Raw genomic sequence first — 57,671 nt, 5'->3', positions numbered from 1 at the left:
TTCCTGCTGACTGCTATAAAATTGCAAATACAACACTAGCCTTTGAAAAAAAGGATTATCTGCAGGATATTGCAGTTGCTTTTGATACTGAGCGCATAAAAGTGCTGCAAGGAAAATATAAGGAATTATATGTGCTTCCGTGCCGCATTGAAGCAGAGGGAGGGGGGTTACATGCGCTGAAACCTGAAATGGCAACGACATTGTTGATTCCTAACGTTAAAGACCCATTTTTGGAATTCACTTCACCGGGTCTGCAGCTTGATCAGATCAAACTGAGCCCCACAGGAGCTGAACAGGTCGTAGGAAAAGCGACATTGGTCACCAATTATCCCAATCAATGGAATCTTGACTATGAAATTGAAGTGGATCCCGTGATTTTGGATAATTACAACGGAACGGTATCAGACGATAAGAAGTTGAAATTACTACCAAAAGCGGCCTATCAGCTTTTACCCGCAACTTATAAAATTGCTGAAAAGGAGAATAAAACGAGTTTTTCATACACTATTCTGAAAAAAGGACTTATTGATGGAACAACCAATTTATTTGGGGAGTATGCGTTGCCTTTACGGATTAAGTCTGTTTCAAAAAATGGTATTAACCCCGATGCTTCGACAATATTGGTTCCAGTGTCCTTTCAACCGCCAGATATCCCCCGTAGTGGCTGGAAAGTAATTGCGGCTTCTTCCGAATGGATTGGCGGTGGTGAAAAGGAAAATATATTGGACGGGAATCCCGATACCTACTGGCATAATGTCTGGATGGGAGGAGAACCCCCATTACCGCATTATGTCATAATAGATTTTGGAAAGGAATATAATGTGATGATGATTGAATTAACAAGAAGGTTATGGAATAATGACTTAAAAGTCGTTGAGTTCTCGACTAGTAATGACAATAAAACATATGTTCCAATAGGGAAGATTGATTTCGGAACAAACAGTCCCAAATCGACTTTGGCCGTGAATGTTCCGACGACAAAGGCCCGTTATTTAAAATGTACGGTAACAGCAAGTAATCGTCCGCCTTCATCTGCTATAGCAGAAGTATATGTCAAAGGATTATAAAATACATCCGAAATTAGCTATAATACAACATCAAGTATAGTCTAATATACAATTTGGTAGATCTGAAAGTCACTCCATTTTCCGGAGTGACTTTTTTGCTTTTTTAATATTTGTTCCTAAAATAAAAAAAGCGACTCTTTTGAAGTCGCTTTTTGTAGCCCGTAGGGGAATCGAACCCCTGTTTCAAGAATGAAAATCTTGCGTCCTAACCCCTAGACGAACGGGCCATATCGTTTTCGATGATGCAAATATAGAAGCTTTTTCAAAAAGCACAAAAAAAAAGTGCTGTCTGTGTGCTAATTCATTGAAATTGAGAAAAATTATTTTTTTAAAGGACCTATTCTACAGCGTAGGCGAGCATATATTCATTGAACTTCTCGTAATGTACGTCATATAGATGTGTATGTTGATCGCTGTGGAGTTCGAGTTTTAATATACCCTGCACCTGATAGTCGAATGGTTGTATGGTCATGTTATTCAAGAAGGAGACCCCTGCATTTCCCTGAAGTTTATAAATCGCTTCTTTAGCGCACCAGCAAGCATAAAGCTGCTCATATCGGTTCTCATCCTGTGCGATGAATGCAAGCTCCGCAGGTTTTAGAAACTTATGTTGGATACGCTCTACTTTTGTTTTGATGATTTCCATGTCGATACCCACCTCTCCTTTTGTACTGATCATAGCTGCGGCATAATCAAATGAGTGTGAAAGTGATATTTTTTGGGGGAAATTGGCGAGATAAGGCTTGCCATTTGCATCAGATGGACATTCTATATAACGGGATGTGTTTAATAAGGTGCGCAACAGCACACGGGTGGCAAGCCAATGTAACCGTCTTTTCCCTTTGTTGAAAGACCCTAATTTCGCTTTTTCACGTTCATCCAATTGAAGTTTCGACAGTAAATCGTCGTCCGATTCCTCAATTCGCCAAATTGCAAATTTGGTTTGGCTATCAATTTCACGTAGATACACTAGACTCATACCCAAATTTAAAAAACAAATCGCAGATTTTTGTTTTGAAAAATGAAGTAAAATTAGTGGGAGAACTGTATTTTTGAATTTGTATAGCATTGCCTGATGCTTTTGCTATTTTGATACACATGATTTTATCTGATAAAAGAATTCTCGAAGAGATTGAAAATGGCAGCATTGTCATTCAACCATTTGATCGTAAATGTTTAGGAACAAATTCCTACGATGTGCATTTGGGGAAATATTTGGCAACGTATGCAGACCGTGTACTTGATGCCAAGAAGCACAATGAAATTCAGCATTTTGAAATCCCGGAAGAAGGTTTCGTCTTGGAACCCAACACCCTTTATTTAGGTGTTACGCAAGAGTATACCGAAACGCATAAACATGTTCCTTTTTTAGAGGGCAAATCGAGTACTGGTCGCTTAGGGATAGATATTCATGCAACTGCAGGAAAGGGCGATGTCGGTTTCTGTAATACCTGGACCTTGGAAATTTCGGTTGCTCAGCCTGTTCGGGTTTACGCGGGAATGCCAATTGGACAATTGATCTATTTTGCTGTAGAAGGCGATATCGAGACATTTTATAACACCAAAGGTAACGCAAAATACAATGGCAAGACCATCCGTCCGGTGGAGTCGATGATGTGGAAGAATAACTTCTAATGAAAACGATTGGATGGATTGTATTAGCGACGCTATTGATTGCGCTCATCAGTAGCGTGCTTTATTATTTTGTTCATCCAATGTTTGGTGGAAGTTTCAAGGGAGCTCGGCTTGAACGTATGAAACAGTCCCCCAATTTTAAAAATGGTATTTTTCATAACCTCGAAGTAACGCCATCGTTGAAAGGCGATGTGAATATGGTCTCTTTGTTGTGGGATTTCCTTTTCAACAAGAATCCCCACTTAAAACCTATCAGTGTATTGCCAGCTATGGAATGCGATTTAGCACATCTTCCCGCAGATGACGTACTGATTTGGTTTGGTCACTCCTCCTATCTATTGAAGTTAGATGGAAAATTAATAGTGGTAGATCCAGTATTCAGCTCAAATGCTTCTCCCATACCAGGTAGCAATAAAGCATTTAAGATGTCGGTCGACTACGCGGCGATGGTTTTTCCGAAAATTGACTATTTGTTTATCTCGCATGATCATTACGATCATCTGGACTATGAGACTGTTGTGAAATTGCGGGATAAAGTCGGTCAGGTGATCTGTGGTCTCGGAGTAGGGGCGCATTTTGAATCTTGGGGATACAAGGCCGATCAGATCATCGAGGGTGATTGGTATGACCAGATAAAACTGGCGCCCGATTTTCAGGTAACCTTCACACCCGCAAGGCACTTTTCGGGACGTAGATTTACACGGAATAATACCTTGTGGACATCTTTTGTGTTAAAAACTTCTAAGTACAGCATTTTCTTGGGGGGAGATAGTGGGTATGGTAAGCACTTCAAAAAAATAGGTGACCAATTTGGTCCATTTGATTTAGCGATCTTGGAAAATGGCCAGTATAACGATGCCTGGCATTATATCCATTCTTTACCTGATGAATGGGCTGCTGAAACGAAGGATCTGAAGGCCCAAGCTATTTTACCCGTTCACTCTTCTAAATTCGCGTTGGCGATGCACGATTGGAAAGAACCCATGGAGAAATTTTACGAGACGGCGAACAAAGAACAGATCACACTGCTTACGCCAAAAATAGGGGAAATGATCCATTTGAATAAATTAGATACCGTATACGCCCCTTGGTGGCGGGAAGTTAACTAAGGATCTATTTATTTTTTTCCTCGATCCATAAAGACATATATTTTGTGCTCTGCATCGTGTGGTGCAATAATATCTGACTAATAAAGTTTTGTTGACGATGCCTGTCAATCTGTACTTTTAATAAAGATAGATTAGTCATAAAATCGGACTGATACTTTCGTTTTTCATAACGTTCGTTGATAATACGGATACCATGTTCTTGGGCCGTTTTCCAAAGATCTTCATTTTCGTAGAGCTCAACAGTCTTTCGGCAGAACGTTTCGGGATCGTCTTCGATAAAGCCATTCCAGTCCAAATTGCCCTTCATGGCTTCTGCACCAACTTTCGTGGTGACAGATGGTGTACCTGTCTGCATGGCGTCGATAAACTTCCCTTTCACACCGGCACCAAATTGAATTGGAGCCACCAGTAGACGGTAACTTTCCATGGTCAGACGAGCAGATTCCGCTCGGCCCTTGATCAGGAAATTCTCTTTTGGATTGTTTAATTGTAGTACTTTTTGGGTTGCATAGGCACCATAAATGTGTAATTCTACTTTTGGGAGCATCTTCCGTAATTGCGGCCAGATTTGTGTTTTTAGGTATTGTACCGTATGCCAGTTCGGCTCATGGATAAAATTTCCGATAAATAATAAGTTCTTGCGCTCTTCGAAGGTGTTCCATTGCTCCACATCTGCAGCAGTGATCTCATCTTCGAGAAAAGGGAGATAATAAAGGATATCGGGTGAAATGCGAAATTCTTCGATCAGAATCTTCATTTCGGATTCGGAAATGATCAACGAGAGGTCACTGCGCAATATCGCGGCAATTTCCCGTTTGGCCGTATCGGTAAATAACTCTTGAAAGGAAAAATCACCGTTATTTTTGACGGATGTCTGTCTCGCCTGACGCAAAAAATGCAAATCTTCCGTGTCAAGTACGCGGAGTGCATTTGGACAATGCTGTGCAACACGCCAACCATATTGCTCTTCTACCATAAAGCGGTCAAATACAACAATGTCGGGCTTAAGTTGCGCAATAAATTCATCAAAGCTGTTACTATTCAGTACGATGGCCTGTTCCTGGATCCCGAGAGACTGTAAAGGTGCACTATACGGCGATTTGGCAGCAGCAGAAGCAAATGTAATCTGATAAGAGCGATTAATAAACGTCTCAATTAATTGCATCATACGGAAGCCCGCTGCTGAAGATGTTGGCTCTGGCCACACCAGTCCGATGAACAAAACCTTTTTCTCTTTCATGCCGGAAAATTACTGATTAATGTGAAAAGAATTGACGAAAAATTAACAATTAGTCATTTTCAAACGATTAGCTTTATTTCGTGTTTATACTATATCTCAAGGTTATTCATCATTAAACGATTATATGGCCAAAACTATTGCGCAACGAATTCGACATTTTTCACCAAAGACCTATTGGAAGGAACTAATAGCTGTTTTGGTTATTTTGTTGGCCTTTGTATTTTTTAGAAATGAACGAAAAGAGCTTGCTGCCATCATTCCACATTTGCGTGCGGCCAATCTAACCTGGGTTTTGGTCGGCGTTGGAATTACTCTCGTCTATATTGTACTTCAGGGATTGATGTATGTGCAGAGTTTTAAAGCGATAGGCCTTTCTATTAATCTGAGAATCGCTATTGATCTTTTCCTCAAGCGAAATTTACTCAGTGTGTTTCTGCCTGCGGGTGGGATTAGTTCTTTGGCCTATACCACAACGCAGTTGCGAAAAAGAAATTTGAATACGACGCAAATTCATCAAGCAGGGGCGCTGTATGGCTATGTCGGACTACTGACGGTCTTTCTGATCGGTGTACCTGTTATATTGTATACGATTTGGCACAATAAAAATTTTGGTGATGCCTGGATCTCATTGGTGGTTTTGGGGCTGCTTCTGGGCGTCGTATTTTGGCTCGTTTGGTCTTTTAGAACACACAAAGGCGTCTATCGCTGGGTTGAACTAAAATTTCCTGCTGTAGCCTCTAATATCGATGAAATATTCTCAGGAGAGGTCAAGCTAAAATATTTGTTGGGTACCATGCTGGCATCGATGGTCGTTGAATGCTGCGGTATTGCCCATGCTTTTGTAAGTATGTATGCCCTTGGTTTGGACCACTCTTTCGAGGCTGCGGCTATTGCCTATACTGTTTCGGTGGTATTGATGATTGTTTCTCCTTTTCTACGGGGGCTTGGGGCTGTGGAGTTGACTATGCTGTATATTTTTAAAGCGTACGGCTACTCGCAGGCAGAAGGATTGGGCATTACAATTCTCTACCGGGCATTCGAATTTTGGTTACCTTTAGTCCTGGGGCTTCTGGCTTTTGCATGGCGTGGGAAACAATTGCTGGCACGTATTGGCCCAGCGCTGCTTATCTTCTTCTTGGGCATGGTAAATCTCGTATCTGTATTGACGCCTCCTTTGGCCGACCGGATGAAACTTGATCGTTTCTATTTGCCTTTAGAAGCAATTCACGCGTCCAAATTTATGGTGTTAGTGTTAGGCTTAGGGCTGTTGGTGACCTCTGCGTACTTGATCAAAGGTTTCCGAATTGCATTTTGGATCGCCGTGGCGTTTAGCGCCTTGTCGCTTTTTGGGCACGTGTTTAAGGCATTGGACTATGAAGAAGCTTCGGTTGCTTTATTGACCTTGATTTTACTGGCCATGAGCTATAAGCAATATCGGATCAAGAGTAATATTCGCTGGGTGCGAATCGGGTTTATCACATTTTTTGTTGCTCTCCTAGCCATATGCCTGTTTGACGTATTGAGCTTCTACTTCATTGATAAACAGCATTTCGGTGTCGACTTCACCTGGCGACAATCTATCTATCATACAGCACGAAGCTTCCTCTTGTTTGCTGATGATGAATTGATGCCCCAAACGGCATTTGGACAAGAATTCCTGCGGATTACGCAAGTACTTGGACTTTTTTGTTGGCTCCTACTAATCTACGCGTTAGCTCGTCCCCGTCTCCTCGCAGATGAAGACTCCAGCCAATCTGAATTGGAACGTGCAGAACAATTATTGATTGAGTTTGGTCAGTCTCCCATGGATTTCTTTAAATTGGGAAAAGATAAGAGTTTGTTTTTCTCAGAAGTCTCGGAGGGATTTACCGCTTATCGCTTGGCGAATGAATTTGCTATTGTATTGGATGAGCCTGTCTGTGAACAGGGGGATAAGGAAGAGTTGGTCCAGGAATTCGATCAATACTGTTATGCGAATGGTTTAAAGGCCATTTATTACCGTGTTGATGAAAATAGTTTGGTTCATTTTTCATCCCTACGTAAACAGAAGATCACCATTGGACAAGAGGCTGTATTAGAATTGGAAACATTCAAGCTCGAAGGAAAAGAACGTAAGTCATTACGCAATGGACTTAATGCAATTCAAAAAAAGGGTTTTACAACAGAAGTGTTGAAAGCGCCGCAGGAAAAGGCAATTATAGATCAGTTAAGGATAATTTCCAACGAATGGTTAAAAGAATTTGATAAAAAGGAAATGGTTTTTTCGCAAGGGATGTTTGATGAAAATGAGCTTATTTTGCAAGATATCATTGTACTGAAAAATGAGCAGAATACTATCGTAGCCTTTCTGAATATCATCCCCGACTATGCGAAAGATGAGTGCACCTACGATATGATTCGGAAGTCTCTTGATGCACCGGGTGGTAGCATGGATGCATTGATTGTTGAACTTATTGCGTATGCTAAGGCCAAAAAGTACGTCTATCTAAATTTGGGCATGGTACCGATGACGGGGTTGGGGGCGACAGATAGTCCCGCAGAAAAGATTATGAAATTTGCCTCAACACGATTGGGTAACTTTAAACATTACCATAGCCTGCGCGACTTTAAAGAGAAGTATGCGACATTTTGGGAAAATAAATACCTTATATTTGATAATGATTTTGATCTCATACAACTTCCTGTAGCACTGGTCAAAGTAATGAAACCGAACGAATAGATTCATGTAGATGCTGTACAGATGAAAAAAATAGCTACCTTATTAATAATTGCTGGCATGGCGTTTCATGCGTTTGCACAACAGCGTTTGATTGACATGAAATATTGGAACAATAAAGCTGCATTACCTTTGGTTCTCTATCTGAGTGGCGATGGTGGATTTAATTCATTCTCTAACAAGCTTTGTGAGCTGATTGCTGGAGTAGGATATACTGTGGCAGCGATCGATTCGAAAACCTATTTCTGGAAGAAGAAAAGCCCGAGTGAGATTGCTGCCGATGTTTCGAATACACTGAAAAACGTACTCTTAGCACGGCAAAATATGCATCTTTTTGTAGTGGGGTATTCATTTGGCGCAGACGCGGTTCCTTTTATTATTAATCGCCTGGATCCCGTCATTAAGAAGAACCTAAAGAGTGTTGTCCTGCTGGAACCATCTGTGTCAACAGATTTGGAGATTCATATAGCGGATATTTTGGGTCGGAGTAATACAAAGCGAAGTCTTGACGTGATTGCGGAAATCAATCGAATGGGTGCAGTCAAAACGGGCGTTATTCTTGGCGATGATGAAGCTGATTTCCCGATACAAAAGATAACACTTAAGAATTTCACAAAGAAATACCTGTCCGGCGGGCATCATTTTAGTGGCAATGCAGACCAGGTCGCGAAGAATACTGTTGCACTCTTTTAGCCGAGGAGCCTAGTATAACTTTGTTGATGGTCAGATCAAGTAGGCGACCAAATAGACAGCTCTTTATTTTTTTGTGATCCAGGGTATGGTGCGGTATCATTTTCTTATCCTAGATCAAATAATTCAGGGAAAGAAGGTGTTACTTTTGAATGACTTATAAAATAGATAAAAATGGAATTAGGAATAGGAATGTTTGGCGACTCGAGGATAGATCCTGTTACAGGTCAAATCCAGGCAGCACAAGATAGAATGAAAGAAATTATTGAAGAGATCAAGCTTATGGATCAAGTAGGATTGGATTTCTTTGGAATAGGGGAGCATCACCGTGCAGATTATGCGGTTGCAGCACCCGAAATTATCTTGGCTGCGGCTTCTACCGTTACCAAAAATATTAAATTGGGCAGTGCAGTTTCGGTATTAAGTTCTGCCGATCCGGTTAAATTATTTCAGGATTTCGCAGCCGTCGATCTTTTATCCGATGGACGTGCTGAGCTCATGGCAGGAAGAGGATCCTTCATTGAATCCTTCCCTTTATTTGGTTATGATCTAAAAGATTATTCCGAGTTGTTTGAGGAAAAACTAGAGCTTTTGCTTCGCCTGAATAAGCAAAATCCAATTACTTGGCGCGGTAATTTTAGAGCACCATTAATCAATCAGGAAGTTTTCCCAAGACCTAAAAATGGATCACTACCGATTTGGGTTGCAGTAGGTGGCACAACATCTTCTGTGATCCGTGCCGGAAAGTTGGGCTTACCGGTTATGTTTGCCATCATCGGCGGGATGTATGAAAGCTTCGATCATTTATTTGACATGTATCGTCAGGCTTATGAGGATAATGGACACGATATGGCTAACTTTCAGGTTGGGGTACATATGCATGCGTTCTTTGGCGACAACAGCGCTCAGGTAGCAGATTATTACTATCCGATTTATTCTGCACAGATGGATCGTATAGGAGCAAGTCGTGGTTGGCCTCCATACCAACGCACACAATATGACTTCGGAAGGTCTTCCAGAGGACACCTTATTGTTGGGGATGCTGCTTATGCCGTAGATAAAATATTGCAAATACAGGAGAAATTTGGATTGACACGCTTCTCTGCACATATGGATGTGGGCGCCCCTGGGCATAAAGAAATGCTGCGTTCTATAGAGATTTTTGGTGAGAAAATAGCACCTGAAATTCGAAAGGCTCTTCATAAAGATGCCTAAAGAGCGATTATCATTTTTTTAACGCTGAGATATTCGCTACCTTTGTGTCGTAAATCATTTTAGAGAGTAAGATGCTTGGATTAAAGTTGTTGACAGATCCGCGATGGGCAAACATTGCAGAAGGAAATTTAGAAGAGATTTTGACAGATCATGCCTGGTGTGAACAAAAGGCTGCTTCAAATGCCATATCCTTAATTACCAACAACTCAGAACACGAAGATTTGGTGCATGAGCTGACAGCAATCGCAATCGAAGAAATGGAACATTTTAAGATGGTTATTGATATCATCAAAGAACGTGGCTATACCTTGGGTCGTGAACGGAAAGATGATTATGTCGGTCAATTGATGAAATTCTCTAAAAAAGATGGCAGTAGAAATATGGCTTTTATTGACCGTTTATTATTCGCGGCGATGATTGAAGCCCGTAGCTGCGAACGTTTTAGAGTGCTTTCACAAAATATTCAAGATAAAGATCTTGCGAAGTTTTACTATGATTTAATGGTGTCTGAGGCAAATCATTACACCACATTTCTAAATTTTGCACGCAAATATTCCGTAGACGTCGACGTAGAAAAGCGTTGGAAGGAGTGGTTGGAATTTGAAGGGAAGCTAATTCAGTCGTACGGAAGTAAAGAAGCCATTCATGGCTAATTGAACCTCGCTCCTACCTATTTTAAAACACATACATAACAGTTGTCCCGTTCTATTTCTTAGAACGGGATTTTTTGTCACTTATTTATTCTTATCTTTGTACCGTGATTGAAAAAAGTAAAATAATAGATATCAGGAGTTTGTCTTTGGATCAGATCAAAGATCAACTTACCGCGTTGGGGGAGCAGGGCTTTCGTGCGAAGCAGATTTATGAATGGATTTGGGTGAAATCTTGCGTAGATTTTGATCAGATGAGTAATTTGAGTAAGCCCCTTCGTGAGAAGCTGAAAGCGAATTTTACGATCAATGCAGTTACAGTCAAAGAATCTCAGATCAGCTCAGATAAAACAATTAAAAGTAGTTTTTGGCTCTATGACAACAACATCATTGAAGGGGTGTTAATACCTGCTCCGGAACGAATGACCGCTTGTGTCAGCTCACAGGTGGGCTGTAGCTTAACCTGTAAGTTCTGTGCAACTGGTTATATGGACCGTAAACGGAACCTTAATGCCGATGAGATCTATGATCAAGTCGTTCTTATCAGCAAGCAAGCCGAAGAGTACTATGGGCAGCCACTGACAAATATCGTTTATATGGGGATGGGCGAGCCCTTGTTGAATTATGCCAATATGATGAAGTCTGTTGAGCGCATTACAGCGCCAGATGGATTGAATATGGCCGCCAAGCGGATCACGGTGTCCACAGCGGGTATCGCAAAAATGATTAAGAAATTGGGTGATGATCAGGTACGTTTTAACCTAGCACTTTCTTTGCACGCGGCAAATGATAAAAAGCGGAATGAAATTATGCCTATCAATGAGCAGAACTCACTGAAAGCATTGGCAGAAGCACTCAAATATTTTTATGCGAAAACAAAGAGCCCAATTACATTTGAATATATTGTCTTTAACAATTTCAATGATGAGTTGGAGGATGCAAAAGAACTGGCCAAGTTCTGTAAACATGTTCCTTGTAAGGTCAACCTGATTGAATACAACCCTATCGCACTGGCCGATTTCCTGAATGCTGAAGCAGATAAAATCGAGGTATTTGCAAATTATTTAAAAAGCCAAGGTATCATCACGAATGTGAGACGTAGCCGTGGTAAAGATATCGATGCAGCCTGCGGACAATTAGCAATTAAAGATAAGGAAAAAGAGGAATCCGAAGCATAATCTGAAGGATAGTTCCTATCTTTAATAGGGAATTAACCAGATGAAATCCGAATTAAATAAGGTTTTTAGCGATTTTATAGCCATATTTTTTCCAAGGGAATGTGGCTGTTGCGGCTGTGTGCTAAAATATCAGGAAAAGTTTGTCTGTACAGCATGCGATTTCCATTTGCCTTATACTAACTTTCACGAATATTCGGATAATGATACCGCAAGACAGCTCTGGGGGAAAGCTCCTGTGGAAGAGGCCTGTTCATTCTTATTATTGCAAAAGGATAGTCGCGTAGAGCGCCTCATTTATCAGATTAAATACAATAACCAACCTTTTCTTGCAGAATATTTTGGTTATCTATACGGCTTAAAATTAATCAAAATAAAGGCCTATCAGGATATCAATTGTATTGTTCCTGTGCCATTGCACCGTAGCAAATTCCGAAAAAGAGGCTACAACCAATCCACTTACTTCGGAAGAGGGTTGTCCAGAGCAATGGGAATCCCCTTGCGGGAAGATATTTTAGTCAGGAAGAAAGCGACAATGAGCCAAACGGGTAAGGGGCGGATCGACCGGTACGACAATGTAAGTGATATTTTCGATTACAAAGGCACTATGTTGCCGGCTAACGTACATATCCTTGTGGTTGACGATGTATTGACCACGGGAGCAACGGTTGTTTCAGCAGCATTGACACTCTTAGATGCAGTTGATTGCAGAGTATCTGTTGCTACGCTGGCAAGAGCCTAGTTCGAAAGGCTATCCCATAACTTATACCCTTCTCCGTCCGGATAAAGCGAATTTCAATAATTACGGTAACCACTATTACGAGCAGGCCATGCCTTCAATAGTAATGACCAGGTCAAAACGAATTCAACACGTTATTTGCGACGTCGGTTGACATAGTTTAGGAGATAGGCAAATCCTGCCATGCCGATTCCGATGCTGTCTGCAAATAAATCCCACCAGTCACCGCTGCGATACGTAAAAATATAAAGCTGAAGTAACTCTGTCAGTCCTGCAAATAAAAAACCAAGGATGGAAACGACAAAGATTGGAAGCCAACGGGTCGGTTTCCCATGGAATTGCTGGATTACACCGTTGTATAGCAATGTACAGAAAACAAAGAACATCCCACAATGGACTAATTTATCCATACCTGGATAGGCGGGAACTGCATCAAAATTATTGCCCGGGAGGGTGCATAAAACAATAACTATTATGGCCCAAATAAAACACCACTTATAGTCTAATAAGATTTTAATCATGGCGATAAATATCCAAAAATTTCCTGATAGAAATAAAAATATTATTTATTTAAAAATTATTTCACTGTAAATCAGTTGTTTAGTTATATTGTTTTGTTTTATATGGTACTATGTATTGCATGGTACCATAAAATACATATATCTTTGTATTGTTATGATAGCTGAAAATACACAAATCCAAATGAGGAAGGGGATACTTGAATATTGTATCCTATCCATAATTTCTCGAGGAGAAATTTATGCCTCCGATATTATCAGCGAACTGAAGAAAGCTCAATTATTGGTTGTGGAAGGAACCTTATATCCGCTTCTAACACGTCTAAAAAACAATGGACTGTTAAGCTATATATGGAAGGAGTCAACTTCAGGTCCGCCTAGAAAATATTATGAAATTACCCAAGAAGGGTTAGAAGTCCTTTCGCGACTAGATGTTACCTGGAATGAGCTCGTGTTTGCTGTAAACACCTCATTGGTGGGTAGAAACAATGATTCAACTAAACCAGTTAAAGATAATAACGATGAATAAGACAATAATTATCAACATAAATAGTATCGTCTTCCATATTGAAGAGGATGCTTATGAGGTGCTTCGCTCCTACATGATTGATATAAAGAAGCACTTTGGACAATCGGAAGATAGTAAGGAGATTTTGGAGGACATCGAAAATCGTATTTCTGAAATGTTTACCGAGAAGATTCAGGCTGGCAGCAAAGAAGTTCTGAATATGGACGATGTTAATGCCGTTATCGAGCAAATGGGGAGCGTCAGCGATTTCGAGTCTGAGGATCAGGATGGTTATGCGTCTTTTCAGCGCCAGCCAAATGCAGATGGTTTTAAAGTAGGGAAGAAGCTGATGCGCGATCCCGATGACAAAGTTTTCAGTGGAGTATGTAGTGGATTGGGGCACTTTTTTGGTATTGAGGCGAAATGGGTACGCTTACTCTTTGCTTTATTTGTTGTGATCGGTGGATCGGGCGTATTGGTCTATGTTATCCTATGGATCGTAATGCCGCTCGCTGTAACCCGTGCAGATAAGATGGAAATGCGTGGTGAAGCACCGAATATTCAGAACTTCAAACGTTCTTTTGATGAAGAAATGAGCGGGGTAAGGGACTCGTTCTCGAGGGGAATGGACCGCACCGGAGATGGTGTTGCTAAATTATTGCAGGTTTTTGTGAAAGTTATCGGCGTATTCTTTGTTATTATCGTCGGGTTAACGCTCATCGGATTGATCATTGGACTTATCTTCTTTGCACTGGCTATTGTGAACGTAATTCCTGACGTCATGGACGATTCTGGTCCTTTCTACCTCATGAATCCGAGCGATGTACCTTTCGCTTTGATCGCGGGTTTCTTGGCCATTTTTATCCCTTTTGCCGGGTTGTTCTATTTGCTTCTCCGTGTTCTCTTCGAGAAAAAACCAATGAACAACTATTTGACAACCACCTTGTTTTTAGTCTGGTTGGCATCGATAGGCGGTATCATCTACTACGCTACATCGGTAGCAAAGGAATTCAAAGAGTCTAGTACGATTGTTGAAGAGAAGCCACTGCAAAAACAAGCTGTTTATTACTTAAATGAAAATGATATTCGGGTAATCCGCTTAAAAAATGGCGTAAAAAGCGGTTTGGGGATCAGGAATGAAAACCTTTCGACCTATCTGCGACGTAATATTCGTATCCGTGTCGAACGTATCGACTCCCTACAGGAACCTTATGTACGGTATGAGTATTCGGCTAAAGGAAATTCTTATAAAGTCGCAACGGATAGAGCTGGTAAAATTAACTATGCATTGAGACAAGATAGTACATCATTAACATTTGACAATGCGTTCCAATTGAATGAAGGTGAGCTCTATCGGGATCAAGAAGTCAATATTACGTTGTTTCTCCCAGTAGGTACCAAGTTGATCATTAATGATAATTTGGAAGATAAATTAAGGGATATTTCATTTTACGAATGTCGTGACCGTTATAGTGAAGATCTAAGGGATATAAAAGAAGTCGAATTTGTAGTTACATCACTTGGGTTGAAATGTGCCTTGCCGCCCAAAAAGTCAGATGACAGTGACGAAACAGCCACTGAGGGGAATGAGGTAGTTGCACATGATACGTCTGTTGTCATCCGTCGGGATACCATTATTAATCTCAAAAAAGATGGTGTTACCATAGAGACAAAAAAGAAATAACATAAACCAAGTCTTCCGCCTTCAGGCGGAAGACAAATTATTACCGCTATAACCAATCGAAAATCAGTACTGACCTTCGTGTTATAAGCCTATTTAATACCATTAAAAGTAAATGCTATTACACCTATTTATAAACGAATGAAAAGATATTTTTACCTCTTACTCTTAAATTTTTTAATTACTTCATTTGCCTATGCGCAAGTGAAAGTTACAGGCAAAGTACATGTGGAAAATAATGTGCCTTTGGCCTCGGCAACTGCTTATCTGATGAAGGCAAAGACGACTGTCATTCTGAAAGCCGTTGTTACTGATGAAAATGGAGAATACCAATTTTCGGATATACAAGCTGGAAGTTATTATGTCGAGGCGAAAATGGTCGGGTATACCACCAATAAGAGCAATGTTTTTGATATCAGCAAATCAGACCACAAGGTCCCGGCGATCCTGCTGAACACGGATACACGAAAATTGCAGGAGGTCGCCGTAGAGGGTAAGCGGCCGATGGTTGAAAGCAAGCCCGGTAAACTGGTTTTAAATGTGGAAAATTCGCCTTTAGCCGCAGGGAATAATGCCTTAGATATTGTACAGCGGGCTCCTGGAGTGAGTTTAGATAACAATAATAACCTACAGTTGATGGGGCAATCTGGTGTATCCGTGACCATCGATGGTCGGCAGACCTATATGTCCGGTGAACAGTTGGTGAATTTTTTGAAGAGTACGGATGGCAATCAGATTAAGTCCGTCGAAGTGATTACTACGCGTGCAGCAAAAGATGACGCTGAGGGAGCAGTGGGTACAATTAATATTGTCCTCAAAAAAAATCGGATGGAAGGTTTTAACGGAACCTTTAACATGACGGCAGGGAGGGGAGAAAAATTCAGAGGGAATAGCTCCTTATCCTTAAACTATAAGAAGAACAATACGACAGTATTTGGATCGTATGCGTATTCGGATGAAAAAAGCCACCGGAAGCTTCTGCTTGATCGTGTTATTCAGAATAAAGGTGAAAAGACCTATTTTAAACAAAGGTCGATATTGGACGAAAAGGAACAGAACCATTCCTATCGCTTCGGTGTTGAGCAAAGGACATCGGCCAGAAACACCTTAACCGTGCAGTTTAATGGATCGAATAATATCGAATACAACGATAACGATAGTAAAACCAATGTAGGAAAGTCTTTTACAACATTGGATTCGCTTTTGATTTCAACATCGCAGTTCAAAGAATTATTTGATCGTTACTCCGCTAATTTAAACAATGAGTTTAGAATTGATTCGAATGGCAGAAAACTTACCCTTGACCTGGATTGGAGTAAATTCAAAAGCAGCAAACGCGTAGGTTATAATAACCAATATTTTGATGGTCAGATGAATGCGATTACGCCCGAAGAGATCCAACGCAGTAGAATGCCTATCGGAATCGATATCTATGTCGCCAAACTGGATTATGAACAACCGCTATCTAAGGTCTCCAAGCTTGAGATGGGGGCTAAATATTCTAACGTTACGTCGGATAACGATTTAACCTTTGAAGACTTTTTGAACAATTCCTGGATTAATAATGAAAAGCGTACGAATCATTTTGTGTATAAGGAGCAGATCGCCGCTGGATATATAGACTATAATAATACCATAGGGAAATGGGGCCTGAAGGTCGGCGCGAGGGGAGAATATACATTTTCTGACGGGAACTCGTTGACCTTAAATAAGCAAGTGAAACGGAATTACTTTAAACTTTTTCCGAATGCAAATCTGACGTATACACTCCATGAGAATCATATCCTTTCCTTAGGTTACGCAAGGAAGATCACGCGTCCTAATTACCGACAGTTGAATCCTTTTGATTATTTTATTGATAAACTAACCTTTGAACGTGGTAATCCTTACCTGAATCCGCAATTTTCCAATGAATTCACCCTAAACTATACCTTGATGCAACGTTATAATGTGACATTGGGTATTAACGATGTGCGGGATGCGATTGTAGAGAGCATGGGGCAAGATTCGGTGCTAAAACAAACGTGGGTTATACGTGAAAATTTAGGTAAAAATTTGACGGCTTATCTGAATCTGAACATCCCGGTTACGGTATCCAAGATTTGGAGCATGAATAACAATATTACAGGCATCCACTTTAACTTTGATGGCATGGTGAGTGGTTATCCGCTGAAAAGGACCTCCTTTCTTTTGCAGGCTACATCGATGCACAATTTAAAACTGGCGAAAAGTCTGTCCGCTAATGTCAATTTGAGGTATTTCTCGCCGTTCAACTATAATGTATACGATATGAAGGCCCGTTGGGATATGGAGGTAGGAGCGACCAAGACATTTAAAGATCAACGTAGTTCGTTGAAGCTGGCGGTGAGCGACTTGTTTAATACAGGGAATCAGAATCTGAAAACCAATTTCGGCGATTTTGACTCCAGTATCAGGCAATACCAAGATCGTCGCGTGGTTCGATTGACCTATTCGTATAAATTCGGAAATTTAAAAAACAACTATCGTAAGAAAGATACAAGTAATGAGGAGAAAGAAAGAGCGCAATAGGCCCTTGAATTTTCTAAAAAAAGCGACACCGCGAGATGATCTAAATCATCCTGCGGTGTCGCTTTTTTTTATAGACAATGCTATTAGAAAATGTATTTGGTACTTAAAAAGTTCGATTCATTTTCACTAACAATGTCATTCAACAATTTCTTGTTTTCTTCGGTGAACTTTGCCGCGACCAGGGAGCGTATCGAGAATGAACGCAAAGCATCCACAACGGATAATGTTCCCTCAGCGCTATCTTTTCTTCCGGTGAAAGGGAAGGTATCTGGACCACGTTGACATTGGCAGTTGATATTGACACGACTTACCTGATTGACCAATGGATCGATTAAAGACGACACAACAGCCGCATTGTTACTAAAGATACTGACCTGCTGTCCATGCGAAGAGCCGATCAGGTACTCGATAGGTTCCTCAAGGTCATCAAATGGCACAACAGGGATAACTGGACCAAATTGTTCCTCTCTGTAAAGTTTCATTTGAGAATTGACCGGATAAACGATCGCTGGGTAGAAGAAAGATTCTGCTACTTGTCCACCATTTTCGTTAATCACCTTTGCACCATACGCTTTTGCATCTTCGATACATTCCGTCAGATAAGCTGGTTTGTTAACCTCTGGAAGAGGTGTCAAAGACACGCCTTTTTCCCAAGGCATACCATACTTTAATTTAGCAACTTCCGCAGAAAGACGTTTTAGGAACTCTTGTGCCAAGCTGCGGTGTACATAGATAATTTTAAGTGCGGTACAGCGTTGGCCATTGAATGAAAGAGAACCCAGTACGGTTTCAGAAACAGCAAGATTTAAATCGGCATCCTTCGTGATGATTGCCGCATTTTTTGCGTCAAGACCAAGAATTGCGCGTAGACGGTTAACTTTAGGATGTAATTTCTTAAGTTCGTCAGCAACACGGCTTGAACCGATCAACGTCAACACATTGATCTTTCCAGACTGCATAAGACTTGGAACGATCTTGTTTCCACGACCATAAATTGTATTGACAACGCCTTTCGGGAAGCTTGTTTTGAAAGCCTCTAATAAAGGGTAATGTAATAATGTACCATGTTTAGGTGGTTTGAACAACATCGTGTTCCCCATGATCAAAGCAGGGATCAACGTTGTGAAGGTTTCATTCAATGGATAGTTGAATGGTCCCATACATAAAACAACTCCTAGTGGAGATCTTCTAATTTGGGCTATAATACCTTGTTCGATCTGAAAACGGGAAGAATCGCGGTCAATATCTTTCAATGCGTCGATCGTTGCGTAGATATACTCTACCGTACGGTCAAACTCCTTAACAGAGTCAGCATAGGATTTGCCAATTTCCCACATAATAAGCTTGACAACAATGTCCTTCTTGGCAATCATCTTTTGTGTGAAATTTTCAACACAAGTAATACGATCGGCAACGCTCATTGTCGGCCATTCTCCACGGCCATTGTCGTATGCTTTTACAGCAGCTTCCAAGGCTTCCATGGACTCTTTTTCAGTACAAACAGGGAAACTACCGATGCGCTTACGTTTCAAGCCGCCCTTAGTCTTTACACAGATAGGTGAAAATACTTCGTTTACTTGACCCGTCCAAGAAATCATTTCTCCATTGGAAAGGAACTCTCTTTGATCGACCTGTTCGTCTAGCGTAAATTCTGCGGGAATGTCTTTCTCCTCGTAGAAGATACCTTCTAAGTTTAAGCTCATTGTTTTTAAAAGTGGTTTAGATTGATATTTATAAAGATATTGCTAATATACTGTAAATATTACAATATTTGTTAATTTTTTATTAAAATAAGTTTAGGTACTAGTGTTTTCATTACAATCCATGCAATTAAATATGCGATTGAACAGAACGAAAAAATAATAAAATATCCCGCTTCTTCTCCCTTGAAACCCATAAAGACAAGTTGAGTCTCTTTGGCATAGTCGAATAGCCAGCCCGAAGTTTTATTGATAATAAAGGCTCCTACACCGCCCGCAAGCCCGCCGATTCCTGTAACAGTGGCAATGGCGCGTTTTGGAAAAGAATCGCCAATAGTGGAAAAAATATTGGCCGACCACGATTGATGTGCCGCACCTGCAAAACCAATTAAAATAACGGGTATCCAATAGGAAATATGCCCCAAGGGTTGTGCAAAGAGTACGACTAATGGGACGAAAGCAAACAGCAACATAGCTTTCATTCGACCTTCATAGGCATTCATTCCCTTTTTCTCCACAAAATACGTCGGCAACCAGCCGCCATAAATTGACAGCATGGTGATCGCATATAAAACAAATATGGCCAATTGCCCTTCTGTATCAGAAGACTTTATGTCGTAAACGGCTGATAGATAGGCTGGCATCCAGAATAAGAAGAACCACCAGACGCCGTCGGTCATGAATTTTCCGAAGACAAAGGCCCAGGTTTGCTTGTACTTGAGGCATTCTGCTATGGTGGTTTTGGGCTGTTTTGTTAAGGCAGAATGCTCCGTTTGGTGTTCATGGTCATCGTGGTGAATGTAAGCCAATTCAGCCGCATTTACTTTTGGATTCTCGTGCGGTTTTTTATAAAGAAAGATCCAGAAACCCATCCAGACAAACCCAAGGGCTCCTATTATGATGAAAGACATCTCCCAGCCCCAGTGTGCTGCGATGACCGGAATGGTCAATGGAGCAGCCAATGCTCCTATGGTTGCCCCTGAATTGAAAATACTGGTGGACAATGCACGATCTTTCTTTGGAAAATACTCTGCGGTAGCTTTAATGGCCGCTGGGAAATTTCCAGCTTCCCCGACCGCCAATACAAACCGGGCGAAAATAAATAAGTTTACACTAACGCTGATGATTAAACCGGCATTGTTCACATGAGAAATAGCTTCTTTTGCACCCTCAAATCCAACAAACCACTCGCCAGCGACAATTCCTGAGGTTGCAATACCACAAAAAGCATGTAATATGGCGCCAATGGACCAAACAGCAATCGCCCATAGAAAACCTTTTTTTGTATCCATCCAATCGACAAAACGTCCCGCGAAAAGCATGCTGATGGCATAAAAAATAGAAAACAAAGCGGTAATATTTCCATAGTCCGTATTTGTCCAGTGGAATTCAGGGCTGATAAAATCTTTCCAGGTTAAGGATAATACCTGGCGATCCAAGTAATTGATTGTGGTAGCAAAAAATAGGAGGGCACAGATTACCCAACGGTAATTACCCTTTTTCTCTGTATTAATCATAATGGGTTTAATTGTTTATTTTTCTTGAACCTATCGCTTCAAATGACGAATAATGAACGCTGTATGCCTTCCTTTTACGATGCTCGTGGAAGGCATACAAGCAATCTTATTGTTTTTAACGTGCTTTTGAGACAAGATCAAGTGCTTTTTGTGTATTTTCGAATAAATTGCTGGTGTCCTTTGGATCAATCAGTTTACTGCCCATACCTACCGCACATACACCTGACCTGAACCATGCTTTTAGATTTTCTATTTCGATGTCTACACCCCCCGTTGGTATAAAGTTCTGACCTTTAAAAAGATCCCGAATAGAGGACATAAATGCTGGTCCTAAAATATTTGCAGGGAATAATTTTATCAATGCGGCCTGTTGCTGCTGAGCCGTGTAGATTTCGGTCGGTGTCATGCAGCCCGGAATCCACAACTTATGGTGCTCATGTACAAGCGAGCCAACCAAAGGATTCACTAAGGGTGCCACAATAAAATCAGCACCGGCCTGGAGAAACTGTTGTGCATCGTCCACCGATTTGATGGTGCCAATACCCAAGTAGAGGTCTGGCATCTCAAGGTCCCTCGTTGCAACAAGGCGCTCAAAAACAGCCAACGCCTCGGGGCCACGATTTGTAAATTCAAAAACGCGTACACCCGCTCGGTATAATGTTCGTAGAATATCGATACTTTCTTCCTGATCATGATGGAAGAATAAAGGAAGTGTTCCTTGTTCGATAATTTTATTTAATACAATCTCTTTTAAATTCATGTTGTTAATCTCTTTTTAATATCGTCCACTGTACTTGTTGTTGCATCGCTGGCGATAAATAGTTTATCGAATGCCGCGCTTGTTGCAAATTCTAGCGTCTCCTGCGGCGAAAGGTTGGAATACAATCCATAAATCAGACCCGCCATAAAGCAGTCGCCACTTCCTACTTTATCCAAAATCTCTTCCGCTATATAGGTTGTGGATTTGATCAAACGGTCTTTATCAAATAATGTGCTGTAGTATTCTATCCCTTTGGTATGGTGGTCAAAACGGAAGGTATTGGCGACATACTGGCACATGGGGTTGGAAGCAATGATTTCTCGGCTTGTCCGATCTGCTTGCGCGAGTAACTCTTCTTCGGTGTATCCTGACGTGTGTGTTAAGAACTGTTCGTCAAGCGGTGTACCCAGCATCTGATGCGCGGCCCATATATTGCCCATAATTAAATTGCAGTACTTGGCAATCCGAGGCATAACCTCTTTCGGTGTTTTACCATATTTCCAAAGCTTCGATCGGTAGTTAAGGTCTAAGGACACAAAAATTCCTTTTTCCTGTGCTTTTTGCACAGCTTCAAGACAGAGGTCTGCAATATCCTGGCTAATTGCTGGGCAAATTGCCGAAAAGTGAAACCATTTCACGTCCTTCAAGGCTTTGTCCCAATCAATACTGCCGACTTTGAGGCTTGCAAAAGATGAATTCTCGCGATCGTAGATAACCCCCGCATTTTTAAGATCTTTACCTTTGGGGAGATAGTAAATGCCCAAGCGCTCTCCGCCCCATTGCATCGCCGATGTGTCTATGTTTCTACGTTTCAAATAGACATCTATACCTTCACAAATGGCATTTTGTGGTATCGCAGATAAGTAGGATGATGGCACGTTCCATAGGGCCAAAGCTGTAGCGACATTTAATTCTGCTCCTCCAACGTAGAAAGGCAATTGGTGCTGTTCAATCCAATTGTCTTCAATATCCGGACAGATCCGTAACAGCAATTCCCCAAAGCTTAAAACTTTACCCTGCATGTTCATTTATTAAAATTCAAAATATTCTTTTGCGTTATTGTAGCTGATATCCTGTATGATTTTCCCGACCCATTCGATATCATTTGGTATTTCTCCTTTTTCGATGTCCTGTCCAAAGATGTCACAGACCAATCTTCTGAAGTATTCATGTCTTGGAAAAGAAAGAAAACTTCTGGAATCGGTCAACATGCCTACAAGACGACTTAACAAGCCCATATTCGACAAGGTATTAATCTGTTTTGTCATGCCGTCTTTTTGGTCCAAAAACCACCAAGCTGAACCAAACTGAATTTTTCCTTTGATAGAACCATCATTGAAATTCCCAATCATTGTCGCAATAAGTTCATTGTCTGCTGGATTGAGATTATAGATAATTGTCTTGGTTAGCTTATCTTGGTTATCTAATTTATTCAAAAACTTTGATAATGCACGTCCCTGACTAAAATCCCCAATGGAGTCCCAGCCTGTATCAGGACCGATCAAGCGATGCATGCGGGAGTTATTGTTACGTAAAGCGCCCAAATGGTATTGTTGCACCCAGCCTTTTTCATGATCCCATTCTGCAAAATAGACTAACATGGCCGATTTAAACTTCAGGCTCTCATCAAAAGTTATTTCTTTGCCTGCACGAATTTTATCAAAGATGAATGCGATTTCAGTTTCGGTGTAATCTTCAGCATAGATCTGTTCCAGACCATGATCTGAGACTTTACAGCCGTTGGTCGCAAAGAAGTCGTGCCTTGCTTTCAAGGCCTTGAGGTAGTCGCTTAAACTGCTTATCTGCATATTGCTGACTTCTTCAAGCTTATTGATGTATTGGTTCAATGCAGGCAGGTCATCGCAATTCATTGCTTTATCCGGACGAAATGCCGGAAGCATTTTAAATGATTCACGCTCTTTCGCAAACTGCTGATGAAATTCCAGACTATCAATTGGGTCGTCTGTTGTGCAAACGACTTCAACATGCATCATCTTGAGTAGTCCGCGGACAGAATGACTATCTTGTTGCAGTAAAGCACTGGTATCTGCATATATCTTGGCCGCGGTTTTTGGAGACAATACATCTGTTATGCCAAAATAGCGTTGTAATTCAAGGTGTGTCCAATGGTGTAGTGGATTACGCAAGGTATAAGGGACAGTTTCTGCCCATTTGATGAATTTTTCTTCATCTGAAGCGTCTCCGGTCACATAATGTTCGTTGACACCGTTGGCACGCATGGCCCTCCATTTGTAATGATCACCATGTAACCAAACCTGACTAATATTATCAAACTTGACATTATTTGCAATCTGTTCCGGGATTAGGTGATTATGGTAATCAATAATCGGCAGATGTTTTGAATAATTATGGTACAGCTCTTCAGCCGTTTTTGTGTTCAATAAAAAGTTGTCGTCTAAAAAAGTTTTCATACAATGTATTGATTTGTAGGTTCATCTGTTTTCTATCCTCTTTTGCTTGTCAAACTTTTTATTGCTGAAGTAATCGGACATAAAAAATGCAAAAAGGGGTGAAAGTACGGTCGCCTGAATTTCCCAAACTGTTTAAATGGTCAATGAAATTACCAATATTCAGGTCATACTTAAAGGAAATTCAATAAAATAAATGCGCAAACGTTATCGGTAGCGTTTAAGGCAATCGGGTTATACCGCATTTTCTACGTTTTCTAAGCACGTTTTCGCTATCGCAGATTGCTTGAAATTTTGAATAAGTCCCGAATAATATGATCTGCTAAAGCGTAATTGTATTGCATATAAAAAGCAATTTCTCTAAGTTTGTTCAACAAATTGCTCAACATGGATATCCAATCACTTTATCAGATTTATAAACAGTATCCGAATATTACAACAGATACACGTAAAATTGAAAAAGATAGTCTATTTTTCGCCTTAAAAGGGGCCAATTTCAATGGGAATACTTTCGCCGAGAAAGCGCTTGAAATGGGTGCTAAATATGTTGTTATTGATGACGAGACCTACCGAAAAGGAGAAGCGTATATTCTTGTTGATGATGTTTTAAAAACATTACAGCAACTAGCGAATTACCACAGACAGCAATTGGATATTCCAGTTATTGGAGTGACGGGAACCAATGGAAAAACCACGACAAAGGAATTGTTGTACGCTGTTGTTTCGCAGAAATACAAGGCCTATGCAACAAAAGGAAATTTGAATAATCATATTGGTGTTCCATTGACATTATTGGCGATAGATAATTCTGTTGAGCTAGCAATCATCGAAATGGGGGCAAATCATTTGGAAGAAATTGCTTTTTTGTGTGGGATTGCCGAACCGACACATGGTTTGATTTCTAACGTTGGCAAAGCACATCTAGAAGGTTTTGGATCTTTTGAAGGAGTAAAGAAAACCAAGGGAGAACTGTACGATTGGCTGCAGGACCATCAAGGGGTATTATTTTTGCAGGCAGATAACCCACATCTTAAAGAGATGGCTTCCGCCCGCAAGATAGCCAACATTGTCACCTATGGTTTTTCTGAAGGTAATGATGTGATTGGAAAGCTTCTTAGGGCAAATCCCCTCTTGCAAATTGAATGGCACAAGAAAGGCACGGCCGAATCTCATGTTGTCGATACCCACTTAACAGGATCTTATAATACCGAAAACTTTCTTGCAGCTATTGCAGTAGGTTTGCATTTTGGCGTTTCTTCTGCGTCGATCAATCGGGGTATTGAAGGATATACCCCTACGAACAATCGTTCGCAGGTTATGAAAACTGCCCACAATACCCTAATCTGCGATTATTATAATGCAAATGCAACAAGCATGGCTGCTGCATTGGATAATATTCGGATTATTGAAGCAGATAAGAAGGCTATTGTATTGGGTGATATGTTTGAATTGGGGACAGAATCATTTGAAGAACATAAAAAAATTGTCGAGAACGTAAGAGCTATTCCTGCAGATCGCAAAATTTTTGTAGGAAAAGAATTTTTCGCACATCGTTATGAAGGTGGAGCATTTTATGAAACTACTGCCGAAGCAAAACAGGCAATCAGCGGAAATCCTATTGTGGACAGCACGGTCTTATTGAAAGCGTCAAGGGGTATGGCCTTTGAAAATCTGGTCGAACTACTGTAGCCTTTTTAGCTTTATGCTATGCACAACGAGGGGATAAGTTCGGGGTGCGAACATATGGCGACCATGGTGCTCCCGCATTGAATGTACTTAAAAAGGTGGACTCAACGTGGACTCACTGTGGACTTACCGTGGTTGCGGGACGAAGTTGATAGGATGTTGCGGAAACCTTCGTTCCACTGAATCCCGAATGACTCGCCCAGTAGCATCGAGCGAAAGGAAGTGCAAAACAAACAGTTTTGTCATGTAAGGATTAAATAATAAGGAAAATGAGCAAATTCGTTCTACGGAGAAATGATGCTCATTTGGAAAAACGTACCTTTGTTGCATATAATGGATAAAAGACGTTTTTTTTTAGAAATAGCCTATTTTGGACAGGCTTATCATGGTTGGCAAATTCAGAATAATGCAATTTCCGTGCAGGAAGTGCTGAATAAGGCGCTTGAAACCCTGTTGCGGGAACCCATTGAAACAACTGGAGCTGGCCGTACAGATACAGGTGTTCATGCCAAGCAATTGTATGCACATTTCGATGCAGCCCCTGTGGGTATTCTACAAAAAGCTGATCGTTTTATTCATTCGCTCAATGCACTATTGCCCTTTGATGTGGCCGTGAAGCGCCTGATCGAAGTGGAACCCGAAGCACATGCTCGCTTCGATGCGACACAAAGATCCTATGAATACCATCTTCATTTTCATAAAGATCCTTTTATCTATCCCTATTCATGTTTTATGCGCGATCGTCCGGATGTTGAAAAGATGAATGAAGCTGCACAATTTTTATTGGGTAAACAAGATTTCGAATGCTTTAGTAAGTCTCATACGCAGGTGTTTACAAATATTTGCGATATTCGTAGAGCCGAGTGGGTATGGCATACCGAACAACATTTGGTCTTTCATATTACCGCTGATCGCTTTTTGCGCAATATGGTGCGTGCTATTGTGGGTACATCGTTGGAAATAGGCATAAAAGGCAAACCTGTTTCATTTATGCAAGAGGTTATCCAAAGCAAAAACCGGGGGAAGGCAGGTGTTTCCGTGCCGGCACATGGGTTGTATTTAACAGAAGTAGCATATCCTTATATATAGAATTTAACGTGAGTCAAGATAAAATAACTGGTAAAACCTACGATATCAATTTGGTGAAACGCATGAGTCGCTATATGCGTCCATATCATATGGCATTTTGGATATCGGTCGTCCTAACGATATTGCTGGCTGCAGTAGCCCCCGCTTTGCCTATGCTGATCCAGCATACGCTGGATAACTATATCCTAAACTTCGATACCAATGGATTGTCCCTCATGCTGATTGCAATGTTGGCATTGGTCATCCTGCAGACTTTGATCCGTTATTACCATACCTTAATGACAAATACTCTGGGGCAGTCGGTTATCCGTGATATTCGGATTCAGGTATTTAACCACATTGTTCAACTCAGGCTGAAGTATTTTGATCGCACAGCACTGGGAAAATTAATTACCCGTACCATCTCTGATTTGGAGACTCTTTCCAATATTTTTTCTGAAGGTTTGATTCAGATTATCGGCGATTTATTACAGTTGGTCGTTATTCTGGTTGTGATGTTTTACTCCGATTGGAAGCTGACATTGATTGTTTTAATTCCGATGCCTTTGATGGTGGCAGCGACTTACGTATTTAAAGAGGCGATGAAGTCTGCCTTTATCGATGTGCGGAAATGGGTTTCTAACTTAAATACCTTTTTGCAGGAACACATTACGGGCGTCGGTATTATCCAATATTTTGCACGTGAAAAGCAGGAAATGGATAAGTTTAAGGAGATTAATGCACAACATCGTAATGCCCATATTCGGACCAATTGGTATTTCTCCATCTTTTTCCCTGTTTTGGAAATTATCATGGCCATTGCTTTGGGATTATTGGTCTGGTTCGGTTCCAAACAAATTATGGGTGATGTGATCTCTCCGGGTGTAGTGGTGGCCTTTATCATGTATATCAATATGATCTTTAGGCCCATTCGGGAGCTTATTGACAAATTCAATACGCTTCAAATGGGCATGGTTAGCGCTGAACGGATTTTTGAAGTGTTGGATACCGATGAAAAGACTCCAAATTTGGGTACATTGAAACCTGCACACATCAAAGGTGAAATTGCGTTTCGCGATGTTTGGTTCGCCTATAATGAGGAAAACTGGGTCCTAAAGGATGTTAACTTTAACGTTAATCCGGGTGAGACGCTGGCTTTAGTTGGGGCTACTGGTGCTGGAAAATCTTCTACCATCAATATTCTAAGCCGTTTTTATGAAATCAATAAAGGTGAAATTCTGTTGGACGGCCGTAATATCCGCGATTATGATCTCGATTATCTGAGAAATACCATTGCGACGGTATTGCAGGATGTATTCCTCTTCTCGGATAGCGTCATCAATAACATCACATTAGGTGATCCTGCGATATCTAGAGAGCAGGTCATTGAAGCCGCAAAAGAAGTGGGGGCGCATGATTTTATTATGCGACTACCTGGGGGCTATGATTATGATGTGAAAGAGCGGGGTGCAACCTTATCCGCGGGGCAGGCCCAATTGATTTCTTTTATACGGGCCTTGGTACACGATCCCCGGATTCTAATTTTAGACGAGGCGACATCTTCAGTAGATACCGAAACGGAAGAAATGATCCAGCATGCAATCGATAACCTCATGAAAGGAAGAACATCGATTGTTATTGCCCACCGCTTGTCCACCATTCAGAAGGCGGACAAGATTATTGTGTTGGATAAAGGCGAAATCAAGGAAATTGGAACGCATCAGGAATTGCTATCTTTTGATGGGTATTATAAAAAACTATACGACTTGCAATTTCATTCCGCGGGGATTTAATTAAGCGATTATACTCTCTTTGGGGATCGTTTCTTCATCTTCGATCCGTGTATTTGCTTTAATCTCTGAACCTCGCCCTACGAGCACGTTTGCTCCGATTGAGACATTTGGTCCGATGTTGACAAAATCTTCAATAATGGTATTGCTTTCGATAACAGCAGAACCGGCGATAACGCAATGGTTGCCTATCTGTACATCAGGGGCGATGGAAGCGCCGGGGAGGATAATGGTGCCTTCACCAATCTCCGCTCGTTTTGATACGTAGGCTTTGGGATGGATGAGGGTCTGGTAATTCCAGTCTGCATTTTCCGATACAATCCGTTGGCGAAGGCCTGGGTTCTTGACTGCAATAAAGAAATCTTCCTCCGTGCCTTTTACTTGATGGTGAAGTTGAACCTCATAATCGAATACATCTTCAATGAGCAATGATTTGTCAATAAGACCACCAATTTCAATCGCTAAATCTTCTGCTACATCTACCGCAGTTTTAGCGTGAGCAGTTGCACCGTATATATATAACATGGTATTTTTTTTCGCAAAGATAAAACTTTCTAAAATGAAGCCCTTTGGTATCGTGTAAAAAAATGCAACAAAATATAGGGTTTGATTGTTTTGCTGTTTAATGAGCTGTAAGGTTGATTGTTTTTTCGATCGCAATTATATTGCATATAAAAATCAATTTATCTAAGTTTGTTGGTATACAAAAATTAAACTATGATTCAACGTATCCAAACTGTTTATTTGCTGATAGCAGGATTAGTCATATTCGGCTTGTTTCTATTTCCCTATGTTAATTATAGCGATTTAGTTGGTTTAGGAAAGAATGTGAAGGTGACCGGTGTGTATAGTGTCGCTGCGGGTCAGCCGGTACACGAGGGGGGATTTGGTTATATTCTTCAGACTGTGGCCACCGTATTATTAGGCGGACTTCCCCTATTCACGATATTTAAATTTAAAAAACGTAAAGTTCAGCTTTTGCTTATTTGGGTAGAGGTTGTTGCAATTATCTTATTTGCAATATGGCTATACTCTTCTGCAAGTACGCATCTCGCTACGGTGAACCAATTTTTGGGTGCTGGGAATATCGGCGTAGGATTCTTTTTGTTGCCTATCTCGATTATTTTCTGTGCGTTAGCCATGGGAGGTGTACGTAAAGATGAAAAGTTGATCCGGTCTGCCGATCGATTGAGGGCATAATTTTGAAAGAATAATCCAATAATAGTTAAAGCCACGAAGACCGTGGCTTTTTTAAATATAATATGATATGAACGTTTTTTTTAGATATGTTGTTGTCTTAATGCTCTTCCTTGTCGGTGGGTTTGTAAAGGCGCAGTCGGCAGATTCATTGTTGGTTGTTGATGATATTCAATTCGATGTAAAGGAATTTCACGTAGATGAGCCTAAGCATGAATTGGTGATCAATTTGTTTGCTATATCGTATAGTAAGAATCCTCGGGAATATAAAATGAACACCTTTTCCACGCAAGTGTTGGATCAGAAGAAACAGCCCCATTTCTTTTCCACGATTCGGATGGGAAATGTATTGGTTAAATTTGAAGATAAGCAGAATTATCTGCACTATTTGCTAGAAGAAGATAAGCCTGTGGATATACAGGTCGTTGTAAAGGATTGGAAGAAAACGGATAAACCGGTTATGGTTAAACTGGTCTTTGAGAGCAGTACAGAAGAGGGGGAGTTTTTGGAGGTTCCTATTTCATTAAAGAAATAATTGATTTTGTCTCTTGACAAAAAAAGCTTCGAAGTTATAACTTCGAAGCTTTTTTTGATTATTCAATATTATCGATTGTATCTGATCTGCTGTTTGTCCATCATGCCCATCTGGTCTTTCATCATTTTGATCTGATCAGCTAATAACTTATTTTTATCTGCTTTTTTAGCTTCTTGAAGAAGTTTTTCGGCTTCACGTTTATTGCGCTTCGCCATGGCTACACCGGCTAGGCTCAATTTTGCTAAGGCGATGTTATGGTCCATATGTAGACCCAATGCCAATGCTTTCTTAAAATATTTTTCAGATTGCATAGGTGCACGTTGTGATTCGATCAGTCCGATCAGCATGTTGTAGTAACCATGCTGTTGTGGGATCAATTGCTTTTCGTAGTTGGTGATTTTACCTAGCCATTTTTCAGCTGCGGCCATATTTTGTTTACGCATATGCCATTGCGCAATCAGCATATATTCATGGAAAAATACAGTAACAAAACCCAAGATCGTGATCAAGATCCCTAAAATTCCCCATCCCCAATTTCCGGTCCAGAATAAGGCAACTGTTCCGATAAGCAATGCACTGCAAATAATGATTCTAACGAGATTTGACATAAATCTTTGTTTAAAATATTTGTATTCAATTTAATTCTGCAAATATCCGTTAATTTCACCGTTTAAGCAACTCGTTCAGGTTGTTATTTTGTAAAAATGTGTTTTTCTAGAAAATGGTAGCTTTTATGTTAATCGATGTGTTCTGATAATCTTGCTTTGGTACAACGCCGAATAGGTGGGCAGCCGGATAAATTTGCCTTTATATGCAACTTTGTCTATGTTTGAATTATGGAAAAGCAATACGATGATTCTTGGGCTCCTGTGTTAAGGCCTTTGTTCGCTCAGCCCTACATGAAACAGTTGTCTACTTTTGTGCAAGCAGAGCGTCAGAAAACGAAAGTGTTTCCACCGGCAGATCTGGTGATGAATGCTTTTAAGCTGACGCCATTGGATCAGGTGAAAGTGGTTATTTTAGGGCAGGATCCTTACCACAATGACGGGCAGGCACATGGGCTGTCTTTTTCAGTTCCGGCAGGGATTGCCTTGCCCCCATCTTTAAAAAATATTTTTAAGGAATTGCAAGATGATATCCCTGGTTTTGTTGAGCCGCATGCTGGCGATTTGACTTCTTGGGCCAAGCAGGGGGTATTATTGTTAAATGCGACCTTGACAGTTCAGGCGCATTTGGCTGGTTCTCATCAAAAGAAAGGCTGGGAGATTTTTACAGACAGTATTATTCATGCCATTTCGGAGCGTTGTGAACATGTGGTGTTTTTGTTGTGGGGAAGTTATGCCCAAAAGAAAAGTGTGCTCATTGATGCGAAGAAGCATCTTATTCTAACGGCGGTTCATCCCTCACCGTTGTCTGTCTATCGTGGTTTTTTTGGTAGTAAGCATTTTTCACGCGCAAACCAGTATTTGACGGCACATGGTAAAACCCCAATTGATTGGCGCCTGATTTAAGTTGTGGCTTGGGTTAAATTTTGCGAAGCGTTTGCTGTCCAATAGCTAAAGTAGATAAACATCATTGCCGGTGATTCGCGCATGGCGCAAATGCGTCCAAGAGCGAGATTCCGGTAATGATATTTTTGATTGGGCTTAATTCCCTCGCTTAATATTCTAAAGGAATAATGGGTTCTTTTTTGCTGGTCGACATAATCATCATGGTTTGGAATGTCTTTACAAAAGGTATTTTGGATATTTTTTCCATGATGACGCCTTCATAAGCTTTGATATCTTTTACGTAAACCTTGAGGATGAAATCACAATTGCCTGTAACGTGATGGCATTCGGTTACTTCAGGTATCATTTTGACTGCAGCTACAAATTCAGGAATAGCGTTGTGGGTATGGAAATCGAGTGAGATCTGTATGAACGACTTGATCCCAAGCCCCAGTTTCTCCTCGTCCACAAAGGCATGGTAACTTTTGATGAAGCCGGAGTTTTCCAGTTTTCGCACACGCTCTAAGGTTGGCGCGGGGGACAGTCCGATGCTAGATGCGAGTTGCAAATTAGTTATACGACCATTCTCTTGTAATAGTTTAAGAATTTTTAAATCTGTTTTATCCGGTGCAAAGGGCATATCTTAAGTCTTAATAATCAATAGTATTTGTAAATATACAAAATTATATTTGGAAATTTAAAAATATACAAAATTATTGGTGATAAATAGATTTTAGTTATATCGTGTTTTTATAATTATAATTTTAATCGATGCAAAATCATTTGACTGTCATAATCGATTGAAATGTGCTCATTTTAATGAAATGGAGTGATAAATGTCATTTTTTTATTAAAAATGCCTTCGTAAGGTGCTATTAAATGCTGTTTTATTGGCTTTGAAATTGTAACTTTGCAGTTCGATAGGTGCGGAGGTGAAGCCCTCCCAAATTAGTTAAACCGTGAGAGCGCAATATGAGTACTAAAGACGACGATTTGTTAAAAGAGCTAGAGCTCGAAGAATATAAATACGGGTTCACGACAGATATCGAAATGGAAATTGCAGCCAAAGGCCTTACTGAGGATACGGTTCGTTTTATTTCGGCAAAAAAGAATGAACCTGAATGGCTATTGGAATGGAGGTTAAAAGCTTTCCGTCATTTCTTGACGTTAAGAATGCCTACTTGGCAGAATTTCAAAGCTCCCGAGATTGATTTTCAAGAGATTTCCTACTATGCAGCCCCGAAAGCAAAACCGCAGCTTAATTCGATGGATGAGGTTGACCCTGAGTTGATTTCCACTTTCGAAAAGTTGGGAATTCCTTTGGATGAGCAAAAAATATTGGCGGGAGTTGTGGCTGTAGATGCTGTCTTCGATTCGGTATCTGTAAAAACAACGTTTCGTGAGAAATTAAAAGAGCAAGGAGTTATTTTCTGTTCATTTGGTGAGGCCGTGCAAGAGCATCCTGACCTGGTGAAAAAATATTTGGGTACAGTGGTTCCGCAGACAGATAACATTTATGCAGCATTAAATTCTGCAGTGTTTTCGGATGGATCCTTTGTTTACGTTCCAAAAGGCGTTAGATGTCCAATGGAATTGTCTACCTATTTCCGTATCAATGCACAGAATACTGGGCAATTCGAACGCACGTTGATCATTGCGGATGAGGGGGCTTATGTTTCTTATTTGGAGGGATGTACTGCACCTATGCGTGATGAAAACCAGCTGCATGCGGCAGTGGTTGAATTGATTGCCGAACGTGATGCTGATATTAAATATTCTACCGTTCAAAACTGGTACCCTGGTGATAAAGAAGGAAAAGGTGGTATTTATAACTTTGTAACCAAGCGTGGAATCTGTAAGGGCGATAATAGTAAGATCTCCTGGACACAGGTAGAAACTGGCTCTGCAATTACATGGAAATACCCGGGTGTGATCTTAAAGGGTGATAACTCTATTGGTGAGTTTTACTCTGTGGCCATGACGCGTAATCATCAGGTAGCTGATACAGGAACGAAGATGGTTCATTTGGGTAAAAACACAAAATCTAAAATTATTTCTAAAGGTATCTCTGCCGGTAAGAGCCACAACAGTTATAGAGGTTTAGTGAAAATCGGTCCAAATGCCGACAACTCACGTAACTTTACACAATGTGACTCCTTATTGATCGGTGATAAATGTGGGGCACATACATTCCCTTACATCGAAAATAGAAATAAGACGGCCAAATTAGAGCATGAGGCGACTACTTCCAAAATCGGTGAGGACCAGGTATTCTATTTGAATCAACGGGGTATAGATTCTGAGAAAGCTGTTGGTTTAATTGTCAACGGGTATGCAAAAGAAGTATTAAATCAATTGCCGATGGAGTTTGCTGTAGAGGCTCAAAAATTATTGGCAATTTCATTAGAAGGTTCAGTAGGATAGATAAAAAATCATTGGGAATGTAGTTTAAGTCGCTACATTATACCATACTCAATACGAATAAAATGTTAAGCATTAAAAATTTACATGCGTCTGTAGAAGACAAACAAATATTAAAAGGGTTAAACCTAGAAGTAAAAGCTGGCGAAGTTCATGCGATTATGGGACCAAATGGTGCTGGTAAAAGTACATTAGGGAATGTATTAGCAGGACGTGAATCCTATGAGGTAAGTGAAGGTTCCGCACTATTGGACGGTGTGGATTTATTGGATCTTTCCCCTGAAGACCGTGCGCGTGAAGGGCTGTTTTTGGCTTTTCAATATCCTGTTGAGATTCCGGGCGTATCGAATATCAATTTCTTGAAAACGGCTGTAAATGATATTCGTGAGTACAAAGGTCTTCCGCCAATGGAAGCGAAGGAATTTTTACAAATGGTAAAAGACAAGCAAAAATTGGTTGAGTTTTCAGCTAATTTGGCTAACCGCTCTTTAAATGAAGGATTCTCCGGTGGTGAGAAAAAGCGTAACGAAATTTTTCAATTGGCGATGTTGAACCCGAAATTATCTATTTTGGATGAGACAGATTCTGGTTTGGATATCGATGCACTTCGTATCGTTGCAAATGGTGTGAATCAATTGCGCTCTAAAGACAATGCTTTTATTGTTATTACACACTACCAACGTTTGTTGGATTATATCGTTCCAGATTTTGTTCACGTATTGTACAATGGCCGTATCGTGAAATCGGGACCTAAAGAATTAGCTTTGGAGCTCGAAGAAAAAGGATACGATTGGTTAAAAGAATATGATACACAAAACGCCTAATCTTTTACCTGAGTAAATAGGATTAGAGGAGAATTTTGGCGATTTGATTAAAAAATAACATGAGTACATTAGTTTCAGAATCATTACTTCAACAAGTGTTGGGAGCTTTCAAAGAGCAAGGCGTTTCAGACGAACCTTCGTTTTTCGTGGAAGCCCGCCAACTTGCATTCGAGCGTTTCGAAGCAGCAGGCTTTCCCACCGTTAAGAATGAAGAATGGAAATATACAAACATCCACAGTATTATCAATAAGCCTTATGCGCTTGATGTCGATGTGGATATCGAAGGCTTAGACTTTAGTGCAGGTGAGATTCCGCAGTTGGATGCCTACCGCATTATTTTGGTGAATGGTCAGTATGTATTAGCAGTAAGTGAATTAGAAAATGTAAAGGGACTGTCGGTTATTCCAATGGATGAAGCCACTTCAGAGCCTGCATTTGAGTCCCATTTTGCCAAATATGCGGATAAGTCAGACAATATTATGGTCGCTTTGAATACGGCTGCTTTTACCAATGGTGTTTTTATCCATTTGAAAAAGGGAGTTGTACTTGATAAACCAATACAGATTATTCACGTCGCTACAGGGAAAGAGGATTTCTTTGCACAAACACGTAATTTGATCGTTGTCGAGCCAAATGCAGAACTTGAATTGATCGAAAGCTTTATCACTGCAGAAGGTACCGCAAATAATGTGCACAATAAGGTCTCTGAGATTATCGTCAAAGAGAATGCTAAAGTACAACATTATTATTTGCAGCTCGCGGAATCTGTAAGCCGTTACTTTAATCATACAGAGGTATATCAAGAAAAATACAGTCTTTACAATAATTACAACTGTAATTTTCCAGGCGCTTCGTTTATCCGTAACAATATCAACGTCCGTTTGGATGCCGAGCATGTGGAGAGCCATTTATATGGAATCAACTTAACGGCTGCCGATCAATTGGTCGATAATCATACCATCGTAGACCACCTGAAACCACATTGTGAGTCCTATGAATGGTATAAAAATATTACACAGGACAAGTCCGTTGCGGTTTTCAATGGAAAAATCTTTGTGCGCGAGGATGCGCAGAAAACGAATGCTTTTCAACAGAATAATAATATGTTGATGTCAGACAATTCGGCGGTTTATACCAAACCACAGTTGGAAATCTTTGCCGATGACGTAAAATGTTCACACGGGTGTACCATCGGTCAGTTTGATAATGAAGCGTTGTTTTATCTGAGAGCAAGAGGAATTGGCGAAGAGTCTGCCCGTATCCTGTTGGTGCACGCATTTGCATTTGACGTAACGACACGTTTCTCAAATGAGGTTGTTCGCAAATATGTTGAAGAGCTTGTAGAAGAAAGCCTAAGAACAAATTAAATCCATTTAGGATCATATAGCTTTTAAATATGGCGTTTACTGAATAGGTAAACGCCATTTTTTTTCATAGACCAATACATCATAGCCTTCGTATCAAGCGCCAAGTTGCGTCTTGTTGCTCTTGCTTGGACGGAAGAGCGTTTAATCGTATTGGGAGAAGCGCTTAAAGTTATCATTGTTTGCTGTAGGGTAGACCCTAGTAATTTTGGATATCAACTTCGTCATTTTCACGGTATAACAACGGATCTTAATCGGAGCTACAACGCTATTTGTTCGCTCCCAACCGAAGAAGCACCGAACAAGTACCGAACAAGCTCCGAAGAAGCACCGAGGAAGCTTCGAATGGAACCAACGTTGAAACTAATCCGTTCTAGGTACTTGCTTTAAATTGTGCTAATAATTTTTTCGGCAATTTTAGTTAAAATCAAACAAAGATAAAGGTGATGAAGGGCTGAAATGTAGGGAATAACAGAGCACTATAAAACGAAAAAAGCTTCCAAATTTTGGAAGCTTTTTTGAGCGAAAGACGAGATTCGAACTCGCGACCCCAACCTTGGCAAGGTTGTGCTCTACCAACTGAGCTACTTTCGCGTTGATGTTACAAAAGTAAGGCATTTATTCGTATTCTGCAAGAGGAAAAGCAAAAAATATTAACTTAAATTGATCGCATCAACACAATTAATACCGTCTATAGCCGCTGAAATGATACCGCCGGCATAACCTGCCCCCTCACCACAAGGGTAAAGTCCTTTGACCTGAGGGTGTTGTAAATCTTCTTTATTTCTAGGAATCCGAATCGGTGAAGATGTACGTGACTCTACACCAACTAAAATGGCTTCATTGGTATAATACCCTTTCATCTTTTTGCCAAAGATGGGCAACGCACCGCGTAATGCTTCGTGAACAAAAACAGGTAGCACTTCGGTGAGATCTGCAGATGCTGTTCCAGGCTTGTACGAGTTTTCTGGCAGATCCATAGATACACGTCCTTCGACAAAGTCGACCATGCGTTGCGCCGGAGCAACGAGCTTACCGCCACCTACGGCAAAAGCCTTTCGTTCGATCTCTTTCTGAAAATTCAGTAATGCAAATGGATCCTTATGTGCATTGGCAACGTCCTCAAGGTTGATCTGAATAACGGTGCCTGAATTGGCGTGCGGATTATTTCGTTTGGATGGTGACCATCCGTTGACAACGATTTCATCTAAATCTGTTGCACAGGGAGCAATGACGCCGCCTGGGCACATGCAGAATGAAAATACACCACGGTCATTCACCTGTTCAACCAGGCTATAATAGGCTGGCGGCAAATGCTCGCTTCTTACCTGGCAGTGGTATTGCGCCTGATCAATGATTGCCTGCGGGTGCTCGATACGCACGCCCAAAGCAAATGCTTTGGCTTCGATCAGCCAATTGTTGCGATGAAAAAGCTCGAAAATATCCCGCGCAGAGTGCCCTGTTGCTACAATGACATGATCTGCCTTAATTTCTTCACCATTGGCTAATTTGACACCGCGTACTTGACCGAAGGATTCTAAAATGTCATCGACACGTTGGTCAAAATGAAATTCGCCCCCAAATTCAAGGACGCTCTCGCGCATGGCTTCAATAATATGCGGCAATTTATTTGTACCGATATGTGGGCGCGCATTGACCAGAATATCCGTCGTTGCCCCATGGGAAACGAAAAGTCTGAGTACTTTGTCTACGTCACCTCGCTTATTGGAACGTGTATATAATTTTCCGTCTGAGTACGTTCCAGCTCCACCTTCGCCAAAGCAGTAGTTTGACTCAGGGTTTACGATGCCTTCCCGGTTCAACTTAGCTAGATCGCGTCTACGGTCTTGGACCTTTTTACCGCGTTCGATTACAATTGGTTTGAGACCACGTTCAATACAGCGTATTGCTGCAAACAGGCCGGCAGGGCCCGCGCCAATAATAATAACGGGTTTTCCGTCTTTAACGGACTTAAAATTATTTTCGTAGATTTCTGGAACAGGAAGCTCGTCAATGTAGTAAATAACCCGAGCTCGATAAACAACCTGCTTGCTTCGGGCATCAATGGAACGTTTGCGGATTTTATAACCTTTGACTTGTTGAGGTTGGACTTTCAGGGCTTTGATCCCTTGCTGTAGAATATACTGATCGTCCTCGATTCTTTCTGGAAGTATCGCAATTTCAATTTCTTTTTGCATAGTATAAGGGCTGGGTTTTTATCCCAAAACCGGGACAAAGTTAATGAATATTGGCTATTTGGAGATTTGGAAATAAAAATATTCTTATCTTAGTAAGAGCTTGGTATATGCTTTGATAGTGTAACCGTATAATTTGAATAGTATTTAATTCTTTGAACAATGAAAATTAAAAGATTTTTGGTCGCCCTATGTGGTTTATTTGCATTAGTATCATTAAACTCCTGTGGCTACAATACGATGGTCTCACAAGATGAGAATGTTAAAGGAAAATGGGCACAAGTTGAAAATGCGTATCAACGTCGTGCGGATCTAGTTCCAAATTTGGTTAATACAGTAAAAGGAGCGGCAAAACACGAAGAAAGTACATTGACAGCTGTTGTAGAAGCAAGAGCTAAAGCTACTTCCGTGACGATTAATGCCGATGATTTGTCTGAGGAGAATATTGCCAAGTTTCAAAAAGTTCAAGATGAATTCAGCGGTTCGTTGAGTCGTCTTTTGGCGTCTGTTGAAGCTTATCCTGATTTGAAAGCCAATCAGAACTTTTTGGAATTACAAGCACAGCTGGAAGGTACTGAAAATCGTATTTCAACAGAACGTAGATCTTACAATGAAGCGGTACAGCAATATAATACCACCGTACGCAGCTTCCCGAATAATTTAATGGCGGGGATGTTCGGATTTAAGGCAAAAGGTACATTTACTGCTGCCCCAGGTTCGGATAAAGCGCCAACGGTATCATTCTAACAGCAAATTGTTAGGAATAAACAGGATGATGGATGATGCGGCTTTCGTAGAAGCACATCATCCATTTTTTTATCGTGTTTTAATTAGTTTAGACCCTTTGAATTTAGAATAACCGGTATGGTAATCTAGTTTTGGAGTGCAAACGTATACAAACTATGGCATTAAATTCTGAAGAACAAGAGAAGATCGTTCACGCTATTAATGTGGCTGAAAATGAGACTTCTGGTGAGATTCGTGTAGTGGTCGAAAATCATTGCCCCGACGAGGTACATGATCGTGCAACCTATTATTTTTCCAAATTGGGCATGCACAAGACTACATTGAAAAATGGTGTTCTTATCTATATCGCGCTGGAAGACCATAAATTTTCCATTATTGGCGATAAGGGAATTCACCAACGTGTAGAAAGTGATTTTTGGAACAGTACCAAAGATCTAATGGTGGCGGAGTTTCGGGTAGATCGCATTGTTGAGGGCTTGGTCAAAGGGATCGAACATGCGGGTAAACAATTGGCAAAATTCTTCCCGCGTGAACACGATGACATCAATGAGCTTCCAAATGATATTGTTTTTGGAGACCGTTAGTTGTTAAGTGATCAGAAACAGTCCCGAGAGGCTATTCCCTGTCTCACAAATAAACTGATAAAGATCGTGATAAACCCGATTTCGGGATTCACCGAACGCCATTTGCATGAAAACTGCTCAAGGCAAATAAAAATGAATAAAAGAGAATTATAGGATGAAATTTGTATCGAGATTATTTTCTCGGGTTCGGATCCCTGCTATGGCTATGTTGCTTTGTTTGCTGTCGGTAGCCACAGTATTGGGTCAAGATTTCCCAGAAACATCAAATAGGCTTGTCAATGATTATACAAACACATTGACCGCAAGTCAGAAGCAATTATTGGAGCAGAAGCTATTGGCATTTGAGGATTCTGCATCTACGCAGATTGCAGTGGTTATGATGAATTCTACCGGTGGCTATGATATTTCTGATTATGCGGTTCGTTTAGCGAAAAAATGGGGTATTGGGAATAAAAAGTATAATAACGGTATTCTGTTGTTGGTCGCTCTGGGAGATCGGGCGGTGACTATTCAAACAGGTTATGGCATAGAGGGCGCTGTCCCGGATGCCATTGCATATCGTATTATTGAAAATGATATCAAGCCGGCTTTTCGTCAGGGCGATTACTACAAAGGAGTGGACGATGCGACCAGTTCCTTAATTTCCTACACAAAAGGTGAGTACAAAGCTGATCCAAAACAACCGAAAGGAAAGGGATCAGGTTCGGTGATGTTTGTTGTTATTATTGTGATAGTCTTGGTTGTTCTTTTCTCCAATCGCGGTGGACGAGGTGGTGGCGGTGGTGGCCGTGTGATGAATGGACGCGGCGCTTCTGATATCTTTTGGTGGACATTGCTGAATGGTCTTGGCGGCGGTGGCGGCCGAGGTGGCGGCGGTGGCTTCGGCGGAGGCTCTGGTGGCGGATTTGGCGGTTTCGGTGGCGGTGATTTTGGTGGTGGCGGTGCTTCCGGGCGTTGGTAACATCTTTGCTAAATAATGTTAAATAGGACGACAGTGAAACGGAAATGTTTTACATTTATGGGAAGTATATAATTATGAAAAAGGGAATATTAATGGGTTTAAGCTTTTTACCAGCCTTGTTAATGGCACAAGAAAGCTTCACGGTTACAGGAAAAGTAAACACGACGTCAGACAAAGCGAAAGTGTTTATGCAGTATGCTGCGAATGGCACTCGTCAGACTGATTCAGCAACGGTCGTAAAAGGCGAATTTAAGTTCAACGGACAGGTAGCTACACCAACAAAAGGTATGATGATCTATTCGCCGGAGGGCTTAACTTTTGCAGAACTTAGAAATAGTCAAAAGCAACCTGAGACAGCACAGTTATATCTTTCTAAAGGCGTTATCAAAGTCGATGCAACCAAAGGGTTTAAAAATGCAACGGTCTCAGGTACGGCGCTTAATGACGATCTGACGCAGTACAAGGCTTTTGTGAAACCGCATACAGATGCGTTCGAGGCATTGAACCAACAATATTATGCGGCTTCGGAGACGCAAAAACAGGACCCTAAATTCATCGAAGGCTTACAAAAACAAGCTGGTGAGATTTCCGAAAAAATGGAAAAAGCAGATGCTGAATTTATTAACAAAAACCCAAAAAGCTGGTATACGTTGGATTTGTTGTCTGAGAATGTCAGCGGTGAAAACGTCAATGAATATGTAGCTTCTTTTGAGAAAATGTCTCCTGAACTGAAAAATTCTGAAAAAGGGAAGGAATTGGCTGAGCGTATCCAGAAATTGAAAGCAGTAGCTGTTGGTTCGGTAGCTCCTGACTTCACATTGCCAGACACAACAGGAAAGAATATTTCCTTATCTTCCTTAAGAGGAAAATATGTTTTGTTGGATTTTTGGGCAAGTTGGTGTGGTCCTTGTCGTCATGAGAACCCGAATGTCGTTGCGGCTTTCAATAAATTTAAAGATAAAGGATTTACCGTGTTTGGTGTTTCTTTAGACAATCCCGGTAAAAAAGATGCTTGGTTGAAAGCTATCCATGATGATAATTTACAACAATGGCCACACGTTTCAGACCTACAAGGCTGGAAATCAGCTCCGGTAAAATTGTACGAAGTACGTGGTATTCCGCAAAACTTCCTCATTGATCCTTCTGGTAAAATTGTCGCATCAAATTTAAGAGGTGAGGCTTTGGATGCGAAGTTAGCTGAATTGCTAAAGTAAACTGATATTTAGTTGCCATTGGGCATGAATAACCCCTAATTGTTATACTCATGTGAACTGAGTCTGCAATTAGGGGTTTCTTTTTATAGTCGTCCTCATCCAATCGCTTTTTTGGCGCCGCGACTAATTGACGACTCTAAAAGGCGAATAGCGTGACGACTGCAAAACATTGAATGAATTTGCTAACTTCGTCTGCTGCTATAGCGAATGATTGCGTGAAACCGCTATATCCTCGTAACAGCGGGATTAGGGGATGATGAATCCTAGGTATTTAAACATGGTGATCAATGGGATTTCTAGCGCTATTGTGGTTATAAAATTATAAAGATGAAGAAAACAGTAATTTTGGGTATATTCTTGGGGACGGTGATTGCTTCCTGCGGTGGCGATCAAGATAAGGGAATTCCTGTTGTCAACCTAGAGGCGTTGCATGCCATACCTTTGGATCACCCGATTGATCAATTGGCTAAAGACACGACATTTATCGATGTTACGTTGCCGCCTAATGCCCGGATCGATCAGTTGTCACAACAGGAGCTGGGTCAACTAAAGGCTGCGGCATATCGTTTTTATCAGCATGTTACACTGGAAAATAATCAATACCGTGTTGATCTTAAAGATCCAAAGGTCCTACACCTATCGGAACAGGTTATTAAGGCATATGAACAGGCGATCAGCAATACGAATCATTTTGCGGACTCGATGGCCAAAGCTGGTCAGGCCATTCAGTTGCCGCCGGTATCTGAAGAATACCGCAATAATTTGCTTAAATAACAACTGGGATTGATATGGAGCTCATGTACGCTTATGGAATATGACCGTTCGGGTATCAGGCCTTTACAAAGAATTTGAACAAATCAAGAAACACAAGGCATAAAAAAAGAGTATACATCACGATGTATACTCTTTTTTTATTGTTAATCAAGAATAAACTAGATCATTTACAACGAAAGGATTTCAATGATACGAAGCAGATCTTCATTCATTTTTACGTTATGCTTGATGGCGCTCTTAAAGGGTGTGAACCTTACTTCACTGCAGATCAGTCCGGCCATTTCACCTCTGCGGCCTTGTAGTAAAGCCTCTACCGCTGCAACTCCAAGCCTGCTGGCCAATACGCGGTCCATACAAGTAGGGCTTCCGCCACGCTGAATATGTCCTAAAATAGATAATCTAACGTCGTAATGCGGGAAATTTTCCTTGATTTTTTCCGATACCACCATACCGCCTTCTTTGTCGCCTTCAGCAACAATAATAATGCGGGATGATTTATTTTTACGGCTTTTGTCAAGTCTTTTCATGATCGCATCATAGTCTACCTCGAACTCAGGAACCAGAACTGCCTCAGCACCGGTACTGATACCAGAACGGACGGCGATAAGACCAGAGTCGCGGCCCATCACTTCGATCACAAAAAGTCTATCGTGAGACTCGGCGGTGTCGCGAATTTTGTCTACGGCTTGGATAACTGTATTAATGGCTGTATCATAGCCAATAGTGAAGTCTGTGCCGGCCAAATCGTTATCGATTGTGCCCGGAAGACCGATGATAGGAAAATCGAATTCTTCGATAAATTTGGATGCGCCGGTAAATGTACCATCGCCACCGATAACAACCATGGCATCAATACCGTGGCTGCGTAAATTTTCATAAGCCTGCTTGCGTCCTTCAATTGTTTTGAAAGCCTCGCTGCGGGCTGTTTTTAGGATAGTACCACCACGTTGTATGATATTGGCTACAGATTTAGCATCCATAGGGATAATCTCACCATTAACTAGACCATCATAACCTCTGCGTACCCCAAATACTTCAAGATTATTGTAGATCCCCGCTCTAACAACAGCGCGGATACCAGCATTCATTCCTGGAGCATCTCCTCCAGATGTCAAAACAGCAATTTTTTTAATGTTACTCATACGTACTCAAACTTAGCTATTTTTAAGCGTATATACAATTATATTTCCGTTATTAGAAGTCGCCAATATCGCTATTAAGAACAAGCAATCGCTTTATTAACTGCAATTCATCTAAGTGTGAGCTAAAGATAATGCAAATTTAATAATTGCTTGTTCTCTGCTGTTAATCTCGACGGATACCTTCTGCTGTATACAGGCTATTTTTTTGCCTTAAAGGCATCAATTCCGCTCTGTAAAAACGCTTTATATTGTTCAATATTTCTATTTGCACCAGACTGAGGTACCAATACCTTTCCAGTGGCGTCTACAATAACATATAACGGTTGTGAATTGCTATTGAACGTCGATGCTTGGAAATCACTGTTTTTATTTCCTATCGTTTTAATCTTTTTGCCACTGTATTTTGATACGAATTGTTCGTTTGCAGGTAATTCTGTTTTATCATCGACAAACAATTCGGCCATAACAAATTCTTCCTTCAATAGTTTGGCAACCGCAGGATCAGTCCAGACATTTGCTTCCATCTCCCGACAGTTAACACAGTTCCAACCTGTAAAATCTATCAATACAGGTTTATTCAGTTCTTTTGCTGTTTCCAAGGCCTGATCATAATCATAATATGGATCAAATCCTTTTGGTGTACCGCGTTCGTGAAAAATCTCCGCGTATTTTTTGACTTTACCATCACTGTGTGCGGGAGCGGCTGCTATTCCTGCCGACAGGTCAAAGTCCTGTGTTGCCGAGGGTGGCAAGAAAGCTGAAATTGATTTTAGGGGAGCTCCCCATAGCCCCGGTACCATATAGATAACGAAGGAGAATACAATGATAGCGAGAATAGTTCTCGGTACGGAGAGGAATTTTAATTCACTGTCATGTGAAAATTTAATCTTTCCAATAAGATATAAGCCCATCATACTAAAGATGGCAATCCATAGCGATAAGAACACCTCCCGATCCAGCCAATTCCAATGGTAGGCCAAATCTACATTTGATAAGAATTTCAGTGCCAGTGCGAGCTCTAAGAAGCCGAGTACAACCTTCACCGAATTTAACCAGCCACCAGATTTTGGAAGGGATTTTAACATCGAAGGGAACATTGCAAATAAGCCAAAAGGAATTGCAAGTGCTATAGAAAAACCGAGCATACCGATTGCGGGACCTAGGCGTTCTCCTTTTGAGGCCGCTTCGACCAATAAGGTGCCAATAATGGGGCCAGTGCAGGAGAAGGAGACCAGTGAAAGGCTGAATGCCATAAAGAAAAGCCCTACGAGACCGCCTTTGTCGGATTTGGCATCCATTTTATTGACAAAAGAACTCGGTAACGTGATTTCAAAAGCACCAAAAAAGGATGCGGCGAAAACAACTAATAAGAGGAAGAATAGGAAGTTAAATACCCCATTTGTGGATAAAGCATTCAATGCATCCGAACCAAAGGAAATGGTGATTATCATTCCTAAAGCGACATAGATCACAATAATAAAGAGACCGTAGAGGAGTGCCTTGCTGATACCGCTTGCGCGGCTTCCAGCCTGTTTTGTAAAATAACTTACGGTAAGTGGGAGCATTGGAAATATACATGGCATGAGTAGCGCTGCGAAGCCGCCAACTAATCCTGCGATAAAGATACTCCAAAGTGATTTTTTACTTGATTCTTGCCCGGAGGGAGCGTTTGCCTTAACAGGAGCTATTTTGCTGCTGTCCTGACTAACCATTGTGTCAGGTGAAGCTGTAAAATTTAGATCCTCAGGTACCGCTTCAACAGCGGTAGCTGTATCCGGTGATGATTCAAATTGAAGTCCTTCTGTACTTGTTAAGCTATCTTGTGCGGAGGCAAAAGTTGCTGTCGTTAAAGAAAGACTGAAAAAAGCAATTAAAAGTAGAATGAATGTGTTTTTTAACATGCGTATGAATTTCTGATGTTATGGTCAAAAATAAAAAAAGGCGATGAGAATCGCCTTATTAATTTATCCGTGTAGAATCATTTTTACTATTTGATTGTCACAGCAAAAGCATATTCGTCTGGAGGAAGACATTGTGATGCATCACATGCTTGCCATTCAACAGTGCCTTTAACGGTGGCAGTTCCTTTGTTTAAAGTTACTTTTTGTTGGAAAATTACCTCGTTTGTAAAATAACCAACATCCATCTTAAATACATCCTCGTGTTTTACTTTTGGTTTCGGCTCTGCAGTTTTACCTACCAATGTATAATCTGCCGCTTTAGCAAAGTTGAAAGAAGTTGGAATTGGGCCGCCATCTTTCACATTTTGTGAATAAATGTGCCATCCATTTTGGATTGTAGCTTTCACATATACTACAGCTTCTTTGTTATTTAACTTTTTGCTCGCCACAGTCCATTTTACAGGTTTGTGAATCTGAGCGAATGCTCCCGTAACTGCAAAAATTACCACAGTCATTAACAGTATTAACTTTTTCATCAGAATTTAATTTGTTCTTTCCTTTTTCACTACAATGATTGCAGTGTGTTCTTGTTCTTTGATACTTCGGGTGAATAAAGGTTTAATCACGCTGTTGACAAATTTAGAACAAAGGTTTGACAATCCTAAAATGGGTTATCCTTTTTTTGTAAAGATTAAGTAATAAGATGTGTAATTTCTTTGATATCAAATTCGCGCAAGGTGTCTTCCAAAAGAACCAGTAGCTTCCCGTCATTAGACACCTGTTGAATAATTCCAGTTTTTTTGATGCCGTCGACTAGGAATGGTCTTTCTTCACCTCTCCAAAACAATAACGCGTTGTAGCGGTTTAACTGATATTGAGCGCCCTCCTTATACAGGTTCAGGTACTCCTGTTGGATCACTTGGAATAACTCCTGTGCCAGTTCCTTGATGTTGTAATCCTGTCGATCGGTCAGGCAGGCGAGCGAGGTTATTGTTGTTGCTGTGTCAAAATTAAGTTGATTAATATTTACACCAATGCCAATAATTGCGTGGTCTATTTTACTGCCTTTTAATTTATTTTCTATTAAAATGCCTGTTATTTTCTTTGAATTGACGTAAATATCATTGGGCCATTTCACGACTACAGGCTGCTCGGTTTTGCTTTTCAGCCAATTGACGGTTGCAATGGCGATTGTGGCGGAAAGTGCAAATTGTTCCGCTATTGGCAGGAAATGAGGCTTTAAGAGGATAGATGTCGTTAGGTTTTTCCCTGGTTCACTGACCCAGGAGCTTCCGCGCTGCCCCTTGCCCTGAAATTGTTCTTCTGCTAAAATGGCAGTCCCCTCAGCTAGTGGCTTGAAATTTGACAATAATTCCCTGAGATAATCGTTTGTAGAGGCGACTTTGTCAAGATATATTGCATTTTGACCGATGATAAGTCCCGAAATATTGTTATTTTGCAAACTGAAAGTATTAAATAAATATTAAGTCAAAACTATCACATTTTTTAATGAGTAAAAATAAAAGTTCAGAATTGTCCCAACGTCTATCAGAAATTATCGTTTATGGTATGCAAGAAAAGAAAGCAAACGAGATCGTTCGCTTGGATTTAAGAGATCTTCACAGTTCTGTTTCCGATTATTTTGTGATTTGTCATGCCGACTCTAACATTCAGGTGAATGCGATAGCAAAGAGTGTCGAAGAAGAAGTCTATAAGGCATTTGGTCAAGAACCCCAATATAAAGAAGGACAATCCAATGGTGAATGGTTGATTTTGGATTTTGTGGATGTGGTTGTACATATCTTTAAGACCGAAAAAAGAGCGCATTATGGTATCGAGGATTTATGGGGAGATGCAGAAGTACAGCATTTCCAAAGCGCTTAATTGTTCTCAACGAAAAAATTTATAAAGAAAATATAATTACGATATAATGAAAAAAATCCCGAGTAGTAAGGTAAGCCCGAAACCGCCAAAATTCAATTTTGTGTGGCTTATGATTGCCATGTTTTTAGGTTTTTTTGCCTTACAGTACGTTTTTGGAGAAAGCCCAGCTAAGGAAGTTAGCTATAGTGATTTTGAGACACGTATGTTGAATACAGGCGCTGTAGAGCGTCTCGTCGCCTATAAAAAGAATGATCTTGTCGAAGTGGAGGTCTATTTAAAAAAGGGCTGGAAAGATAACCCAAGTTTTAAAGACGCTACAAAAGCTGCTGATCCGCTTCCAAGTCTATCAGGACAGGAAGACAAGGGTCCACAATATATTTTTAAGGATGCCTCTCCCGATGTTTTAGAAAAGAAATTAGCTGCATCGCAAGCGGAATTAACGCCAGGTACACCAAAGGTCCAGTTGACTTATGATGATCGTTCCAACCCTTGGGCAAGCTGGTTTATCACGTTTATGTTGCCGTTGTTGGTATTGGCTGCCATCTGGATCTTCTTGATGCGTCGTATGGGCGGTGGTGCTGGCGGCGGTGGCGGTGCGATCTTTAACATAGGTAAATCTAAGGCGACGTTGTTTGATAAAGAATCGCAGATCAATATCACATTTAATGATGTTGCTGGTCTTGAAGAGGCGAAACAAGAAGTTATGGAGATTGTGGATTTCTTAAAAAATCCACGTAAATATACCAATTTAGGGGGTAAAATTCCGAAAGGCGCTTTGCTTGTAGGGCCTCCGGGAACGGGTAAGACTTTATTGGCTAAAGCTGTAGCCGGAGAGGCTCAAGTGCCATTTTTCTCATTATCCGGATCTGACTTTGTCGAAATGTTTGTGGGTGTAGGTGCATCGCGTGTTCGCGATTTGTTTAAGCAAGCGAAAGAGAAAGCGCCATGTATCATTTTTATCGATGAGATTGATGCTATAGGTCGTGCTCGTGGTAAAAACTCGATGATGGGCGGTAATGACGAGCGTGAAAATACATTGAACCAATTATTGGTGGAGATGGATGGTTTCGGTACGGATTCAGGCGTTATTATTTTAGCGGCTACTAACCGTATCGATGTACTGGATACAGCATTGTTGCGTCCAGGACGTTTTGACCGTCAAATTTCTATTGATAAACCGGATTTGATTGGCCGTGAGCAAATTTTCAAAGTGCATCTAAAGCCGTTGAAATTATCGGCTGAGGTCGATGCAAAAAAATTATCGGCGCAGACACCTGGTTTTGCGGGAGCTGAAATTGCCAACGTGTGTAACGAAGCAGCCCTTATTGCTGCCCGTAAAAATAAACCCGAGATTGATATGCAGGATTTTCAGGATGCCGTTGATCGTGTGATCGGTGGTCTTGAGAAGAAAAACAAAATCATCTCTCCGGAAGAGAAACGTATTGTTGCTTATCATGAGGCTGGACACGCTATTGCGGGCTGGTTTTTAGAGCACGCCGATCCTTTGGTGAAAGTGTCTATTGTGCCACGTGGTGTCGCTGCTTTGGGTTATGCACAGTACCTTCCCCGTGAGCAGTTCCTATATACGACAGAACAGCTTATAGACAGTTTATGTATGACTATGGGTGGTCGTGTCGCTGAAGATATTACTTTTGGAAGAATTTCAACAGGTGCTCAAAATGACTTAGAGCGTATCACGCAACTTTCGTATGCGATGATAGCAATCTACGGTATGAATGATAAAGTTGGCAATGTTTCCTTCCGAGATAGTTCTGAAGCATCTTTCCAAAAACCATATTCTGACAAAACGGCAGAGCTGATTGATGCAGAGGTACGTAACTTAATTAATGACGTCTATGCACGTACCAAACAGTTATTGCTGGATAAACGTGAGGGTTTGATTAAAATAGCAGAAAAGCTATTGGAAAAAGAGATTCTTTTTCAGTCGGACTTGGAAGAGATATTAGGTAAACGTCCATTTGAAACCAAGACTACTTACGAGGAGTTTGTGAATGGTGCTGATGGTGGTGGAGTTCCACAGACAGATTTACCGTTGGATGTTCATCCGGACGAAGCGCGATCTAACGAAGGGCAGAGTTCAGAAACACCCTCCAATAATTTGAATTAATTTGAATGCTGCAGCGCTAGATCACTCTAGCGCTGCATTTATATATATTTGCGCCATGAACGTGAAGAACGCAACAGCGAAAGAGATAATGTTAAAACGAGTACGTCAGGCATTACTACAGAAAAACGATAATCCACATCCCAATTTCAAAGAAACGCCGCTTTATAAAGAAGAGGATGAGTTGGTGGATATTGTTTTTGTTCGCGAATTGACTGCTGCGGGAGGCAAGTTTCTGTATTGTGATGGTGAGATCGGTCTGATTGAAAATCTGATTTTATTGACCGAGGAGAATAATATCAAAAATATATACGCTTGGGAACAAGGTGTTCAAAATTTACTCAGTCCATATGGTTTCCCTTTTTTAAAAACAGCGGAAGATTTTGAATCAGCAAATGCAAGTATTACATCATGTGAAGCATTGGTTGCACGTAATGGGAGTGTTATGGTGAGTAATGCAAATGCTTCAGGACGCAGGTTGAGTATATATCCTCCAATTCATATTGTTATTGCCAAAGCTTCGCAATTGGTTTGGGATCTAAAGGATGCTTTAGCTTATATGCAGAAGCGTTACGGTCAGGAAATCCCGACAATGATTTCGACAATTACCGGCCCCTCCAGGACGGCTGATATCGAGAAAAGATTGGTTTTGGGCGCACATGGACCAAAAGAACTTTACGTTTTACTTTTAGAGGATCGATTCTAGGAATTACTATGCTATTATATTATCTAACAGAAATGCCTGTTGCGAGTATTATTTTCTTTTTTACGCTCGCTACCAGTATCTATACGTTTTCACATGAACAACTTTACGGTAAACTGATGTTGCATCCGTATAGTATCGCACGTAATCGAAAATGGTATACCATCCTTACCAGTGGCTTTGTGCATAAAGATTGGGGGCATCTGCTGTTTAATATGCTTACCTTTTATTATTTTGCATTTGGTTTGGAGCGCATACTTGCAGAAGCAAGTCCATACGGTCATATTTTATTTGCCGTAATCTATATCGGTAGTTTAATCTTGAGCGATATTCCAACAATCATCCAGCAAAAAAATAACCCCGGTTACTATAGTTTAGGCGCCTCAGGTGCGATTTGTGCGGTTCTGTTTAGCTACATTCTTTTCGATCCGAAAATTACCATTGGTGTGATGATGATTATACCGATGCCGGCTTATCTGTTTGCATTTTTGTTTTTAGGTTACTGTGTGTGGGCGTCAAAAAAAGCGCAAGATGGTATAAATCACGATGCTCATTTCTTTGGCGCATTGTCGGGTCTGATCTTGACGATTATCTGTTTCCCTTGGGTTATTAAGCATTGTTTGGCTCAGTTTTAAAATTTTCCACCCCAGGTTTCCCGATCTAAATTTCTATACTGGATCGCTTCGGCGAGATGATGATTTTCGATCATTTTACTTTGCTCCATATCAGCGATTGTTCGAGCAACTTTGAGTATTCTATCGTATGCTCTTGCAGATAGGCTCAGATGTTCAATAGCCGTTTTGAGTAACTTTCTTCCGGGCTCATCAATCTGACATATTTCTCGGGTCAATTGTGTACTCATCTGGGCATTACAATGGATGTCTGGAAAAGAATCGAACCGTTCTTTCTGAATTTCTCGGGTTTGAATGACTCGAGTTCGCACAGTACGGCTGTCTTCGGCTATACGTGTCGTACTCAGTTGGTCAAATAGTACAGGCGTCACCTCAATATGCAGATCGATACGGTCTAAAAGAGGTCCCGATATTTTACTTAAATAACGTTGTACAGTATTGCTGCCGCATATGCATTCTTTTTCGGGGTGATTGAAATAGCCACAGGGACAGGGGTTCATGGCGGCAACGAGCATGAAACTCGCCGGATAATCCACCGTGAGTTTTGCCCTTGATATGGTAATCTGCCGTGATTCAAGAGGCTGCCGCATGACCTCGAGTACACTCCGTTTGAATTCTGGTAATTCATCAAGAAACAGCACGCCATGATGCGCTAGTGAAATCTCACCTGGGAGCGGATTAGAGCCTCCACCTACCATGGCTACATCGGATATGGTATGATGCGGAGAACGAAACGGCCGTGCCGTCAAGAGAGACTCTTTGGTTTTCAGGTTTCCAGATACAGAGTGTATTTTGGTGGTTTCTAAAGATTCAGTCATATTGAGGGGCGGGAGGATCGTCGGTAGCCTTTTTGCCAACATGGTCTTACCCGCGCCGGGAGGACCTATTAAAATGAGGTTGTGACCACCCGCAGCTGCAATTTCCAGGGCCCTTTTGATATTCTCCTGTCCTTGGACATCCGAGAAATCGACGTCGTAATTATTCGTGCCGGTATGAAAGCACGTTTGAATATCAACTTGCGTTGGTTCAATTTTTATCTTATGATTTAGGAAATCAACAACTTGGCGGAGGTTTTCTACTCCGATCACATCGACACCTCCGACAATAGCGGCCTCCTTTGCATTCTCTTGGGGTAGAATAAGTCCTTTAAAGCCATCTTTTAGGGCTTGTAAAGTGATGGGTAAAATGCCACGGATGGGCTTAATGCTTCCGTCTAAGGATAGTTCTCCTAGAATAAGATAATCTGCCAGAAGCTCATTTGTCATTTGTCCAGAGGATGCCAATATGCCGATCGCGATTGATAAGTCATAACTGGACCCTTCCTTACGCATGTCTGCGGGTGCCAAGTTGACAACAATCTTTTGGCGTGGCATGTGAAGTTGACAGGAAGTAATGGCACTTTCGACACGTCTTAAGCTCTCTTTAACGGCATTGTCAGGCAAGCCTACAATATAATAATGCAAGCCTGTAGATACGATTACCTCAACGGTAATTGTGCAGGCATTGATACCATAGACGGCACTGCAATAGGTTTTATTTAGCATAATTTTTATAATGGGTTGATTTAAAGATACTAAAAAACTGAACGGGTTAATAATTGTTTGGTGAATTATTGAAAGTCAATCGAATTTTATCAAAAAATGATTATATTGGAAAGTATAGTTTCTCGTAAATAATGGATTAAATGCCGCGTTTGGCAAACGATTTGCTTTGTGAATTGTATTATTAACGAGGACTAGTTTCATCGTAATAGAATTAGAAATTAAAACGAAAAAGAAATGAATGACACAAGTAAAGTAGCTTTGGCGTTGTTAGCGGGTCTTGCTGCAGGTGCAGCTTTGGGAGTTTTATTTGCTCCGGACAAGGGGTCGGATACGAGAGATAAAATTAATGATTCATTAAGCGATTTGAGTGATGCTATTCGTGAAAGAGCGGAAGAACAGTTCGATCAACTGAATGATTTTAAAGAGAAGATTGTTTCTACATTGAAAGGGAAATTAAATCAGAGCGAAGAAGTGCTAGATGATGATATCATCGAACATGCATAATCCGCAGATTATTCATTGGAATAATTGGTGTAGAATACATATTATCAGGCTATTTCTAGGGATAGCTGTCTGACGAACTATTTACTCCTTATGCGTAGAGAGTGGATTTGTGTTGGCATCATCGGATGCTGCGTTTTCGTTTTTTAAGCTAGAAGTTGAAATAGCCTGAATAAATTTTAGATGCATGGAAGAAGAAAAATTTTCACTTAGCGGTACGTTTCAAAAAACCAAAGAGTATGTTGACTCTCAGTTTAAGCTTGTCAAATTAAAGACAATCGAACGGTCGTCCAGATTGATCGCCAGCCTTGTTGTTGATGCGACAAAGTTAATTTTCACGTTGTTCGTTCTGTTTTTTTTGTGCTTGGCACTGGGTTTTTGGCTCGGGGAGCTATTGGGGAGCTATTCACTGGGCTTTTTGGCTACAGCAGGGATCTTTTTAGTGATTATCATCTTAATACGGGTTTTTGAGCCTATGCTGGAATCCAAATTTATGGATCTTTCAATCCGCCGTTTTTTAGCGAAGTGGAACGACGAGATTGAGGAAGAAGAGGAAGAACTGCACAAGGAAAAACTTGATAGAGAAAGGGCTACAAATGAACAATAAACAGACTAAAATACGTAATCTGCAGGAACTTAAAGCTGAGATTTCCCGTTTAAAGACACTAAAAAACGAACAAGAATCTTATCTTAAGGCTCAATTTACCATGCTCAACAATAAAATAGAGGCTCCGATTCGTTTTTTCAATACCTTAAAAGATAATATACCGGGGGTAAATATCGTTCAGCAGTTGTTTGCGAAAAGCAGCAATCCAGATTCCGATTGGTTAACAAAGACCTTACGTATCGGCGTGCCCTTTGTTATGAATAGGTTGTTCCTAAAAAATACGGGCGTTTTAAAGAAAGCGCTGATGTTGCTGTTATCAGAGCGTGCTGTCGGCCAGATCAATCAAGATAAAATCACCGGTCTCATCGGTAAATTAACGAGCTTTATTCGTCCCAAGAAAAAGAAGAAAAATAAAGCTGCGCAAGCTGAAAATGCGGTGATCAAGGATGAGGTTAACGAGTACGGAATTCCTTCCTATAGCGAGACTTACTAATGCAATCGTGTTGGATTTATTCGGAAGCGTTTGCTTCTTTCTTTAAAAAATCCGCATAAGCTAGTTGAATGCCTTCCCGGAGGTTAACTCGATGTTTCCAGCCCAGCGCATGTAGTTTTGAGACATCCATGAGTTTTCGCGGTGTTCCGTCAGGTTTGGAACTGTCGAAGGAAATAGTTCCCTGGTAACCAATGACGTCTTTAATCAATTCGGCAAGTTCCTTAATGCTTAAATCTTCGCCAATGCCAATGTTGACAAATTGTTTCTCGTCATAATTATTCATTAAGAAAACGCAGGCATCTGCCAGGTCATCGGAAAAAAGAAATTCCCGTAAGGGGGTGCCTGTTCCCCAGATCATAACTTCAGGGAGCTGATTGATTTTAGCTTCATGAAATCTTCTGATCAAGGCCGGTAAGACATGTGAATTTTGCGGATGGTAGTTGTCGTTAATTCCGTAAAGATTTGTTGGCATAACGGAGATATAATTGCATCCATACTGATCCCTGAAAGCTTCCGCCATTTTTATTCCCGCGATTTTAGCAATTGCGTAAGGCTCATTTGTAGGCTCCAGAGTACCCGTGAGTAGCATGTCTTCATTCAAAGGCTGCGGAGCCATTTTTGGATAGATACAGCTTGAGCCTAAGAACATTAATTTTTTAACCTTATTATCGTAGGAAGATTTGATGACGTTATTCTGTATAGCCATATTCTCGTAGATAAAATCAGCGCGATAGGTGTTGTTCGCCATGATCCCGCCAACTTTGGCTGCGGCTAAGAAAACATAGTCCGGTTTTTCCTGATCGAAAAAATCAGCCACTGCTTGCTGATTGCGCAGATCTAATTCGGAAGATGTGCGTGTGACAATGTTGTTGTACCCAAGCTCCGATAATTTGCGATGAATTGCCGATCCGACCATTCCACGATGGCCTGCTATATAAATTTTAGCGTCTTTCTCCACGATAAGTTATTGATTCCTGCAAACTTAGATAAATTGCTTTTTATATGCAATATAATTCGCCCGTGTGGATGCAATTTATGCATTCCTGTGTCTGCTACAGGACTTCAGATTGTTCTGTAATTACCGGTATTCGTGCTGTCTCTCAGATTTATTTTTTTTAGCGGGAATATAAGGTTATTTTTGCGGGATATTTATTAAAAAATGGGAAAGGACAAACTACGTAAATTTGCTGAAGTTGCTACTTTTGAAAATGTAATCCAACTCGACGCAGGCAAAGAATATAAAGGAAAATGGGCTGAGAAGCAATTTGGTAACAATAATCCAGTTGTTTTGGAGCTTGCTTGTGGTAAAGGTGAGTATACTGTTAATCTAGCGAGATTGTTTCCGGAGAAAAATTTCATCGGTATTGATTTTAAGGGTAATCGTATTTGGCGTGGAGCCAAGACAGCTTTGGAGGATGGAATTCGGAATGTTGCTTTTCTTCGGATACAAATTGAGACTATCCTTGAACATTTTGCTGAAAATGAAATTGATGAGATCTGGATTACCTTTCCGGATCCGCAACCGCAAGATAGCCGAGAAAAGAAACGATTGACCGGGCCAAAGTTTTTGGATCGTTATAAAATCATTATGAAGCCTGAAGGGTTGATGAATTTGAAAACAGACAATGACGGTTTTTATGCTTACACACTAGAGCAGATCGATTTACAGGGTTTGAAAAAATATAAGGAAACGACAGATCTTTACCATTCAGACTTGGTTGATAACGTTTTATCCATTAAAACATATTACGAACGGAAGTATTTGGCGCATGACAAGAACATTAACTATGTGAAGTGGAGTTTCGAGAAGGCTTAAGCCTTAACGCTTCTATTGTAAAAAAGAGCCCAAACGAAAGTTTGCGCTCTTTTTGTTTTCTTCAGTATTGCGGATACTGAAGCTTTGATCACCCACTTTTTACCCCAGTTGGCAGCTGTGTCTACGGTTATTTACTCTTGTCGTAGTTTTACATGAAAGTTACCGTATACTTCCAGTATAGTTACGGTATTGTTTTAGTATGGATATAGTAGTTATGTAAAATACTAAATAGCTACTTAAAGGGGGGAGTAAATTTACTTAAAACATCCTAGAATCCTCCTTTCGGGCCCTTTCCGACGGTCTTATAATTCCTAAAAGACTAAGTAATTCTTGTTTTTTTTATTTTAATATGGGCTTTTAAATAATTTCGATTTATTTCGTTTTTTAAATATTATTAATTATTTTCGATTTGTAAATATAAAATAACCAAATAAAGATCGCTTAAAAGCGTGCCTAATGCATGATAATCCCTTCAGGGTGAACTTCAAAGCATTTTATTAAAACGGTAATAGTATGATAAAAGGAAATGCTATTCGAAACAATTGTTAACAAAAAGAAAACATTAAGTTAAAACAAACTTTTTGTTAAGAATATATTTTTGTGCCAAATTGAAAATTAACAATTTACACCAATAACTATGTTTAGTATTAACCCTATCCAAATTAAACTAAGGCACTCCTCCTCGAAAGTGCTATTTGTGGCATTAGCAATTGCCTGTAATATGGATTTTACAGCAATGGCGGCTCCACTAGGATCTGATCAAGCTGTGCATGCAGTTAAGCAGACCAAGATTAGAGTAAAAGGGCAAGTTGTCGATAATCAGACGAAAGAACCTTTGGCATCCGTATCAATCCTTGCAGCGGGTGTAGTTAAAGGAGCGACGGACAGAAATGGTAATTTCGATATTGAAGTAGAATCAGGGACAGCAATCCGTTTTCAGCTAATCGGTTACGAAGCGGAAACGCAAACTTTTTCGTCAGCCCAATTGAATGCTAAAATTTTTTTAAGTGCGAGATCGGAGGCGCTCAATGAAGTCGTTGTGACAGCGCTAGGCATACAGCGAGAAGAGAAGGCATTAGGCTATTCCATAAGCACGGTCAAAGGCGAGGAATTGACGAATGCAATTTCAAACAATTGGACGGATGCTCTAACAGGAAAAGTCGCTGGTTTGAATTTGGTAAAGTCGGGTGCGGGGCCATTGGGATCCAATCAGATTATTTTAAGAGGGGAAACATCTTTTACGGGCGATAATTCCGCATTGATTGTTGTGGATGGTGTTGTCATGGGAGGAGGGACGCGGATGACCGGTAATGGTAGTTCCAATTATTTGGATAGTGATTCTCCTGTAGATTTTGGAACATCATTGGCGGATATTAATCCGGATGATATCGAGTCCGTTTCAGTATTGAAAGGACCAGGCGCTTCAGCGCTCTATGGTTCCCGTGGCGCACATGGCGCTGTGATTATTACCACAAAAAAGGGAAAAGGGGCTAAAAATAAAATTGGTGTATCCGTTAATTCGAATACGGCAATTGGGACAATTAACAGATGGCCCGATTATCAATACGAATATG

The 57,671-nt window shown here is 40.7% G+C and carries 53 protein-coding genes and 2 tRNA genes (2 of these 55 running past the window's edge); 35 read left to right on the top strand and 20 right to left on the bottom strand.

Going from position 1 to position 57,671, the window contains the following annotated elements; genetic code table 11:
- Positions 1-1,067, top strand: partial view of a BT_3987 domain-containing protein gene (locus B3600_RS09800; protein WP_286752810.1) — the 3' portion only. It extends 277 nt beyond the left edge of the window; 1,067 of the gene's 1,344 nt are visible here — the last part of the coding sequence; its start codon lies beyond the left edge, outside the window; it ends in the stop codon at positions 1,065-1,067.
- Positions 1,068-1,222: 155 nt separating this feature from the next.
- Here B3600_RS09800 and B3600_RS09795 read toward each other — a convergent pair.
- A tRNA-Glu gene (locus tag B3600_RS09795) sits at positions 1,223-1,294 on the bottom strand.
- A gap of 110 nt (positions 1,295-1,404) precedes the next feature.
- Positions 1,405-2,046, bottom strand: a complete 642-nt coding sequence (locus B3600_RS09790) for a 4'-phosphopantetheinyl transferase family protein (protein WP_112375444.1) — start codon at positions 2,044-2,046, stop codon at positions 1,405-1,407.
- A gap of 119 nt (positions 2,047-2,165) precedes the next feature.
- Between B3600_RS09790 and dcd the strand changes: the two genes are divergently transcribed.
- On the top strand, positions 2,166-2,702 hold the full coding sequence (gene dcd, locus B3600_RS09785) for a dCTP deaminase (protein ID WP_046673098.1): 537 nt from the start codon (positions 2,166-2,168) through the stop codon (positions 2,700-2,702).
- Positions 2,702-3,811, top strand: coding sequence for an MBL fold metallo-hydrolase (locus B3600_RS09780; RefSeq protein ID WP_286752809.1), 1,110 nt, complete (start codon positions 2,702-2,704; stop codon positions 3,809-3,811). The genes dcd and B3600_RS09780 overlap by 1 nt, the downstream gene beginning before the upstream one ends.
- Positions 3,812-3,815: 4 nt before the next feature.
- Here B3600_RS09780 and B3600_RS09775 read toward each other — a convergent pair whose 3' ends face one another.
- Positions 3,816-5,051, bottom strand: a complete 1,236-nt coding sequence (locus B3600_RS09775; RefSeq protein ID WP_286752808.1) for a glycosyltransferase — start codon at positions 5,049-5,051, stop codon at positions 3,816-3,818.
- A 124-nt stretch (positions 5,052-5,175) separates the two neighbouring features.
- On the opposite strand from B3600_RS09775, the gene B3600_RS09770 reads away from it, so the two are divergent.
- From B3600_RS09770 to B3600_RS09745, 6 genes are all read left to right on the top strand, one after another.
- A complete protein-coding gene (locus tag B3600_RS09770) occupies positions 5,176-7,770 on the top strand; it encodes a phosphatidylglycerol lysyltransferase domain-containing protein (RefSeq protein ID WP_286752807.1) in 2,595 nt (864 codons plus the stop codon).
- Between the two features lie 21 nt (positions 7,771-7,791).
- The gene (locus B3600_RS09765) at positions 7,792-8,460 is read left to right on the top strand and encodes an AcvB/VirJ family lysyl-phosphatidylglycerol hydrolase (protein ID WP_286752806.1); all 669 of its coding nucleotides are present in this window, start codon (positions 7,792-7,794) and stop codon (positions 8,458-8,460) included.
- 171 nt (positions 8,461-8,631) lie between these two features.
- Positions 8,632-9,672 (top strand): Atu2307/SP_0267 family LLM class monooxygenase, encoded by a 1,041-nt coding sequence (locus B3600_RS09760; protein ID WP_115046360.1) that lies wholly within the window; start codon positions 8,632-8,634, stop codon positions 9,670-9,672.
- Positions 9,673-9,743: 71 nt separating this feature from the next.
- The gene (locus tag B3600_RS09755; protein ID WP_046673102.1) at positions 9,744-10,325 is read left to right on the top strand and encodes a tRNA-(ms[2]io[6]A)-hydroxylase; all 582 of its coding nucleotides are present in this window, start codon (positions 9,744-9,746) and stop codon (positions 10,323-10,325) included.
- A 74-nt stretch (positions 10,326-10,399) separates the two neighbouring features.
- A complete protein-coding gene (gene rlmN, locus B3600_RS09750; RefSeq protein WP_376746599.1) occupies positions 10,400-11,500 on the top strand; it encodes a 23S rRNA (adenine(2503)-C(2))-methyltransferase RlmN in 1,101 nt (366 codons plus the stop codon).
- 40 nt (positions 11,501-11,540) lie between these two features.
- Complete coding sequence (locus tag B3600_RS09745) at positions 11,541-12,239, top strand: ComF family protein (protein WP_115046362.1); 699 nt, start codon at positions 11,541-11,543, stop codon at positions 12,237-12,239.
- A gap of 131 nt (positions 12,240-12,370) precedes the next feature.
- Here B3600_RS09745 and B3600_RS09740 read toward each other — a convergent pair whose 3' ends face one another.
- A complete protein-coding gene (locus B3600_RS09740; RefSeq protein ID WP_083295776.1) occupies positions 12,371-12,757 on the bottom strand; it encodes a VanZ family protein in 387 nt (128 codons plus the stop codon).
- Between the two features lie 154 nt (positions 12,758-12,911).
- Between B3600_RS09740 and B3600_RS09735 the strand changes: the two genes are divergently transcribed.
- The 3 genes from B3600_RS09735 (at position 12,912) to B3600_RS09725 (ending at position 17,493) form a co-directional block, all read left to right on the top strand.
- Positions 12,912-13,283, top strand: a complete 372-nt coding sequence (locus B3600_RS09735) for a PadR family transcriptional regulator (protein WP_046673104.1) — start codon at positions 12,912-12,914, stop codon at positions 13,281-13,283.
- On the top strand, positions 13,276-14,946 hold the full coding sequence (locus B3600_RS09730; protein WP_286752805.1) for a PspC domain-containing protein: 1,671 nt from the start codon (positions 13,276-13,278) through the stop codon (positions 14,944-14,946). The genes B3600_RS09735 and B3600_RS09730 overlap by 8 nt, the downstream gene beginning before the upstream one ends.
- 138 nt (positions 14,947-15,084) lie before the next feature.
- On the top strand, positions 15,085-17,493 hold the full coding sequence (locus B3600_RS09725; RefSeq protein WP_070561483.1) for a TonB-dependent receptor domain-containing protein: 2,409 nt from the start codon (positions 15,085-15,087) through the stop codon (positions 17,491-17,493).
- 83 nt (positions 17,494-17,576) lie between these two features.
- On the opposite strand, the gene B3600_RS09720 is transcribed toward B3600_RS09725, so the two are convergent.
- The 5 genes from B3600_RS09720 to uxaC form a co-directional block, all read right to left on the bottom strand.
- Positions 17,577-19,196, bottom strand: coding sequence for an NADP-dependent glyceraldehyde-3-phosphate dehydrogenase (locus B3600_RS09720; RefSeq protein ID WP_286752804.1), 1,620 nt, complete (start codon positions 19,194-19,196; stop codon positions 17,577-17,579).
- 71 nt (positions 19,197-19,267) lie between these two features.
- Positions 19,268-20,710 carry an MFS transporter gene (locus B3600_RS09715; protein WP_376749823.1) on the bottom strand — a complete coding sequence of 481 codons (1,443 nt, stop codon included), beginning with the start codon at positions 20,708-20,710 and terminating at the stop codon, positions 19,268-19,270.
- A 115-nt stretch (positions 20,711-20,825) separates the two neighbouring features.
- Positions 20,826-21,470, bottom strand: a complete 645-nt coding sequence (locus B3600_RS09710) for a bifunctional 4-hydroxy-2-oxoglutarate aldolase/2-dehydro-3-deoxy-phosphogluconate aldolase (RefSeq protein ID WP_070561479.1) — start codon at positions 21,468-21,470, stop codon at positions 20,826-20,828.
- Positions 21,467-22,492 carry a sugar kinase gene (locus B3600_RS09705; protein ID WP_286752803.1) on the bottom strand — a complete coding sequence of 342 codons (1,026 nt, stop codon included), beginning with the start codon at positions 22,490-22,492 and terminating at the stop codon, positions 21,467-21,469. The genes B3600_RS09710 and B3600_RS09705 overlap by 4 nt, the downstream gene beginning before the upstream one ends.
- A 9-nt stretch (positions 22,493-22,501) precedes the next feature.
- Positions 22,502-23,902, bottom strand: coding sequence for a glucuronate isomerase (gene uxaC / locus B3600_RS09700; RefSeq protein ID WP_070561475.1), 1,401 nt, complete (start codon positions 23,900-23,902; stop codon positions 22,502-22,504).
- A 384-nt stretch (positions 23,903-24,286) separates the two neighbouring features.
- Between uxaC and B3600_RS09695 the strand changes: the two genes are divergently transcribed.
- From B3600_RS09695 to B3600_RS09685, 3 genes are all read left to right on the top strand, one after another.
- Positions 24,287-25,588, top strand: a complete 1,302-nt coding sequence (locus B3600_RS09695; RefSeq protein WP_286752802.1) for a UDP-N-acetylmuramoyl-tripeptide--D-alanyl-D-alanine ligase — start codon at positions 24,287-24,289, stop codon at positions 25,586-25,588.
- 330 nt (positions 25,589-25,918) lie between these two features.
- A complete protein-coding gene (truA, locus tag B3600_RS09690) occupies positions 25,919-26,674 on the top strand; it encodes a tRNA pseudouridine(38-40) synthase TruA (RefSeq protein ID WP_112375082.1) in 756 nt (251 codons plus the stop codon).
- 8 nt (positions 26,675-26,682) lie between these two features.
- A complete protein-coding gene (locus tag B3600_RS09685; protein WP_070561471.1) occupies positions 26,683-28,446 on the top strand; it encodes an ABC transporter ATP-binding protein in 1,764 nt (587 codons plus the stop codon).
- Here the strand turns inward: B3600_RS09685 and B3600_RS09680 are convergent, their stop codons facing one another.
- Positions 28,447-28,968: a hypothetical protein gene (locus B3600_RS09680; protein WP_070561469.1), complete on the bottom strand. Its 522-nt coding sequence runs from the start codon at positions 28,966-28,968 to the stop codon at positions 28,447-28,449.
- A 192-nt stretch (positions 28,969-29,160) separates the two neighbouring features.
- On the opposite strand from B3600_RS09680, the gene B3600_RS09675 reads away from it, so the two are divergent.
- On the top strand, positions 29,161-29,643 hold the full coding sequence (locus tag B3600_RS09675; protein ID WP_286752801.1) for a DUF4293 domain-containing protein: 483 nt from the start codon (positions 29,161-29,163) through the stop codon (positions 29,641-29,643).
- Positions 29,644-29,710: 67 nt separating this feature from the next.
- On the top strand, positions 29,711-30,175 hold the full coding sequence (locus B3600_RS09670) for a hypothetical protein (RefSeq protein ID WP_286752800.1): 465 nt from the start codon (positions 29,711-29,713) through the stop codon (positions 30,173-30,175).
- A 68-nt stretch (positions 30,176-30,243) separates the two neighbouring features.
- Here the strand turns inward: B3600_RS09670 and B3600_RS09665 are convergent, their stop codons facing one another.
- Entirely contained in the window at positions 30,244-30,783 is a 540-nt protein-coding gene (locus tag B3600_RS09665) for a hypothetical protein (protein ID WP_046673115.1), read from the bottom strand.
- A gap of 228 nt (positions 30,784-31,011) precedes the next feature.
- On the opposite strand from B3600_RS09665, the gene ung reads away from it, so the two are divergent.
- The gene (ung, locus tag B3600_RS09660; RefSeq protein WP_286752799.1) at positions 31,012-31,686 is read left to right on the top strand and encodes a uracil-DNA glycosylase; all 675 of its coding nucleotides are present in this window, start codon (positions 31,012-31,014) and stop codon (positions 31,684-31,686) included.
- A gap of 148 nt (positions 31,687-31,834) precedes the next feature.
- Here the strand turns inward: ung and B3600_RS09655 are convergent, their stop codons facing one another.
- Positions 31,835-32,305 carry an Lrp/AsnC family transcriptional regulator gene (locus B3600_RS09655; protein ID WP_046673117.1) on the bottom strand — a complete coding sequence of 157 codons (471 nt, stop codon included), beginning with the start codon at positions 32,303-32,305 and terminating at the stop codon, positions 31,835-31,837.
- A 332-nt stretch (positions 32,306-32,637) separates the two neighbouring features.
- Here B3600_RS09655 and sufB point away from each other — a divergent pair, with 332 nt between their 5' ends.
- The 3 genes from sufB to sufD all read left to right on the top strand — a co-directional run bounded on the left by sufB (position 32,638) and on the right by sufD (position 36,277).
- Positions 32,638-34,089 carry a Fe-S cluster assembly protein SufB gene (gene sufB, locus B3600_RS09650; RefSeq protein ID WP_046673118.1) on the top strand — a complete coding sequence of 484 codons (1,452 nt, stop codon included), beginning with the start codon at positions 32,638-32,640 and terminating at the stop codon, positions 34,087-34,089.
- A gap of 62 nt (positions 34,090-34,151) precedes the next feature.
- On the top strand, positions 34,152-34,910 hold the full coding sequence (gene sufC, locus B3600_RS09645) for a Fe-S cluster assembly ATPase SufC (RefSeq protein WP_046673119.1): 759 nt from the start codon (positions 34,152-34,154) through the stop codon (positions 34,908-34,910).
- Positions 34,911-34,969: 59 nt separating this feature from the next.
- A complete protein-coding gene (gene sufD / locus B3600_RS09640; protein WP_201639994.1) occupies positions 34,970-36,277 on the top strand; it encodes a Fe-S cluster assembly protein SufD in 1,308 nt (435 codons plus the stop codon).
- A gap of 518 nt (positions 36,278-36,795) precedes the next feature.
- Here the strand turns inward: sufD and B3600_RS09635 are convergent.
- Both B3600_RS09635 and B3600_RS09630 read right to left on the bottom strand, forming a co-directional pair.
- Positions 36,796-36,868 (bottom strand) — tRNA-Gly (locus B3600_RS09635).
- A gap of 59 nt (positions 36,869-36,927) precedes the next feature.
- Entirely contained in the window at positions 36,928-38,472 is a 1,545-nt protein-coding gene (locus tag B3600_RS09630; RefSeq protein ID WP_070561455.1) for an NAD(P)/FAD-dependent oxidoreductase, read from the bottom strand.
- Between the two features lie 165 nt (positions 38,473-38,637).
- Between B3600_RS09630 and B3600_RS09625 the strand changes: the two genes are divergently transcribed.
- The 5 genes from B3600_RS09625 to B3600_RS09605 all read left to right on the top strand — a co-directional run bounded on the left by B3600_RS09625 (position 38,638) and on the right by B3600_RS09605 (position 42,749).
- Positions 38,638-39,216: a LemA family protein gene (locus B3600_RS09625; RefSeq protein ID WP_046673163.1), complete on the top strand. Its 579-nt coding sequence runs from the start codon at positions 38,638-38,640 to the stop codon at positions 39,214-39,216.
- 155 nt (positions 39,217-39,371) lie between these two features.
- Positions 39,372-39,800 carry a TPM domain-containing protein gene (locus B3600_RS09620; protein ID WP_201667033.1) on the top strand — a complete coding sequence of 143 codons (429 nt, stop codon included), beginning with the start codon at positions 39,372-39,374 and terminating at the stop codon, positions 39,798-39,800.
- A gap of 199 nt (positions 39,801-39,999) precedes the next feature.
- Positions 40,000-40,761 (top strand): TPM domain-containing protein, encoded by a 762-nt coding sequence (locus tag B3600_RS09615; protein WP_046673124.1) that lies wholly within the window; start codon positions 40,000-40,002, stop codon positions 40,759-40,761.
- Positions 40,762-40,835: 74 nt separating this feature from the next.
- The gene (locus B3600_RS09610; protein WP_286752798.1) at positions 40,836-41,975 is read left to right on the top strand and encodes a TlpA disulfide reductase family protein; all 1,140 of its coding nucleotides are present in this window, start codon (positions 40,836-40,838) and stop codon (positions 41,973-41,975) included.
- Positions 41,976-42,302: 327 nt separating this feature from the next.
- Positions 42,303-42,749, top strand: a complete 447-nt coding sequence (locus B3600_RS09605) for a hypothetical protein (protein WP_070561451.1) — start codon at positions 42,303-42,305, stop codon at positions 42,747-42,749.
- A gap of 167 nt (positions 42,750-42,916) precedes the next feature.
- Here B3600_RS09605 and pfkA read toward each other — a convergent pair whose 3' ends face one another.
- The 4 genes from pfkA to B3600_RS09585 form a co-directional block, all read right to left on the bottom strand.
- Positions 42,917-43,891, bottom strand: coding sequence for a 6-phosphofructokinase (pfkA, locus tag B3600_RS09600; RefSeq protein ID WP_046673127.1), 975 nt, complete (start codon positions 43,889-43,891; stop codon positions 42,917-42,919).
- 197 nt (positions 43,892-44,088) lie between these two features.
- Complete coding sequence (locus tag B3600_RS09595; protein ID WP_070561449.1) at positions 44,089-45,792, bottom strand: protein-disulfide reductase DsbD family protein; 1,704 nt, start codon at positions 45,790-45,792, stop codon at positions 44,089-44,091.
- 86 nt (positions 45,793-45,878) lie between these two features.
- On the bottom strand, positions 45,879-46,328 hold the full coding sequence (locus B3600_RS09590) for a protein-disulfide reductase DsbD domain-containing protein (protein ID WP_070561447.1): 450 nt from the start codon (positions 46,326-46,328) through the stop codon (positions 45,879-45,881).
- 155 nt (positions 46,329-46,483) lie between these two features.
- Entirely contained in the window at positions 46,484-47,254 is a 771-nt protein-coding gene (locus tag B3600_RS09585) for a biotin--[acetyl-CoA-carboxylase] ligase (RefSeq protein ID WP_286752797.1), read from the bottom strand.
- Between the two features lie 47 nt (positions 47,255-47,301).
- Here B3600_RS09585 and rsfS point away from each other — a divergent pair, with 47 nt between their 5' ends.
- The 4 genes from rsfS to B3600_RS09565 are packed head-to-tail and all read left to right on the top strand — an operon-like array spanning position 47,302 to position 51,139.
- On the top strand, positions 47,302-47,676 hold the full coding sequence (rsfS, locus tag B3600_RS09580) for a ribosome silencing factor (protein ID WP_046673130.1): 375 nt from the start codon (positions 47,302-47,304) through the stop codon (positions 47,674-47,676).
- 46 nt (positions 47,677-47,722) lie between these two features.
- Positions 47,723-49,804 (top strand): ATP-dependent zinc metalloprotease FtsH, encoded by a 2,082-nt coding sequence (ftsH, locus tag B3600_RS09575; protein ID WP_112375078.1) that lies wholly within the window; start codon positions 47,723-47,725, stop codon positions 49,802-49,804.
- 55 nt (positions 49,805-49,859) lie between these two features.
- Positions 49,860-50,507, top strand: coding sequence for a LutC/YkgG family protein (locus B3600_RS09570; protein ID WP_070561445.1), 648 nt, complete (start codon positions 49,860-49,862; stop codon positions 50,505-50,507).
- Positions 50,508-50,515: 8 nt separating this feature from the next.
- Entirely contained in the window at positions 50,516-51,139 is a 624-nt protein-coding gene (locus B3600_RS09565) for a rhomboid family intramembrane serine protease (RefSeq protein WP_286752796.1), read from the top strand.
- Here B3600_RS09565 and B3600_RS09560 read toward each other — a convergent pair.
- Entirely contained in the window at positions 51,136-52,680 is a 1,545-nt protein-coding gene (locus tag B3600_RS09560) for a YifB family Mg chelatase-like AAA ATPase (RefSeq protein ID WP_286752795.1), read from the bottom strand. The genes B3600_RS09565 and B3600_RS09560 overlap by 4 nt on opposite strands.
- A 234-nt stretch (positions 52,681-52,914) precedes the next feature.
- Between B3600_RS09560 and B3600_RS09555 the strand changes: the two genes are divergently transcribed.
- From B3600_RS09555 to B3600_RS09545, 3 genes are all read left to right on the top strand, one after another.
- Positions 52,915-53,184: a YtxH domain-containing protein gene (locus B3600_RS09555; RefSeq protein WP_046673135.1), complete on the top strand. Its 270-nt coding sequence runs from the start codon at positions 52,915-52,917 to the stop codon at positions 53,182-53,184.
- A gap of 184 nt (positions 53,185-53,368) precedes the next feature.
- Entirely contained in the window at positions 53,369-53,788 is a 420-nt protein-coding gene (locus tag B3600_RS09550; RefSeq protein WP_286752794.1) for a phage holin family protein, read from the top strand.
- Positions 53,778-54,281, top strand: a complete 504-nt coding sequence (locus B3600_RS09545) for a hypothetical protein (protein WP_286752793.1) — start codon at positions 53,778-53,780, stop codon at positions 54,279-54,281. The genes B3600_RS09550 and B3600_RS09545 overlap by 11 nt, the downstream gene beginning before the upstream one ends.
- Before the next feature lie 16 nt (positions 54,282-54,297).
- Here B3600_RS09545 and fcl read toward each other — a convergent pair whose 3' ends face one another.
- Positions 54,298-55,239, bottom strand: a complete 942-nt coding sequence (fcl, locus tag B3600_RS09540; RefSeq protein WP_286752792.1) for a GDP-L-fucose synthase — start codon at positions 55,237-55,239, stop codon at positions 54,298-54,300.
- Positions 55,240-55,440: 201 nt separating this feature from the next.
- Here fcl and trmB point away from each other — a divergent pair, with 201 nt between their 5' ends.
- Both trmB and B3600_RS09530 read left to right on the top strand, forming a co-directional pair.
- Entirely contained in the window at positions 55,441-56,097 is a 657-nt protein-coding gene (gene trmB, locus B3600_RS09535; protein WP_286752791.1) for a tRNA (guanosine(46)-N7)-methyltransferase TrmB, read from the top strand.
- Between the two features lie 637 nt (positions 56,098-56,734).
- Positions 56,735-57,671 carry the 5' portion of a SusC/RagA family TonB-linked outer membrane protein gene (locus tag B3600_RS09530; RefSeq protein ID WP_286752790.1) on the top strand. The gene runs 2,315 nt beyond the window's last position, so only the first 937 of its 3,252 coding nucleotides appear in the window; it begins with the start codon at positions 56,735-56,737; its stop codon lies off the right edge, out of view.

The organism is Sphingobacterium sp. UBA2480, from assembly GCF_002341965.1.
Taxonomy (GTDB): Bacteria; Bacteroidota; Bacteroidia; order Sphingobacteriales; family Sphingobacteriaceae; genus Sphingobacterium; species Sphingobacterium multivorum.
This window is presented reverse-complemented; position numbering and strand designations above follow the sequence as displayed.

Coding starts and splice junctions, on each gene's coding strand:
- B3600_RS09790 (WP_112375444.1), bottom strand. CDS start 2,046: ATGAGTCTAGTGTATCTACGTGAAATTGATAGCCAAACCAAATTTGCA.
- dcd (WP_046673098.1), top strand. CDS start 2,166: ATGATTTTATCTGATAAAAGAATTCTCGAAGAGATTGAAAATGGCAGC.
- B3600_RS09780 (WP_286752809.1), top strand. CDS start 2,702: ATGAAAACGATTGGATGGATTGTATTAGCGACGCTATTGATTGCGCTC.
- B3600_RS09775 (WP_286752808.1), bottom strand. CDS start 5,051: ATGAAAGAGAAAAAGGTTTTGTTCATCGGACTGGTGTGGCCAGAGCCA.
- B3600_RS09770 (WP_286752807.1), top strand. CDS start 5,176: ATGGCCAAAACTATTGCGCAACGAATTCGACATTTTTCACCAAAGACC.
- B3600_RS09765 (WP_286752806.1), top strand. CDS start 7,792: ATGAAAAAAATAGCTACCTTATTAATAATTGCTGGCATGGCGTTTCAT.
- B3600_RS09760 (WP_115046360.1), top strand. CDS start 8,632: ATGGAATTAGGAATAGGAATGTTTGGCGACTCGAGGATAGATCCTGTT.
- B3600_RS09755 (WP_046673102.1), top strand. CDS start 9,744: ATGCTTGGATTAAAGTTGTTGACAGATCCGCGATGGGCAAACATTGCA.
- B3600_RS09745 (WP_115046362.1), top strand. CDS start 11,541: ATGAAATCCGAATTAAATAAGGTTTTTAGCGATTTTATAGCCATATTT.
- B3600_RS09740 (WP_083295776.1), bottom strand. CDS start 12,757: ATGATTAAAATCTTATTAGACTATAAGTGGTGTTTTATTTGGGCCATA.
- B3600_RS09735 (WP_046673104.1), top strand. CDS start 12,912: ATGATAGCTGAAAATACACAAATCCAAATGAGGAAGGGGATACTTGAA.
- B3600_RS09730 (WP_286752805.1), top strand. CDS start 13,276: ATGAATAAGACAATAATTATCAACATAAATAGTATCGTCTTCCATATT.
- B3600_RS09725 (WP_070561483.1), top strand. CDS start 15,085: ATGAAAAGATATTTTTACCTCTTACTCTTAAATTTTTTAATTACTTCA.
- B3600_RS09720 (WP_286752804.1), bottom strand. CDS start 19,196: ATGAGCTTAAACTTAGAAGGTATCTTCTACGAGGAGAAAGACATTCCC.
- B3600_RS09715 (WP_376749823.1), bottom strand. CDS start 20,710: ATGATTAATACAGAGAAAAAGGGTAATTACCGTTGGGTAATCTGTGCC.
- B3600_RS09710 (WP_070561479.1), bottom strand. CDS start 21,470: ATGAATTTAAAAGAGATTGTATTAAATAAAATTATCGAACAAGGAACA.
- B3600_RS09705 (WP_286752803.1), bottom strand. CDS start 22,492: ATGCAGGGTAAAGTTTTAAGCTTTGGGGAATTGCTGTTACGGATCTGT.
- uxaC (WP_070561475.1), bottom strand. CDS start 23,902: ATGAAAACTTTTTTAGACGACAACTTTTTATTGAACACAAAAACGGCT.
- B3600_RS09695 (WP_286752802.1), top strand. CDS start 24,287: ATGGATATCCAATCACTTTATCAGATTTATAAACAGTATCCGAATATT.
- truA (WP_112375082.1), top strand. CDS start 25,919: ATGGATAAAAGACGTTTTTTTTTAGAAATAGCCTATTTTGGACAGGCT.
- B3600_RS09680 (WP_070561469.1), bottom strand. CDS start 28,968: ATGTTATATATATACGGTGCAACTGCTCACGCTAAAACTGCGGTAGAT.
- B3600_RS09675 (WP_286752801.1), top strand. CDS start 29,161: ATGATTCAACGTATCCAAACTGTTTATTTGCTGATAGCAGGATTAGTC.
- B3600_RS09670 (WP_286752800.1), top strand. CDS start 29,711: ATGAACGTTTTTTTTAGATATGTTGTTGTCTTAATGCTCTTCCTTGTC.
- B3600_RS09665 (WP_046673115.1), bottom strand. CDS start 30,783: ATGTCAAATCTCGTTAGAATCATTATTTGCAGTGCATTGCTTATCGGA.
- ung (WP_286752799.1), top strand. CDS start 31,012: ATGGAAAAGCAATACGATGATTCTTGGGCTCCTGTGTTAAGGCCTTTG.
- B3600_RS09655 (WP_046673117.1), bottom strand. CDS start 32,305: ATGCCCTTTGCACCGGATAAAACAGATTTAAAAATTCTTAAACTATTA.
- sufB (WP_046673118.1), top strand. CDS start 32,638: ATGAGTACTAAAGACGACGATTTGTTAAAAGAGCTAGAGCTCGAAGAA.
- sufC (WP_046673119.1), top strand. CDS start 34,152: ATGTTAAGCATTAAAAATTTACATGCGTCTGTAGAAGACAAACAAATA.
- sufD (WP_201639994.1), top strand. CDS start 34,970: ATGAGTACATTAGTTTCAGAATCATTACTTCAACAAGTGTTGGGAGCT.
- B3600_RS09630 (WP_070561455.1), bottom strand. CDS start 38,472: ATGCAAAAAGAAATTGAAATTGCGATACTTCCAGAAAGAATCGAGGAC.
- B3600_RS09620 (WP_201667033.1), top strand. CDS start 39,372: ATGGCATTAAATTCTGAAGAACAAGAGAAGATCGTTCACGCTATTAAT.
- B3600_RS09615 (WP_046673124.1), top strand. CDS start 40,000: ATGGCTATGTTGCTTTGTTTGCTGTCGGTAGCCACAGTATTGGGTCAA.
- B3600_RS09610 (WP_286752798.1), top strand. CDS start 40,836: ATGAAAAAGGGAATATTAATGGGTTTAAGCTTTTTACCAGCCTTGTTA.
- B3600_RS09605 (WP_070561451.1), top strand. CDS start 42,303: ATGAAGAAAACAGTAATTTTGGGTATATTCTTGGGGACGGTGATTGCT.
- pfkA (WP_046673127.1), bottom strand. CDS start 43,891: ATGAGTAACATTAAAAAAATTGCTGTTTTGACATCTGGAGGAGATGCT.
- B3600_RS09595 (WP_070561449.1), bottom strand. CDS start 45,792: ATGTTAAAAAACACATTCATTCTACTTTTAATTGCTTTTTTCAGTCTT.
- B3600_RS09590 (WP_070561447.1), bottom strand. CDS start 46,328: ATGAAAAAGTTAATACTGTTAATGACTGTGGTAATTTTTGCAGTTACG.
- rsfS (WP_046673130.1), top strand. CDS start 47,302: ATGAGTAAAAATAAAAGTTCAGAATTGTCCCAACGTCTATCAGAAATT.
- ftsH (WP_112375078.1), top strand. CDS start 47,723: ATGAAAAAAATCCCGAGTAGTAAGGTAAGCCCGAAACCGCCAAAATTC.
- B3600_RS09570 (WP_070561445.1), top strand. CDS start 49,860: ATGAACGTGAAGAACGCAACAGCGAAAGAGATAATGTTAAAACGAGTA.
- B3600_RS09565 (WP_286752796.1), top strand. CDS start 50,516: ATGCTATTATATTATCTAACAGAAATGCCTGTTGCGAGTATTATTTTC.
- B3600_RS09560 (WP_286752795.1), bottom strand. CDS start 52,680: ATGCTAAATAAAACCTATTGCAGTGCCGTCTATGGTATCAATGCCTGC.
- B3600_RS09555 (WP_046673135.1), top strand. CDS start 52,915: ATGAATGACACAAGTAAAGTAGCTTTGGCGTTGTTAGCGGGTCTTGCT.
- B3600_RS09550 (WP_286752794.1), top strand. CDS start 53,369: ATGGAAGAAGAAAAATTTTCACTTAGCGGTACGTTTCAAAAAACCAAA.
- B3600_RS09545 (WP_286752793.1), top strand. CDS start 53,778: ATGAACAATAAACAGACTAAAATACGTAATCTGCAGGAACTTAAAGCT.
- trmB (WP_286752791.1), top strand. CDS start 55,441: ATGGGAAAGGACAAACTACGTAAATTTGCTGAAGTTGCTACTTTTGAA.